This is a genomic window from Nitrospira sp., assembly GCA_016873435.1.
Taxonomy (GTDB): Bacteria; Nitrospirota; Nitrospiria; order Nitrospirales; family Nitrospiraceae; genus VGXF01.
Map to the genome: position 1 here is coordinate 32,501 of VGXF01000005.1, position 57,671 is coordinate 90,171.

Annotated in this window: 52 protein-coding genes, 2 tRNA genes, 2 rRNA genes and 2 riboswitches (2 of these 58 running past the window's edge); of the genes, 12 read left to right on the forward strand and 44 right to left on the reverse strand. The window is 59.5% G+C overall.

Going from position 1 to position 57,671, the window contains the following annotated elements; genetic code table 11:
* The 4 genes from FJ248_04535 to FJ248_04550 form a co-directional block, all read right to left on the reverse strand.
* A 23S ribosomal RNA gene (locus tag FJ248_04535) occupies positions 1-65 on the reverse strand (it extends 2,958 nt beyond the left edge of the window).
* Between the two features lie 104 nt (positions 66-169).
* Positions 170-245, reverse strand: a tRNA-Ala gene (locus FJ248_04540).
* Between the two features lie 53 nt (positions 246-298).
* Positions 299-375: transfer RNA gene (locus tag FJ248_04545), tRNA-Ile, on the reverse strand.
* Between the two features lie 140 nt (positions 376-515).
* Positions 516-2,050 (reverse strand): 16S ribosomal RNA (locus FJ248_04550).
* Together the 16S and 23S rRNA genes with 2 tRNA genes alongside form the textbook arrangement of a ribosomal RNA operon.
* 272 nt (positions 2,051-2,322) lie before the next feature.
* Between FJ248_04550 and FJ248_04555 the strand changes: the two genes are divergently transcribed.
* Together FJ248_04555 and FJ248_04560 are read left to right on the forward strand one after the other, a co-directional pair.
* Positions 2,323-3,330, forward strand: a complete 1,008-nt coding sequence (locus FJ248_04555) for an oxidoreductase (GenBank protein MBM4120152.1) — start codon at positions 2,323-2,325, stop codon at positions 3,328-3,330.
* A 6-nt stretch (positions 3,331-3,336) separates the two neighbouring features.
* Positions 3,337-4,362: a serine protease gene (locus tag FJ248_04560; GenBank protein ID MBM4120153.1), complete on the forward strand. Its 1,026-nt coding sequence runs from the start codon at positions 3,337-3,339 to the stop codon at positions 4,360-4,362.
* A 395-nt stretch (positions 4,363-4,757) separates the two neighbouring features.
* Here the strand turns inward: FJ248_04560 and FJ248_04565 are convergent, their stop codons facing one another.
* From FJ248_04565 to FJ248_04590, 6 genes are all read right to left on the reverse strand, one after another.
* Positions 4,758-6,158: an NAD(P)/FAD-dependent oxidoreductase gene (locus tag FJ248_04565; protein ID MBM4120154.1), complete on the reverse strand. Its 1,401-nt coding sequence runs from the start codon at positions 6,156-6,158 to the stop codon at positions 4,758-4,760.
* Positions 6,077-7,840: an aspartate--tRNA ligase gene (gene aspS / locus FJ248_04570; GenBank protein MBM4120155.1), complete on the reverse strand. Its 1,764-nt coding sequence runs from the start codon at positions 7,838-7,840 to the stop codon at positions 6,077-6,079. The genes FJ248_04565 and aspS overlap by 82 nt, the downstream gene beginning before the upstream one ends.
* On the reverse strand, positions 7,837-8,655 hold the full coding sequence (locus FJ248_04575; GenBank protein MBM4120156.1) for an rRNA pseudouridine synthase: 819 nt from the start codon (positions 8,653-8,655) through the stop codon (positions 7,837-7,839). The genes aspS and FJ248_04575 overlap by 4 nt, the downstream gene beginning before the upstream one ends.
* Before the next feature lie 70 nt (positions 8,656-8,725).
* A complete protein-coding gene (gene guaA / locus FJ248_04580; protein ID MBM4120157.1) occupies positions 8,726-10,282 on the reverse strand; it encodes a glutamine-hydrolyzing GMP synthase in 1,557 nt (518 codons plus the stop codon).
* Between the two features lie 92 nt (positions 10,283-10,374).
* A complete protein-coding gene (gene guaB / locus FJ248_04585) occupies positions 10,375-11,844 on the reverse strand; it encodes an IMP dehydrogenase (protein MBM4120158.1) in 1,470 nt (489 codons plus the stop codon).
* A gap of 14 nt (positions 11,845-11,858) precedes the next feature.
* Entirely contained in the window at positions 11,859-14,810 is a 2,952-nt protein-coding gene (locus tag FJ248_04590; protein ID MBM4120159.1) for a hypothetical protein, read from the reverse strand.
* A gap of 202 nt (positions 14,811-15,012) precedes the next feature.
* On the opposite strand from FJ248_04590, the gene FJ248_04595 reads away from it, so the two are divergent.
* The gene (locus FJ248_04595; GenBank protein ID MBM4120160.1) at positions 15,013-15,969 is read left to right on the forward strand and encodes a D-glycerate dehydrogenase; all 957 of its coding nucleotides are present in this window, start codon (positions 15,013-15,015) and stop codon (positions 15,967-15,969) included.
* 92 nt (positions 15,970-16,061) lie between these two features.
* Here the strand turns inward: FJ248_04595 and FJ248_04600 are convergent, their stop codons facing one another.
* The gene (locus FJ248_04600) at positions 16,062-16,271 is read right to left on the reverse strand and encodes a cold shock domain-containing protein (GenBank protein ID MBM4120161.1); all 210 of its coding nucleotides are present in this window, start codon (positions 16,269-16,271) and stop codon (positions 16,062-16,064) included.
* Positions 16,272-16,476: 205 nt separating this feature from the next.
* Between FJ248_04600 and FJ248_04605 the strand changes: the two genes are divergently transcribed.
* Genes FJ248_04605 through lpxD form a run of 4 tightly spaced genes read left to right on the forward strand, consistent with a single transcriptional unit; the run spans position 16,477 to position 20,213 of the window.
* Positions 16,477-17,667 (forward strand): YjgP/YjgQ family permease, encoded by a 1,191-nt coding sequence (locus tag FJ248_04605; protein MBM4120162.1) that lies wholly within the window; start codon positions 16,477-16,479, stop codon positions 17,665-17,667.
* A 4-nt stretch (positions 17,668-17,671) separates the two neighbouring features.
* Positions 17,672-18,763 (forward strand): LPS export ABC transporter permease LptG, encoded by a 1,092-nt coding sequence (lptG, locus tag FJ248_04610; GenBank protein MBM4120163.1) that lies wholly within the window; start codon positions 17,672-17,674, stop codon positions 18,761-18,763.
* Positions 18,764-18,807: 44 nt separating this feature from the next.
* Positions 18,808-19,089, forward strand: a complete 282-nt coding sequence (locus FJ248_04615; protein ID MBM4120164.1) for an acyl carrier protein — start codon at positions 18,808-18,810, stop codon at positions 19,087-19,089.
* Positions 19,090-19,127: 38 nt separating this feature from the next.
* Entirely contained in the window at positions 19,128-20,213 is a 1,086-nt protein-coding gene (lpxD, locus tag FJ248_04620) for a UDP-3-O-(3-hydroxymyristoyl)glucosamine N-acyltransferase (GenBank protein ID MBM4120165.1), read from the forward strand.
* 40 nt (positions 20,214-20,253) lie between these two features.
* Here lpxD and FJ248_04625 read toward each other — a convergent pair whose 3' ends face one another.
* From FJ248_04625 to FJ248_04660, 8 genes are all read right to left on the reverse strand, one after another.
* Positions 20,254-20,769: a hypothetical protein gene (locus FJ248_04625; GenBank protein MBM4120166.1), complete on the reverse strand. Its 516-nt coding sequence runs from the start codon at positions 20,767-20,769 to the stop codon at positions 20,254-20,256.
* Between the two features lies 1 nt (position 20,770).
* Positions 20,771-21,091, reverse strand: coding sequence for a hypothetical protein (locus tag FJ248_04630; protein MBM4120167.1), 321 nt, complete (start codon positions 21,089-21,091; stop codon positions 20,771-20,773).
* Positions 21,092-21,314: 223 nt separating this feature from the next.
* The gene (locus FJ248_04635; protein MBM4120168.1) at positions 21,315-21,917 is read right to left on the reverse strand and encodes a cob(I)yrinic acid a,c-diamide adenosyltransferase; all 603 of its coding nucleotides are present in this window, start codon (positions 21,915-21,917) and stop codon (positions 21,315-21,317) included.
* A gap of 54 nt (positions 21,918-21,971) precedes the next feature.
* Entirely contained in the window at positions 21,972-23,933 is a 1,962-nt protein-coding gene (locus FJ248_04640; protein ID MBM4120169.1) for a TonB-dependent receptor, read from the reverse strand.
* A 31-nt stretch (positions 23,934-23,964) separates the two neighbouring features.
* Positions 23,965-24,232, reverse strand: a riboswitch (cobalamin riboswitch).
* A 61-nt stretch (positions 24,233-24,293) separates the two neighbouring features.
* Complete coding sequence (locus tag FJ248_04645; protein ID MBM4120170.1) at positions 24,294-25,145, reverse strand: ABC transporter ATP-binding protein; 852 nt, start codon at positions 25,143-25,145, stop codon at positions 24,294-24,296.
* Positions 25,142-26,200, reverse strand: a complete 1,059-nt coding sequence (locus tag FJ248_04650; GenBank protein ID MBM4120171.1) for an iron ABC transporter permease — start codon at positions 26,198-26,200, stop codon at positions 25,142-25,144. Before FJ248_04650 ends, FJ248_04645 begins: the two co-directional genes overlap by 4 nt.
* A 17-nt stretch (positions 26,201-26,217) precedes the next feature.
* On the reverse strand, positions 26,218-27,102 hold the full coding sequence (locus FJ248_04655) for a cobalamin-binding protein (GenBank protein ID MBM4120172.1): 885 nt from the start codon (positions 27,100-27,102) through the stop codon (positions 26,218-26,220).
* 208 nt (positions 27,103-27,310) lie between these two features.
* Positions 27,311-27,482: riboswitch (cobalamin riboswitch) on the reverse strand.
* A gap of 72 nt (positions 27,483-27,554) precedes the next feature.
* Positions 27,555-27,947: a DUF393 domain-containing protein gene (locus FJ248_04660; protein MBM4120173.1), complete on the reverse strand. Its 393-nt coding sequence runs from the start codon at positions 27,945-27,947 to the stop codon at positions 27,555-27,557.
* 66 nt (positions 27,948-28,013) lie between these two features.
* On the opposite strand from FJ248_04660, the gene FJ248_04665 reads away from it, so the two are divergent.
* Positions 28,014-28,412: a hypothetical protein gene (locus FJ248_04665; GenBank protein MBM4120174.1), complete on the forward strand. Its 399-nt coding sequence runs from the start codon at positions 28,014-28,016 to the stop codon at positions 28,410-28,412.
* Here the strand turns inward: FJ248_04665 and FJ248_04670 are convergent.
* The 16 genes from FJ248_04670 to FJ248_04745 form a co-directional block, all read right to left on the reverse strand.
* Positions 28,330-29,373 carry a methyltransferase domain-containing protein gene (locus tag FJ248_04670; GenBank protein MBM4120175.1) on the reverse strand — a complete coding sequence of 348 codons (1,044 nt, stop codon included), beginning with the start codon at positions 29,371-29,373 and terminating at the stop codon, positions 28,330-28,332. The two genes, FJ248_04665 and FJ248_04670, sit on opposite strands and share 83 nt — an antisense overlap.
* Positions 29,370-29,819 (reverse strand): hypothetical protein, encoded by a 450-nt coding sequence (locus tag FJ248_04675; protein ID MBM4120176.1) that lies wholly within the window; start codon positions 29,817-29,819, stop codon positions 29,370-29,372. Before FJ248_04675 ends, FJ248_04670 begins: the two co-directional genes overlap by 4 nt.
* Positions 29,816-30,610, reverse strand: a complete 795-nt coding sequence (locus FJ248_04680; GenBank protein MBM4120177.1) for a tetratricopeptide repeat protein — start codon at positions 30,608-30,610, stop codon at positions 29,816-29,818. Before FJ248_04680 ends, FJ248_04675 begins: the two co-directional genes overlap by 4 nt.
* A 2-nt stretch (positions 30,611-30,612) precedes the next feature.
* A complete protein-coding gene (locus FJ248_04685) occupies positions 30,613-31,206 on the reverse strand; it encodes a hypothetical protein (protein MBM4120178.1) in 594 nt (197 codons plus the stop codon).
* Positions 31,203-31,442, reverse strand: a complete 240-nt coding sequence (locus tag FJ248_04690; protein MBM4120179.1) for a hypothetical protein — start codon at positions 31,440-31,442, stop codon at positions 31,203-31,205. Before FJ248_04690 ends, FJ248_04685 begins: the two co-directional genes overlap by 4 nt.
* Positions 31,442-31,963 (reverse strand): TlpA family protein disulfide reductase, encoded by a 522-nt coding sequence (locus FJ248_04695; GenBank protein MBM4120180.1) that lies wholly within the window; start codon positions 31,961-31,963, stop codon positions 31,442-31,444. Before FJ248_04695 ends, FJ248_04690 begins: the two co-directional genes overlap by 1 nt.
* Before the next feature lie 214 nt (positions 31,964-32,177).
* Positions 32,178-33,632: an amidophosphoribosyltransferase gene (locus FJ248_04700; GenBank protein ID MBM4120181.1), complete on the reverse strand. Its 1,455-nt coding sequence runs from the start codon at positions 33,630-33,632 to the stop codon at positions 32,178-32,180.
* A 40-nt stretch (positions 33,633-33,672) separates the two neighbouring features.
* Positions 33,673-35,922, reverse strand: a complete 2,250-nt coding sequence (gene purL / locus FJ248_04705; GenBank protein MBM4120182.1) for a phosphoribosylformylglycinamidine synthase subunit PurL — start codon at positions 35,920-35,922, stop codon at positions 33,673-33,675.
* Between the two features lie 258 nt (positions 35,923-36,180).
* Positions 36,181-36,897: a phosphoribosylformylglycinamidine synthase subunit PurQ gene (gene purQ, locus FJ248_04710; GenBank protein MBM4120183.1), complete on the reverse strand. Its 717-nt coding sequence runs from the start codon at positions 36,895-36,897 to the stop codon at positions 36,181-36,183.
* A gap of 57 nt (positions 36,898-36,954) precedes the next feature.
* Positions 36,955-37,197 (reverse strand): phosphoribosylformylglycinamidine synthase subunit PurS, encoded by a 243-nt coding sequence (gene purS / locus FJ248_04715; GenBank protein MBM4120184.1) that lies wholly within the window; start codon positions 37,195-37,197, stop codon positions 36,955-36,957.
* 23 nt (positions 37,198-37,220) lie between these two features.
* A complete protein-coding gene (locus FJ248_04720) occupies positions 37,221-37,415 on the reverse strand; it encodes a hypothetical protein (protein MBM4120185.1) in 195 nt (64 codons plus the stop codon).
* A 119-nt stretch (positions 37,416-37,534) separates the two neighbouring features.
* Complete coding sequence (locus tag FJ248_04725) at positions 37,535-38,242, reverse strand: phosphoribosylaminoimidazolesuccinocarboxamide synthase (protein ID MBM4120186.1); 708 nt, start codon at positions 38,240-38,242, stop codon at positions 37,535-37,537.
* Complete coding sequence (locus tag FJ248_04730) at positions 38,235-39,542, reverse strand: adenylosuccinate lyase (GenBank protein ID MBM4120187.1); 1,308 nt, start codon at positions 39,540-39,542, stop codon at positions 38,235-38,237. Before FJ248_04730 ends, FJ248_04725 begins: the two co-directional genes overlap by 8 nt.
* A complete protein-coding gene (nusB, locus tag FJ248_04735; GenBank protein MBM4120188.1) occupies positions 39,539-39,982 on the reverse strand; it encodes a transcription antitermination factor NusB in 444 nt (147 codons plus the stop codon). The genes FJ248_04730 and nusB overlap by 4 nt, the downstream gene beginning before the upstream one ends.
* 22 nt (positions 39,983-40,004) lie before the next feature.
* On the reverse strand, positions 40,005-40,538 hold the full coding sequence (locus FJ248_04740; GenBank protein ID MBM4120189.1) for a 6,7-dimethyl-8-ribityllumazine synthase: 534 nt from the start codon (positions 40,536-40,538) through the stop codon (positions 40,005-40,007).
* A gap of 16 nt (positions 40,539-40,554) precedes the next feature.
* Positions 40,555-41,763: a bifunctional 3,4-dihydroxy-2-butanone-4-phosphate synthase/GTP cyclohydrolase II gene (locus tag FJ248_04745; protein MBM4120190.1), complete on the reverse strand. Its 1,209-nt coding sequence runs from the start codon at positions 41,761-41,763 to the stop codon at positions 40,555-40,557.
* Positions 41,764-41,862: 99 nt separating this feature from the next.
* Between FJ248_04745 and FJ248_04750 the strand changes: the two genes are divergently transcribed.
* From FJ248_04750 to groL, 3 genes are all read left to right on the forward strand, one after another.
* Entirely contained in the window at positions 41,863-42,870 is a 1,008-nt protein-coding gene (locus tag FJ248_04750; GenBank protein ID MBM4120191.1) for a sigma-70 family RNA polymerase sigma factor, read from the forward strand.
* A gap of 199 nt (positions 42,871-43,069) precedes the next feature.
* Complete coding sequence (locus FJ248_04755; GenBank protein ID MBM4120192.1) at positions 43,070-43,375, forward strand: co-chaperone GroES; 306 nt, start codon at positions 43,070-43,072, stop codon at positions 43,373-43,375.
* Between the two features lie 43 nt (positions 43,376-43,418).
* Positions 43,419-45,059 carry a chaperonin GroEL gene (gene groL / locus FJ248_04760; GenBank protein MBM4120193.1) on the forward strand — a complete coding sequence of 547 codons (1,641 nt, stop codon included), beginning with the start codon at positions 43,419-43,421 and terminating at the stop codon, positions 45,057-45,059.
* A gap of 69 nt (positions 45,060-45,128) precedes the next feature.
* Here the strand turns inward: groL and FJ248_04765 are convergent, their stop codons facing one another.
* Positions 45,129-46,796, reverse strand: coding sequence for a hypothetical protein (locus FJ248_04765; GenBank protein MBM4120194.1), 1,668 nt, complete (start codon positions 46,794-46,796; stop codon positions 45,129-45,131).
* A gap of 38 nt (positions 46,797-46,834) precedes the next feature.
* Here FJ248_04765 and FJ248_04770 point away from each other — a divergent pair, with 38 nt between their 5' ends.
* Positions 46,835-49,120, forward strand: coding sequence for a hypothetical protein (locus FJ248_04770; GenBank protein ID MBM4120195.1), 2,286 nt, complete (start codon positions 46,835-46,837; stop codon positions 49,118-49,120).
* On the opposite strand, the gene FJ248_04775 is transcribed toward FJ248_04770, so the two are convergent.
* The 8 genes from FJ248_04775 to glnD form a co-directional block, all read right to left on the reverse strand.
* Positions 49,117-49,413 carry a GYD domain-containing protein gene (locus FJ248_04775; GenBank protein ID MBM4120196.1) on the reverse strand — a complete coding sequence of 99 codons (297 nt, stop codon included), beginning with the start codon at positions 49,411-49,413 and terminating at the stop codon, positions 49,117-49,119. The genes FJ248_04770 and FJ248_04775 overlap by 4 nt on opposite strands.
* 11 nt (positions 49,414-49,424) lie before the next feature.
* Positions 49,425-49,880: a CBS domain-containing protein gene (locus tag FJ248_04780; protein ID MBM4120197.1), complete on the reverse strand. Its 456-nt coding sequence runs from the start codon at positions 49,878-49,880 to the stop codon at positions 49,425-49,427.
* 60 nt (positions 49,881-49,940) lie between these two features.
* The gene (locus FJ248_04785; GenBank protein MBM4120198.1) at positions 49,941-51,545 is read right to left on the reverse strand and encodes a ferredoxin--nitrite reductase; all 1,605 of its coding nucleotides are present in this window, start codon (positions 51,543-51,545) and stop codon (positions 49,941-49,943) included.
* A gap of 11 nt (positions 51,546-51,556) precedes the next feature.
* The gene (locus FJ248_04790; GenBank protein MBM4120199.1) at positions 51,557-52,783 is read right to left on the reverse strand and encodes an ammonium transporter; all 1,227 of its coding nucleotides are present in this window, start codon (positions 52,781-52,783) and stop codon (positions 51,557-51,559) included.
* Between the two features lie 116 nt (positions 52,784-52,899).
* Positions 52,900-53,709 (reverse strand): formate/nitrite transporter family protein, encoded by an 810-nt coding sequence (locus tag FJ248_04795; protein MBM4120200.1) that lies wholly within the window; start codon positions 53,707-53,709, stop codon positions 52,900-52,902.
* A gap of 66 nt (positions 53,710-53,775) precedes the next feature.
* The gene (gene cynS / locus FJ248_04800) at positions 53,776-54,225 is read right to left on the reverse strand and encodes a cyanase (GenBank protein MBM4120201.1); all 450 of its coding nucleotides are present in this window, start codon (positions 54,223-54,225) and stop codon (positions 53,776-53,778) included.
* Between the two features lie 338 nt (positions 54,226-54,563).
* On the reverse strand, positions 54,564-55,973 hold the full coding sequence (gene glnA / locus FJ248_04805) for a type I glutamate--ammonia ligase (protein MBM4120202.1): 1,410 nt from the start codon (positions 55,971-55,973) through the stop codon (positions 54,564-54,566).
* A gap of 48 nt (positions 55,974-56,021) precedes the next feature.
* Positions 56,022-57,671, reverse strand: the 3' portion of a protein-coding gene (glnD, locus tag FJ248_04810; protein ID MBM4120203.1) for a [protein-PII] uridylyltransferase. Its footprint extends 957 nt past the window's final position; the window shows 1,650 of its 2,607 coding nt (coding positions 958-2,607); its start codon lies beyond the right edge, outside the window; its stop codon occupies positions 56,022-56,024.

A 57,671-nucleotide genomic window follows, 5' to 3' on the forward strand; every position in this document is an offset into this window, starting at 1 on the left:
TTCATCGCCTCCTGATGCCAAGGCATCCACCGTACACCCTTAGTAGCTTAACAAACACATTTGCTCCTGATACACATGGTCTTGCTTGAGACCTATTCAGTTTTCAAAGAACAACCTCGGCGCATTTTGCGCCGGGAACTGCTTAGAGCGAGAAATCTTCGAGACGACTTGGTGGAGCTGAGCGGGATCGAACCGCTGACCCCCTGCTTGCAAAGCAGGTGCTCTCCCAACTGAGCTACAGCCCCGAACTAAATTGAGGGGTTTATCGCGAACGCTGCGGCTCGACTGTGCGCTCAGGTGGTGGGCCTGGATAGAGTTGAACTATCGACCCCGCGCTTATCAAGCGCGTGCTCTAACCAACTGAGCTACAGGCCCAGCCGATCCAGAACCGCACCGCAGTGCTTGCGACCGCGCAGCCCTTAAAGACTACGCATCCTCGAATCGTCCGGTCAACCAAGGTGTACTGAAGAGGTGGCCCTCAAATCCGGATTTTCTGCAGAGTCAAAAGACTCCTTAGAAAGGAGGTGATCCAGCCGCAGGTTCCCCTACGGCTACCTTGTTACGACTTCACCCCAATTATCAACCATACCTTGGGCGCCTGCCTCCTTGCGGTTGGCTCCGGCGACTTCTGGTACAGCGGACTTTCGTGGTGTGACGGGCGGTGTGTACAAGGCCCGGGAACGTATTCACCCCGGCGTGCTGATCCGGGATTACTAGCGATTCCGCCTTCATGAGGTCGAGTTGCAGACCTCAATCTGAACTGAGGCCGGTTTTTTGGGATTGGCTCCCCCTTGCGGGTTTGCAGCCCTTTGTACCGGCCATTGTAGCACGTGTGTAGCCCCAGGCATAAAGGCCATGCTGACTTGACGTCATCCCCACCTTCCTCCCCGTTATCCTGGGCAGTCCCTTTAGAGTGCCCGGCATGACCCGGTGGCAACTAAAGGCAGGGGTTGCGCTCGTTGCGGGACTTAACCCAACACCTCACGGCACGAGCTGACGACAGCCATGCAGCACCTGAGCAGGGTGGTATTGCTACCTCGTTAGGCTTTCACCTTTCTACTACCTGCATGTCCAGCCTGGGTAAGGTTCTTCGCGTTGCGTCGAATTGAACCACATGCTCCACCGCTTGTGCGGGCCCCCGTCAATTCCTTTGAGTTTCAACCTTGCGGCCGTACTCCCCAGGCGGGACACTTAATGCGTTAGCTGCGGCACCGGCGGTAACCCGCCGACACTTAGTGTCCATCGTTTAGGGCGTGGACTACCAGGGTATCTAATCCTGTTTGCTCCCCACGCTTTCGAGCCTCAGCGTCAGAAACGTTCCAGAGCGCCGCCTTCGCCACCGGCCTTCCTCCCGATCTCTACGCATTTCACCGCTACACCGGGAATTCCGCGCTCCTCTCCCGTCCTCTAGCCTGGCAGTCCCCTCTGAACTTTCCGGGTTGAGCCCGAAGATTTCACGGAGGGCTTACCAAACCGCCTACGCTCCCTTTACGCCCAGTAAATCCGAACAACGCTTGCCACCTTCGTATTACCGCGGCTGCTGGCACGAAGTTAGCCGTGGCTTTTTCTGGAGGTACCATCCGGACGGTTGCCCGTCCCATTTTCCCTCCCAAAAGGGGTTTACAATCCGAAGACCTTCATCCCCCACGCGGCGTCGCTGCGTCAGGCTTTCGCCCATTGCGCAATATTCCTTACTGCTGCCTCCCGTAGGAGTCTGGCCCGTGTCGCAGTGCCAGTGTGGCTGATCGTCCTCTCAGACCAGCTACCCGTCGTTGCCTTGGTGAGCCATTACCTCACCAACAAGCTGATAGGACATGAGCCCATCCTTGAGCGCCGCACCCACGGTGCGACTTTCTTTCCGAAACCGCAGTCCCGGAAACGTACGCGGTATTAGCCAACCTTTCGGCTGGTTATTCCCCACTCGAGGGTAGGTTACCCATGCATTCCTCACCCGTTCGCCACTGTACAAGTGTATTGCTACACCTTCTCGTTCGACTTGCATGTATTAGGCGCGCCGCCAGCGTTCGTTCTGAGCCAGGATCAAACTCTCATCAAAGTTACTTCTGAATTGGATCCAAGGGCCACCACTTCAATACACCTTACCTCTAAATTCTTCTCGCTCTATTCAGTTGTCAAAGAACAAGCTATCCCCACGGAAGCCTTGCAACTTCCGTTAAGGAGCCTTGCAAGATACTATTCTAGTAGCTGGTTGTCAAGCGCGAATTTGCCTGCCCGGAAACTGGGGTCACTGTTCTCCGGTCTCCGTGAAAGCCCCCTTCGCTTGCAGGGGCGTTGAGGGATACCCCATAATGGTATCAGACGATGTTTCGACGGACCTTCCTCAAATTAAGCAGCCTGGGATTACTGGCCGGCCTGGCCGGCTGCGATGCCATGGGCGGCGTCTTTGGCCGCATGTTTGCCGTTCCGCCACGCGACACCACCTATTTTACGCCGAACGATAAGTTTTACATCGTCCAGTATTCAAATTCTCCGTTCAGCCTTTCACATGACTTGAATCAGGAGCAGTGGCGCCTTCACATCACCGGTGAGGTGAAGCAGAAAATCTCGCTGGGTTGGCGGGACATCCTCAATCGAGAATCCTTTGATCAGATCGTCACGCTCGAATGCATCGACACCCTCCCGGGCGGCGACAGCCTTGGCACCGCGCAGTGGCGGGGCATCTCGCTCAAAAAACTACTACTCGAAGTGGGCGTGGATGAAGAAACCGCTCGCGACATCGTCTTCCGCGCTGCCGATGGCTACCACGATAGCATCCCCTTTGCCCGCGCCATGCAAGACGATGTGATGCTGGCCTATCTCATGAACGGCGAAAAACTGCCCAAGGAGCACGGCTTCCCCCTGCGCCTTATTGTCCCCGGCCTCTACGGGATCAAAAATGTGAAATGGGTCACGGAGCTTGAGGTTTACAACGGTGACTATAAGGGATACTGGCAACAACGTGGCTGGACCGACGATGGCACGATTAAAATTTTCTCACGCATTGACAGCCCCGGCCACTACCAGCCACTGCGAGGGCCAGAGCAGACCTACCGCGGCGTGGCCTTCGGCGGCCCCAACAGTATCAGCAGGGTTGAATTAAGCTTCGATGGCGGAACAACCTGGCAGCTGGCCGAGATCGAACCTCCGTTGTCAAATAAATCCTGGGTCATCTGGAACTACCGCTGGAAGCCGCCAAAACCGGGCAAGTACGTGGTTGTTGTGCGCGCAACGGACACCACGGGCCAGCTCCAGATCGCCGACATCGTTCGCCCACAGCCAGCCGGCGCCTCGGGCTACCACACAATCGTTTCCGAGATCCAGGAGGTCTAACGCCCGATGGCTTGCCTCCTGTTGTCCAGCGGTCTCCGCGTCGGTAGGCTTGTCACCGCAGTCCTCCTGACAACTGCCCTATCTGCGCATGCAGAATCAGCAGGCAATGAGCAGGCTCAGGCCATCGAGCATGCTAGACGGGCAACCGTCGGGATTCTGAGCGAAACGCCCTTGGAGCGGCAGGCCGGCTACCAGAGCAAGCTCTCTGTCCGCGGCAGTGGCGTCCATTTGCAGCACGGCTATATCGTCACCGCCCGCCATGCCGTAGAAAAGGATGCGGGTAACAAAACCGTATTGCCCCAGCAGATCGTCGTACTAACCGGCAATCTGTCCGAACTCACCGCCCAGCTTGTCGGCGGGAGCGCCTACCTCGACATCGCACTCTATCAAGTTGACGACGCCCACCGTGCGCAATTGCCAGCCGGAGTTGGTTTTGCACCGCACGAGGCTATCGCAGGCGACCCGGTCTTCACCGTCGGCTACCCTCTTGGCTGGGGGCCAGCCATTACCTACGGCCGGATTGGCAATCCCAATGTCTTTCTGCCTACGACCGACACGCGCCTACTCCAATCAGATTTGGCAGCCTGCAGCGGCAACTCCGGCGGTGGGCTGTTCACGTCAGACGGTACCCTGGCCGGTATCATGCACGCCATCATCAAGACCGAACAGAGCCAGGCCGACCACCGCTGCAGCCAATTGGCCTTTTCCGTCCCTGCTACTCTAGTTCAACGAATTGTCGTGGCCTTGATGGAGGGCCGGCAGCCTGGCTTCTCGCGGCTGGGCATCCAGATGGCGCCGGTTCGCATCGGCACCCGCTGGCACGTGCGCGTGGGCGAGGCCAGTGGGCCGGCAAAAGAAGGCGGCGCACAGAAAGGCGACCTTCTGATGGCCATCAACGGGACGGATATCACCGACCCCGCACAACTCAAAAACTACCTGATGGAACGGACGTTGCCTGGACAGACCGTGACACTAAGCATCCAACGCGGCGACCAGAAGCTATCCCTGTCTATCGTTCTTGGAGGCGCATGAACCCTCTGACCGGAACAAATTTCGGACGAACAACGTGGCTTACGGAAATGGCGTTGGCTAGTCCTGCGTCAATCCTTGCGTGGAAGTACCGGCACTGGACCAACCGCTTGGAGGGAACGCGCAAAAACTGACGGTCACGTTTGCCAAGAACTGCCTCGTCATGATCGACACCTTTGCTGCCACGGATGCCCTTGTTCGATCCGTCCGGTTTCAAACGGATCGCCTTCTGGTCATGGAGCTCATCTAAGCGGGCCTGGACCAAATCGATGGAACACTGTCTGCTGTTGTCCAGGCTTAGGAGGAAGCCAACCAGGTTAGACGCGGTGCCTGGTCGAACGAAAAACATGAAACAATTCCACCGTGGGAATGGCGGACCGGCTGCCGCAAATAGCTGATCAGAGACTGCGGGCTGCCGCGCGTCCAGCCAAATGGCCGGTGGCCCAGGCCCACTGAAAATTAAATCCGCCGATCCGGCCGTCACAATCCAGCATCTCGCCCACCAGATAAAGCCCAGGCATTTTGCGCGATTCCATCGTGCGGAAGTTGATGTCCTCCAGCGGCACACCGCCGGCCGTCACCTCGGCATAGTTCCAGCCACGATCCCGCTCGACCGGCAACGGTAAGTCCGTTAAGCCTTTCACCAGCGCCTCGCGCTCCGCGCGCGTCATCTGCCCAATTTGGCAAGCCGGATCAAGACCCAGATGCCGGCACAGCGTCTCTGAAAAACGGTCCGGCATGCGCGACGCGATTAGCTTGGCGAGCGACCGCTGCGGCGACTCAGCGATCTTTGTCTTGACCCACCCATCTGCCTCTGTGCGATTCATGTCGACGAAGAAATTGCACCCCATCTCAACTGCAGCCCCTCCTTGCTTGGCCCCAGTCCAGAACCGGCTAGCATCCATCACGACCGGTCCACTGATACCGAAATGCGTCCACAAGAGACTGCCGCGACGCCGGTCACTCACGCGACCGTTGATCTTTGTTGTTAACTCCACTTCTTGGGACAACCCCGCTAACGCTGCATGAAACATGGCTGGCGGCAACACAAGTGGCACCAGCGCCGGATGGACCGGCGTCACCATATGGCCAAGGCGACGGACCATTGCCCACCCCTGCCCGTCGCTCCCGGTTTTGGGAAGCGACTGCCCGCCGGTAGCTAGAATCACTCTGCGAGCTGATAGAGTTCCCTGCTCATGACAGATGGCAAAGCCCGGCTCGTTTCCGTCTTTTGATACCACCTGCACATCGCGAACACGTCGATTCGTGAGAATGTCCACGCCGAGTTCCTTGCAGCGATCGAGCAGCGCCTCTAGCACGGTGCGAGCCTCGTCGGTCACAGGAAACAGCTTGCCAGTCTCCTCGCGCTTTAACTCGACACCCAGCGACGCAAACCAGCGCCGTGTCGCTGCGACGCTAAATGCTGCCAGAATGTGCCGGACCACGTGCGGCGTACCATTGAAATCCTTCTCACTGACCTGCGCATGCGTCACATTGCAACGGGTACCACCGGACACTAAAATTTTTGCGCCAATCTTTTTAGCCCCGTCAAGCACTTTCACGCGATATGGTGTCCTTGCCAGTTCAGCTGCAAAAATCCCGGCCGCGAGGCCAGCGGCGCCCCCTCCTACAACCACGATATCGACAGATTCATCCGGCATGGCAGTTGACAGCACCACGAGCAAGTCTCGCACGAGACGGAACGGAAAACGGCAGGCTAGTCGATCTTGTCCAGCTTGATGCGCAATTCCGTAAGCTGGCCAGAATCCACTGGAGACGGCGCCTCGGTGAGCGGGCATTGCGCCTTTTGGGTCTTCGGAAAGGCGATCACATCGCGGATGGAGTCGGCGTTTCCCATCAACATAATCAGCCGGTCTAATCCAAACGCAATGCCACCGTGTGGCGGAGCACCGTATTCCAGCGCGTCGAGCAGGAATCCAAACTTCGCCGTGGCCTCGTCTTTCCCAATTCCGAGCAGGTCGAAGACCTTGCTCTGTACCTCGCGACGATGGATACGGATGCTGCCACCGCCGATTTCGTTTCCGTTGAGCACCATGTCGTACGCTTTGGCCCGGACGTTTAATGGAGCAGAGTCGAGCAATGGCACGTCCTCGTCCATCGGCGCCGTGAAAGGATGGTGCATCGCCACATGGCGTTTGCTTTCCGGATCGTAATCCAGCATGGGAAAATCGATAACCCAGAGCGGTTTCCAGGCATTTTTGTCGATTAAGCTGAGCTCCTCGCCGAGCATGAGGCGGATCCGGCCAAGCACCTCGTGCACAACCTTCGGCCGATCGGCCCCAAAGAGCAGCAGATCGCCAACTTTGGCATCGGACAGCACGGCCAGTAGCGCCTTGGCATCGAGAAATTTGGCAATGACCGACTCCAGCTGCCCTTCTCCAGAGACTTTGGCCCAGGCTAGCCCCTTAGCACCGAAGCTCTTGGCCGTTTCACCGAGCGCGTCAATCCGTGTCCGTGAAAGGGCTCCTCCGCCTGGCACGATCAGCGCCTTGACGACCCCGCCACTAGCCACCGCCTCCTTAAAAACTTTGAACTCCGTTGTTGCAGCAAAGGGGCTGACATCATACAGCGGCAGACCAAACCGTAAGTCCGGCTTGTCTGACCCATAGCGACCCATCGCCTCAGCATAGGACAGCCTCGGAAACGGCGTCTGGAGTTCGATGCCGCCGGCTTTTTGAAACATCTCACTGATCATGCGCTCCATCAACACCATGATCTGCTCGCGGTCCACAAAGGACATTTCGATGTCAATTTGCGTGAACTCCGGCTGCCGGTCGTTACGCAAGTCCTCATCGCGGAAACACCGGGCTACCTGATAATAGCGGTCCGCCCCGCTGACCATAAGAATCTGCTTGAAGAGCTGCGGCGACTGCGGCAGCGCGTAGAAACTTCCAGGATTCACACGGCTGGGGACCAAATAATCCCGCGCCCCCTCCGGCGTGCTCTTCGTGAGCATTGGCGTTTCAACTTCCAGAAATTTATTCGCGTCAAGGAAAGCTCTGGCCTGGTGCGTCACCTGATGACGCAGAGCCAGCAAGCGCTGCATCCGGGGACGGCGCAGATCGAGGTAGCGATGTTTGAGCCGCAAGGCCTCCGTGATTTCCGCCGTGTCGTCCACCATGAACGGCGGCGTGGTGGCCTCGTTGAGAATCTCTAGCTCCTGAATCAACACCTCAATGGCGCCGGTGGTGAGATTGGGGTTTTCCGACCCGGTTGGACGCTTCGAGACCGTGCCTTTGACAGCCACAACGAACTCGCTCCGCAACCCGTGCGCCTTAGCATGCGTCGCCTTGTTGAATTCAGGGTTGAAGACGATCTGCGTCAGTCCATACCGGTCACGGATGTCGAGAAAAATCACGCTGCCGTGGTCGCGCCGGGCATGGACCCATCCGTTCAACACGACGGTCTGGCCCGCTTGGGCCGCCGTCAATTCTCCGCACGTATGTGTCCGAATCATCATGCCGACACCCGCTTAGACGGGCGCGCCCAGCCGGCCCGCGAGCGAGGACGCTTGCGCCGCGATCCACTCGCGTCACCAGACAGAGCCCCCTGCCGTTCCTGCACCAGTTCGCGCAGGGCATTGGCCTCCCGATCGGTCAGGTAACGGTACTGTCCGATCGGCAAATCACCCAATACGAGCGGTCCGAACTTCATCCGCTTCAATTTCCACACCGGATGTCCAATGGCCTCGAGCATGCGCTTCACCTGATGTTTTCGCCCCTCGTAAATCGTGATCTCCAGCCACGAATTCTCGACTGCCTTGCCGACTTTCTTGACGACGGCCGGCGCAGTTTTCCCGTCATCGAGCATGACGCCCTTTTCAAGCGCCTGAATGTCCTCCGCATCCAGCATGCCCTTGACCTTAATGAGATAGGTCTTCGGTACGTGATGACGCGGATGCAGCAACGCCTGCGCAATGTCGCCGTCGTTGGTCAGCAGCATGAGCCCTTCGCTGTCGAAATCGAGCCGGCCCACCGGAAAGACACGCATCCGGATTCCGCCCAGCAGATCGGCAACGGTCGACCGCCCGCCCGGATCGCTCATCGTGGACATGATGTTTTTTGGCTTGTTCAGCATGATAAAGGTCTGCGGAGGTGCCGGCTTGATGTGGCGCCCGTCGACCTTGACGTGATCACGCTCTGGATTGATCTTCACGCCCATCTCGCACACGACCGCCCCGTTGACCGTCACGCGCCCCTGCGCGATCAGCTCCTCCGCCTTGCGGCGGGAAGCGACACCGGAATCAGCAATCACCTTTTGCAATCGAATGTCCATATCCGTCAATCGTCATTCGTCAACCGAGAAGAGACTGCCTTCTCAGGCTTGACGCGTGACGCATAGCGTCCTACTCCCACTCAATTGTACTCGGCGGCTTGGAGCTGACGTCGTAGACCACCCGGTTGACGCCGCGTACTTCGTTGATAATGCGGTTTGAAATGGTACCGAGCAATTCAGGGGGCAGCCGGGCCCAATCCGCCGTCATGCCGTCCAGACTCGTCACCGCGCGAATCGCGATGACGTGCTCATAGGTCCGCTGGTCGCCCATGACACCGACGGTCCGGATCGGCAACAGCACCGCGAAAGCCTGCCAGATTTCCCGATAGAGCCCCGCCTGTTTGATTTCGTGGGCCACGATGGCTTCCGCCGCTTTCAGGATGTCCAGACGTTCCCTGGTCACCGGCCCCAGCACACGGATCGCCAAGCCAGGCCCCGGAAACGGCTGCCGCCAGATAATGTCATCCGGCAGGCCCAGCTCCTTGCCCAGCCCCCGCACCTCGTCCTTGAAGAGCTCCCGTAGCGGTTCGATCAGCTTGAGCTTCATCTTCGTCGGCAGACCGCCGACATTATGGTGCGTTTTGATCGTGGCCGACGGCCCCTTGAAGCTCACACTCTCGATCACGTCTGGATAAAGCGTCCCCTGGACAAGAAATTCTTCCTTCCCAAGCCGGCGCGCTTCCTTCTCAAAGTTCTCGATGAATAGCCGGCCGATGATCTTGCGCTTCCGCTCTGGATCCGCCACACCTTTCAGTGCGCGCAGGAATTCCGCCGACCGATCCAAAAAATGCAGATTCAGCTTGAGTGTGGACGCGAAGGCTTTGCGCACCTGTGCCCCCTCGCCCTGCCGCAGCACGCCGTTGTCTACAAAAATGCAGGTCAGCTGTTTACCGATGGCTCGATGCGCCAACACCGCTGCCACGGACGAATCTACACCGCCACTGAGCGCACAGATGACCTTACGCTTGCCGACCGTCTCGCGGATCTGCGCCACGGCCGTATCCACATAGGAACTCATCGTCCAAGTCGGCTTGCAGCCGCAGATAGTATGAACGAAATTCTGCAGAATACGGAAGCCGCCGACCGTGTGCGCTACTTCCGGATGAAACTGCAGGCAGTAGAACTTCCGGTGATCATTCACCAGTTTCATCGCTGCCACCGGCGAATTGTCCGTGTGAGCGATGGATTTGAATCCATCGGGCGTCCGCTCGATCCGGTCTCCGTGTGACATCCAGACCGTCGTGGACCGGTGCTCACCCACCCCCTTGAACAGATCCGAATCGTCGTCGATCAACAGGTCAGCGCGGCCGAATTCCCGGTGCGTGGCCTTCGCCACTTCACCACCAAGCAGATGCGTCATGAGCTGCATCCCGTAGCAGATCCCCAGCACTGGGAGGCCCTGCTCGAACAAGTGCTTCGGTACTGTCGGAGCTTTGCGCTCGTAGACGCTGGCCGGCCCGCCGGACAAAACGATCCCCTTGGGACGATGGGCCAGGATGGTCGCCAACGAGGCCGTGCAGGGCAGAATCTGCGAATAGACGTGGGACTCGCGGATGCGGCGGGCAATGAGCTGGGTGTACTGCGACCCAAAGTCGAGGATCAGGATTCTATCGTGCCAGAGTTCCATGAACCCGTCGTTCGTGAAGCGTGACGCGTCGTTCGTCTAGACAGAACATCCGAAGCATGAGATCCGCTTCACGAGATACACTTCACGCAAGGTCACTCCGCATCGGCGCGGTAGTTGGGCGCCTCTTTGGTGATGATGACGTCGTGCACGTGGCTCTCGCGCAGGCCGGCCAGCGTCTGCCGGATGAACCGCGCGTTCTTCTGCAGCTCGGGGATCGTCCGGCATCCGCAGTAGCCCATGCCGGACCGAACGCCACCGACCAATTGATAGATCACACCAGCCAGCGTGCCCTTGTACGGCACCCGCCCTTCGATACCCTCCGGCACCAGCTTGGCTTCCGGGCGGCCGGCTTGGAAGTAGCGATCCCGCCCGCCCTTCTCCATGGCACCGAGCGAACCCATGCCGCGATAGACCTTGTAGGTTCGCCCCTGAAATAGCACCGTTTCCCCAGGCGATTCCTCAGTGCCGGCCAGAATGCCGCCGATCATCACTGCCGACGCGCCCGCTGCCAGCGCCTTGGTCACATCGCCAGAATATTTGATCCCGCCATCAGCCACGATCGGCACGCCAGTGCCAACCAGCGCCGCGGCGCAGTCAGAAATAGCTGTCAGTTGCGGCATCCCGGCACCGGAGACGATCCGCGTCGTGCAGATGGAGCCGGGCCCCACGCCGACCTTCACCGCGTCCACGCCCGCCTTGAGCAGATCCTTTGCCGCCTCCGCCGTTGCAATATTGCCGGCGATCACGTCCAATTGCGGACATTTCTTCTTCACCATTCTGACGGTTTCAAGCACGCTCTTGGAATGGCCGTGCGCCGTATCCACTGCCACGAGGTCCACGCCCATCTTCACGAGTAGGTCAAGCCGGCGCTCTGTATCGGGCCCAACCCCGATGGCCGCGCCCACCCGCAGGCGCCCGTGCTTGTCCTTGCAGGCGTTGGGATACTTGATGCGTTTCTCGATATCCTTGATTGTGATCAGACCCTTGAGTTCGAATTTCTTGTTCACGACAAGGAGCTTCTCGATCCGGTGCTCGTGCATGATCTCGCGCGCTTTTTCGAGGCTCGTGCCTTCTGGCGCCGTGACCAGCTTGTCCTTGGTCATCGCCTGCGAGACTTTTAACTCCATTCGGCTCTCGAACCGCAGATCGCGATTGGTCAAAATGCCGACCAGCTTTTCGCCCTTGGTCACGGGAATACCAGAGATGCGGTACTTGGCCATCAGCTGGTGCGCCTCACGGATGGTGGCATCCGGTCCGATCGTGATGGGGTCCATGATCATTCCGCTCTCAGACTTTTTGACCTTGTCCACCTCGATGGCTTGATCTTCCGGCGAGAGTAGGCGGTGCAGGATGCCGAGGCCGCCCTCCCGGGCAAGGCCGATGGCCAGCCGCGCTTCCGTTACGGTATCCATGGCCGCACTGACGATTGGAATGTTCACGGTGACGTTGCGCGAGACGCGCGTGCTTGTGTCCACCTCGCCCGGCAGGACTTCGGACTTGGCCGGCACGAGGATGACATCGTCGTAGGTGAGCCCGACCCGGAGATTATCTTTCTCCAACATGGCGCTCCCTCAGTTTAAGCCCGTTGCGCGTCTGCCGACTGACTGGACAATTCGGTCGCTGCGTCGGCCTCCTCTTTCAGCCGCTCACCACCTTCTTCAGACGGCATAAACTGCTGGACGCGGGCGTTGGCGCTATCTACGACGAATACGCTGCCCTTCGCGTCCAGGGCGACGCCGTACGGAAAATTGAACTGCCCGCCCCCGTTGCCAAACCCACCCCACTGCGTGATGAAGTTGCCCTCACGGTCGAACTTCTGGATGCGCTGGTTGCCGGTGTCGCTGACAAACACATCGCCCTGCCCGTCCACTACGATGCCCCACGGTGACCGGAACTGCCCCGGCTCCTGCGCCCGCGGGTCGCTGGCGTGGCCCGGCCCGAGCCCACCGCCGAACTTGGTCAATAACTGCGGCAGCACGTTCGTGCTCGTGTCGAATTTCTGGATGCGGTGGTTGCCCATGTCCACTACATAAACCGCGCCGTCGGCCGGATCCACGGCCACGCCGCGCGGAAAATAGAACTGCCCGTCGTTCGTCCCGAAGCTGCCCCACTGCATAATGAACTCCCCCATCGGATCGAACTTCTGGACGCGGAAGTTGGCGCTGTCCACAACGTAGATGTAGCCGCGCACCCGGTCGACGGCGATGCCCCACGGGGAGCTGAATTGCCCTTCGCCGTTGCCGCGCGAGCCGAATTTCATCAGATAGCCGCCGAGCTTCCCGTCAAACTTCTGCACGCGGTGATTGTTGGTATCCACCACGTAGACGTCGCCCTTCGCGTCGCAGGCGATACCGGTCGGATTGTGGAAGTTGGCGTTGGCCGAGCCGAAGCTGCCCCACAGAATGATGAAGTTCCCGGCATTGTCGAACTTCTGCACACGGTTGTTGCCGTTGTCCACGACGAATAGAGAGCCCTGCTGGTCGATCGCCATACCATAGAGCGGCGCCGCGAACTCGCCGCCGTGCAGCAGTGAGGCGCCGCGCCCCGGCTTGCCCCACTTACTGACGCAGAGATACCCAGAGGTGTTGACCAAAATGCTGGCGCTAGCCGGTACGGAGATGTTGTTACCGACGTCCTTGAACCAGACAAAGAGAGTCTTCTGGCCGTCGCCCGGCGAGAGCGTGCAGGGAATCGTCGCACCGAACTTGGTGGCCGGCTCCACGTCCACCCAGCCCGGTTGGGTCGCCGAGGGCGCCATCGGATTTTCAGCGATGTAATAGGCCGACACCCCCGTGTCCATGTCGTTGGCCGAAATAGTCAGAACCGTATCGGGCGTGTTGGTCATGAAGGCACCGTGATTGATGACCACGAAGGGATTCTGTGGCGCCGTGATGTCGATCAGCACTGGCGTGACCGTGACTTCCTCCGAGAGCGAGCTTTCGCCACCATCCTCCAGCACCGCGCTCAGCGCATAGTAGTAGGGCTGGTCGTTCGTCAGGCCAGTATGAACGAAGGGGCTGGAGACGCCTTCGACCTTCGTGCCCGTCTGGGCCGTTACGCCCGGCGCAGTATGAAAGTACAGGTTGTAGGAAGAGGCGCCCGGCACATTCATCCAGCTCAGCGTCGCCTCTGTGTCACCCGTCCTGGCAACTAGGCTGCGCGGCGCCGGCATACCGGACGCATCCTGTGCCGGTTTCTGCGACAGGCGATTGAGTTCCTCTTCCGTTGGCGCGTACTTGATAATCCGATTGTTGCCGCTGTCCACGACGTAGACAATGCCCTCGGCATCGACCGCAATGCCGCAGGGGTAGTTCAGCTGTGCGTCCGCTACGCCGCGATTACCCCATGAACAAATGAAGGTACCGCTCCCGTCAAATTTCTGGACTCGATGGTTGCCGCTGTCCACCACATACACGTTGCCCAGCTTGTCGCAAGCCACGCCCCACGGGGACTTGAACTGGCCGGGCCCGGCGCCTTCCTTGCCCCACTTGGCAAGAAAGCTGCCGCGCGCATCGAACTTCTGGATCCGGTTGTTGCTCTCATCGGCAATATAGATGCTGCCGACGAAATCCACCGCCACACCGCGCGGGAAGAAAAACGCGCCGTCGTAACTGCCGTCACGCCCCCACTTGAGCAGCGGCGACCCGTCAGATTTGAATTTCTGCACGCGGGCGTTGCTCGTGTCCGAGACGTACAGATTGCCCTCGTGGTCCGTGGCCACGCCCCAGGGCACGTCGAACTTGCCCATGTCGGCGCCCTTCCACGCGAACCCGAACTTGCCCCAGGCGCGTAGTGAATTGCCGTCCGCATCGAACTTCTGAATCCGGTTGTTGCCGCTGTCCGCGACATAGACCTCGCCCTCAGGTCCAATGGCCAGCCCGCGCGGATAATAGAACTGCCCCTCCGCCGAACCAGGGTCCCCGCCCCAACGTGCGATGAACGTGCCGTCCTTATCGAATTTCTGGATGGAATGGCTGTCGGTATCCGCCACGTAGAGGGCGCCGTCCTTGCCGAGCGCAATGCCAGTGGGCGACTTGAATTCCCCGTCGTCCACGCCCTCTGTCCCGATCACCTGCGTGACCAGATAGGGCGCCGGCACGGCCATCACTTCGGCAGATTCAGGACTTTCGCCTTGCGGCGTGACCACCGTCACCACATAGTGATAGCACGAGCTATTTGCCAGATCGTCGTGCACATAGGGCGACGTTGCACCCTCAATGCAGTTCCCTTTTTCCTTTTTCACGCCAATGACCAGCTTGAAGTCGTCCGGACTCGCAATGGGACGCGTCAACTCGGACGGCTTGATCTGGACACCCTTGGTAGTGAGGAAATAGAGGTTGTAATACATCGCCTCCGGCACAGAATCCCACGTGATGGTGATCCGGCCGTTGCCGGGCTTGGCTTGCACATGGGCCGGCGCGGGTGGCAGTTGTTCGTCAGAAGTGGTCTCGCCAGCGCCCCACTCGTCGGTGTGGCCCTGCGCGAAAAGCTTTACCCGGTGCTGTGGATCCTGTTCGTCAAAATGCATGAGTCTGACCCCCTCGAATCCCGACAGCGAAAAAGTCCAATACTGCCGGATGTTTCAAGTATTTACGATGAATGGAGCAATCTAACAAACGCTCCTTCGGCAAGTCAATCTTTGGACTGGGCTCAGGAGTGATGCTGAGTACGTCGAGGCATCAGCATGAGTCCTTTCGCCCCGCCTGTAATTTCGCTAAGATGCCCCCCTCATGACATACCCTCTCTATCTTGCCCGACCGCTACCCGTTCCGGTCATGGCGGCCATCCAGACACATTTCGCCCTGACCGTTCCTCCGCTCGACCATCCGCCGACGCAAAAAGACATCATCGCCGGCATCCGTGACGCGCAGGCAGCCATCTGCACGCTGAACGAACGGATGGACGCAACTGTTCTGGCCGCCGCCCCCTCCTTACGCGTTATCGCCAACTACGCCGTCGGCTACAACAATATTGATATCGAAGCGGCCCGGCAGCGTGGCATCGTCATCACCAACACACCGGATGTGCTGACCAACGCCACCGCCGACATCACCTGGACGCTGATTCTCGCCGTGGCACGTCGCGTCGTTGAGGGCGATCGGCTTGTCCGACAAAACCAGTGGGCGGGCTGGTCACCGACGCAACTACTGGGCGTGGATCTCTGCGGCAAGACGCTCGGCATTATCGGCATGGGACGCATTGGTCAGGCCGTCGCCCACCGCGCCGCCGGCTTTGCCATGAACGTCCTCTACTGGAACCGGAGCGCCCGTCCGCTGGCAAACGGGCAGTCCGCATGGCAGCGGGTATCATTCGAGGAATTACTGCGCCAATCTGATTTTCTGAGTCTTCACATCCCACTGACCCCCGAGACAATGCATATGATCAACGAAGCTGCGCTTCGGCTCATGAAGCCGACCGCGTTTCTGATCAACGCTGCGCGTGGGCCGGTCGTGGACGAAACAGCCCTGGTGAAGGTTTTGCGCGAAGGGAAACTGGCCGGCGCGGGATTAGATGTCTATGAGAAGGAACCGGAGCTTGCCTCGGGTCTGCGGGAACTTCCAAACGTCACCCTCTTGCCGCACCTAGGCTCGGCAACGACCGAAACGCGTGTCCGCATGGGGCTCATGTGCGTGGAGAACGTACTGGCAATTCTTGAAGGAAAGCCGGCGCCAAATCGAGTGGCCTAAAAGAGCTGCTCGCACACCCGCGCCTAAATTAGACAGGGCCTCCAGCTGTTGCTGGAAGCCCTGTGACTAGACGGCCCACCGTGCGGGGTGAGCTAGGCGGACATTTTCAGCACGTTGGACGCTTGCGGGCCCTTGGCGCCCTGAACAATGTCAAATTCGACGTTCTCGCCTTCCTTCAACGACTTAAACCCCTCCCCCGAGAGCGCGGAATAGTGAACGAACACGTCCTCTCCGTTTTCGAGCCGTATAAAACCAAACCCCTTGCGATCGTTGAACCACTTGACGGTCCCTTTACTCCTCACGTGCTCCTCCTTTTCTAAAGCAGTAGGCTCGGCCCGCTGCTGATACTCAGCGGCCGGGCAAAAAAATACCGCAGAAGGTCCCTTCCTCCTGCGGCGCTTGCAACACGCTCATTGCCTGCATGGGCATCCTGAGACTAACCAAAACCGGGGCTGCATGTAACATAGGCGCCTAAGGGTGTCAAGGCTTCTTTGAGGGAGACTTCCCGTGCGAAATGACTTACCCCCCCTTTCCTCACAGCAGCGATTCGTTTACAAGTCATTGGAAATCCGCTATATTTTCGTCGAGTATACGAAAAAATTCGGAGTGATGGTGCGCAAGATCCTTGACCGCTACATCTTCGCTGAGCTACTGACACCCTTCCTGATCAGCCTCAGCGCGCTCTGCTTTGTCATGCTGACCAAGGAGTTACTACGGCTGGTGGAACTGCTGGTGTCCAAGGGAGTGGGACTGGGCGCCGTGATCAAGGTCTTCCTCCACCTGCTGCCGTCTTTTTTAGTCTTGACGCTGCCGATCGCTGGCATCATCGCTTCGATCACGGCCTTTGGGCGGCTGTCGTTCGACAAGGAACTGATCGCCATGCGCGCCGCCGGTCTGAGCCTGCTCCGACTGTCCCGGCCGGTGCTGGTGTTTGCCTGCCTAGTCTTCGGATTTACCCTTGTCCTATCCCAGTGGGGACAGCCATGGACGAGCGTGTCGATCAAAAAACTTGCCATGAACCTCCTGCGCGACAAACTGACGCTTGCGCTCGACAAGGGCGCTTTCAATGAGCCGGTCCCGCACATGGTTATCTACGTCTCGGACAGTCGCCGGGGTCCCTTCCCGCGCGCCATTTTCATCGCAGACGAACGCAGTCCTGCCGACAGCCGGGTGATTGTCGCCAACGATTACGCGCTGCTCAATGACCCCGACAGCAATCAAGCGGGCCTGCGTCTCCTGAACGGCACCGTGCACACGCGCCCCCACGACCTTGAGCAGTACCACCAGATCACCTTCGCCACTTACGATTTAAAACTCAACCTCGATCAGAGCATGTACGCCGCTGTCGACGAACGCCCGACGCGGGACGCCATCCTGAGCAAACTGGAGCAGACGAACTGGCAGGACACCGGCGCGCGGCGTCAGCTGATGGAGTCCTACAAGGATCTGGCCTTCCCCACCGCCGCGCTGATTCTCGGTCTGCTGGGCGTACCAGTCGGCATCGTCTCCAAACGATCGGGTCGAATTGGCGGCTTCGCGGTGGGCGTCGGCATCATCATCGTTTACTACGTTCTGAACGTGCTCTGCGAGTTTTTCGTCACGACGCTAGTGCTGCCGCCTTTCGCCGGCGCCTGGCTGCCCAATCTCCTGTTCCTCACCGCCACGATCGTCCTCTTCCAACGGATGAACCGCCAGTGACGCCATGACCATTCTGTTCCGCTACATGCTGCGCGAGGTGGCCAAGGTCTTCGTGATGTGCCTGTCCGGGCTCATGACCGTCTATCTGGTCATTGACTTTTTTGAGAAGGTCCGCAAATTCATCCGCTATGACGTGGATCTGGCCACCATGGCGGAATATTTTGCCCTGCGCACGCCAGGAATCTTTTTCCAGATCGCCCCCCTGGCGGTCCTGATGGCCACGCTGCTGACGCTGGGCGTCTTCGCCCGCAACAAGGAGGTGACGGCCATGCAGAGCTGCGGGATCAGCCTGGCACGCATCGCCGCCCCCTTTCTCCTGTTCTCCCTGAGCATCGCCATCGCGCTCTTTGTTTGCAGTGCCGTGATCATCCCCTACGCGACGACGCAGGCAGAATATGTCAAGACCGTGAAAATTGAAAAGAAGCCGGGCGCCCTGGCCGTGACGACCGACCGGTCCTGGATTCAGATCGGCGAGCGGACGCTCATGAACTTTGACGTGGTCGCGCCGGACGGCTTCACGCTGCACGGTATTACGCTCTATCAACTGGGAGAAGATTTCCGGTTGGTTCGGATGACGGAGTCTGCCAGCGCGCACTACACGACGCAGGGCTGGGCGCTGCAGGACGGCGTACATCGGTACCTGCTCCCCGACGGCACCGTGCGGCTCGACCCGTTTGAACGCGCACCGCTGCCCCTTTCGCAAACACCGGATGATTTCAGCGCCTGGCTTTCGACCGAGACGGAGGAAATGACGCTGGCAGACCTCCACGCCTACACAAACCGCCTGCGTAAGGATGGCTATAACGTCGCCCGGTTTCTAACCGACTATTACGGACGAATTGCCTTTCCTTTTGTCAGCGTCGTCATGGCCATCGTTGGCGTCGCCCTGAGCCTGCGGCAGATCGGGGCCCGCGGTCGAGGCATGGCCGTGGGCATCGGCCTCGCGCTCGTCATCGGATTTCTCTACTGGTCCACCCATTCGGTGGCTATTGCGCTGGGACACAGCGGTGCACTGACGCCAGTGCTGGCCGGCTGGCTGGCCAACCTGCTGTTCGTCTCGTTTGGATCGGCGCTGTTCCTCCAAGTCCGACAGTGATTGCCTTATTGACGAACAACATTGCGTCGTGTAACGGATAGGCCATGAACCAGCGGGTCGTCATCGCGGGGCTGGGCGTCTACTTAAAGCGGCCCCCTGCGACCAGCGATTTGCGCCATGCGCTGCGGGATGATCTGGGCCTGGATTCCATGCCCACGATCGAACTGCTTGATACAATAGAGGACGCCTGCGACCTGCAGATTCCCAACCAGAACCTCCCGCAGCGAGCACGAGCGTCTGATTGTGATAGCCTACGTGGGGCACCAGCTCGGAAAACGGGCTTCCGTTTCAGCCCCGGCTCCCGCGCCAGCCAAGACACCTGCTAAGCGCGTCGCGGCCAAAAAGACGAAAGGGTGACACCGACATGACTACCCGCCCCTCACCTCAGTCCGTCACGTTGAACGAATTGGCACGCGCGGTGAGCGCACAGGTGCATGGCAAAGCCGACACCGTCCTCACCGGCGTCTCCAGTCTGGAACTGGCCCAGCCGGGCGATCTGTCCTTTGTCGAGCACGACCGATTCGTCAAAGCCGCGTGCGCCTCACGGGCGGCGGCCTTCGTCGTTCCGCGTCCATTTGCAGACCTGTCCCGGCCTCAGCTGGTGGTGGCCAACCCCAAATATGCCCTCGCGCAACTCACCCAGCAGTTTTTCATGACGCCCTACAAGCCCAGCGGCATCGCGCAGCCTATCGCGCAAGGCGCCGACGTCCAGATCGGCCCCGACGTGTCCATCTGGCCGTTCGTGACGCTGGGAGACCGCGTGAAGATCGGCGCCCGCGTCACGCTCTACCCCGGGGTCTTCATTGGTGACGACTCGGTGCTCGGCGACGATTGCCTTCTCTACCCCAACGTCACCATCCGCGAGCGCTGCGAAATCGGTCGGCGCGTGGTCATCCACAGCGGCACCGTGATCGGCAGCGACGGATTCGGCTATGTACAGGAGCAGGGTCGCCATCACAAAATCCCACAGATCGGTACCGTCCTCATCGAAGACGACGTCGAACTCGGTGCCAACGTCGCTGTCGACCGGGCCGCCTTCGGCAAAACCGTGGTCAAGCGGGGCACAAAGGTGGACAACCTCGTGCAGATCGCGCACAACGTGACTGTGGGTGAACACAATATCCTGGTCGCACAGGTGGGTATCGCGGGCAGCACGATGCTGGGCTCTCACGTGATTGTGGGTGGACAGGCCGGCCTCGCTGACCACATCGAGGTGGGCGACCGGGTGCAGATTGCGGCACGATCAGGTGTCAATCGCAGCCTGGCCGGCAACCAGATCGTCTCCGGCACCCCGGCAATCCCACACGCGATCTCGATCAAGGCCCAAGCGGTCGTCTCGCGCTTGCCGGAATTGCGTCAACAGGTCCGCGACCTGCTGCACCGCGTGACAGAACTGGAATCGCGCGCCGCTAAGGGAAGTCCACGGGCAAGAAACAAAAGAACACTGTAGGCTCCGCTCCAGACACTGCCTGCGTCATACTGCTGACTGCCTACTTTCCTAACACCCGTCGCCAGCAAAACAGTTTGGCCCAAAAAAACCCCGCCCAGGGCATGAGGAACGCCGCTACGTTGGCGACGTGGCCTACCAGATAACTCCACAGGGACAGCGCCCCCAGCATGCCGGCGCCGACCGCATAGGCCAGCGGCACCCACGCACGCCCAGGATGATCCAGCACCATGCCGTCGGCTTTCACCTTGCGCGGTCCCTTCCGTTCAAAAATGCGCATTTTTGATGCCCAATACCAGGCATGCTCGCGTAACAGATATCGATGATAGGTGGTCTGCCCCCACCCCAAAATCATCCCCGCGACCAACAGGCCAGTCGTCTCGGCCAATGCCACCGCTTCATACGTCGCCGTGATGAATTGGTACACCAGCGTGGCGGCCGAAGACACGAGACAGATCAAGCCCAACACACTGGCCGGAAATAACATGTGCGTTTTGATGTATTCGTGCGCTTTTTCCTGTTCCGATCCCTGGCGCTGGGCTGTGACGAGTTTGGGCATACTACCGCTCGCAGTCCTGTTCCTCGTCCATGGTTAGGAGGGTCAGCCACAACCCGGCGAGGCACCAGTTCAAAGCCCAGGCCCGCAGATCAGTCAGCTCGCAACGCTGATGGTACACGAGGCGCCAGGAGTTTTCTGCCCGCGCGACATTACTATTGCCAATTAGACCGGGGTGGACCATGCCTCGATTATAGCCGAACCTGGCCGCTTTCCCCATCCAACGATCAATCCGACACTGCCGCGCACCCATCTTCCCGCCATGACCGTTACCACGACTGTCCACAAAAATTGTGGACGTGCTGTGGATGTTCCTGTGCGTCATCAGACCACCCACGTCGAGTGAGACCGGATTGCCTAAAAATTAGGCGGAGATTTCCGTGGCCTGTCAGCACGTTACGGCGATTGTGACCAATGACGGCCTCGCGCCTACCGGTGGGGCTGCCGGGGCAGCACAGATGAGCGACGCGCCAGCGCCTGCAGGAAAAAACCAGCTGAGATGGGAACTGGCACCCTCAATCATAAGGGTACGGGCGGGTTTGTCTGAATCAATCCAGATTCCGCTGCCAGAGCGCTTCGGCCCCCTTGGTGCGCCTGGTCACCCAGCGGGACAGGACAAACAGAGCATCACTCAGGCGATTGAGGTACGGCACGATCTGCGGGTCCACCGGCTCCTGACGCGCCAACCGGACGCAGACCCGTTCTGCCCGGCGACAGACGGTGCGCGCCTGATGCAGGAGAGCAGGAACACCACCGCCACCCGGCAAGAGAAATTCCTTCAACGGCGGCAATTCCTTCTGGCATGCATCCATGAGCTGCTCGAGCCGCGCCACATCCCGTTCCGTCACGCGCGGCATGTTCGCGAACTGCTGCCCGGGCGCGGTGGCCAGCATGCCACCGATGTCGAACAGCTTGCTTTGGACACGCGGCAACTCCGCAGCCAGACACGCGCGTACCCGTTTGTCCATACCACGGACGGCGGCAAAAGCCAGCGCCACTCCGAGGACCGCGTTTAATTCGTCCACGGTGCCGTAGGCCTCCACACGCAGAGTATCCTTCCACACGGATTGCCCCCCGGCAAGACGGGTTTGCCCCGCATCGCCCGTACGCGTGTAGACCTTCGTAATCCGCAGACTGCGCCGGCGTTTCATCGCAATGCCTTCTGGGACGCGGCGGTCCGCAGACGCGGACCGCCACGCACCCCGCTAATAAGTAAACTTCACCCCACCAAACACCGATCGGGTCGGCGTGCCGTAAAACAGCACTTCCTCGTAGTCCTGGTTAAACAGGTTTTCAATGCGCCCGAACGCTTGCCAGTGCGTCGCGAAATCGTACGATCCCGACAGATTGACCACACCGAACGATCCCTGACGCTCGGACGGCAGATTGTTCTTAGTATCGTTCCGCGCACCCACAAAGCGCCAATCCATGTTCAACTGGGCACCCACCACCGGCTGCCAGCTCAACCCCGCGCTGGCCATGTCCATTGGACGCCTCGGCAGACGGGTTTTATCGGTGAGATTGCGATCGACCGTCATCGTATACTGCATTTTGACCTGGAGATTCTCGCGTAGCGTGACCGTACCTGCCAGTTCCCATCCCTGCGTCCTGGCCTGATTGATGTTGATCGGACAGCCATAACTCGAGGAAGCCGGACACAGCGAGTGAGAGTTTTGAAACACGAGCAGATTACGGAAATGATTCCAGAAATAGGTCGCGCTCACCTGCGCCCGCCCGCCCCACAGCGTTTGATCCACACCGACATCGAAGCTCCGGCTTTTTTCTGGCTTTAAGTCCGGCTTCGAGGAATTTTCATAAAACAAATCATTCAGTGTCGGCGTGCGGAATCCCGTGCCATAGCTGCTGCGGAGCTTGGTGCCGGTTTCATGGAGCAGGAATCCGCCGGTGACGCGATAGGTGGTCGCATCGCCAAATGTATTGTAACGGTCCTGCCGCACGCCGCCGGTCAGGATCAGGCGGTTCTCTACGTTGAGCTGGGCCTGGGTGAACCCGGAATGGGTACTGAGCAGACGATTCGGCTGAGCCGAGCCGTAAAACCCGCTCGAATTGCCCTGCTCCTCGCGAAATTGATATCCGCCCGTCAGCAGCAGCGGCTTACCCACTTGAACATTGTGCTGCCACTCAAGCCGCTTGTTTCTGATATCAAGGTTGGACGGAGATTGGTACGGCGTGTCGACCACCCCCGTCCTCACATTTCTCTGAAGTGACCCACTGACCGAAGCCTGGAACTCCTGATTTTGCGCAACCGTCAGTTTTTGATCCCACCAGGACGTGATCCGCTGACTGTAGGCTCCGCTCACCATCAAAGCCCGGTTGGTGTTGTTGGCCCCAAATACGTCCGATGCAGGCGAGCTGTCCATGGCATTGTGTGCCGTCAGCCAGCGCATATTCAATTCCAGCCGTCCGTCATGCGGCAAGGCAACGCCGAGCTTGCCCGAACCCTGCCAGTTGCGATAGCCGTCCCGCTCGTACGCCCCCCGTTTATAATTGAGGGCCGAAATCCCGCCCGTCTGCCAGCGGGAGAGCGAGAGTGAGTAATCCACGCTACCCTCGGCGCCTGATGCCTGCACGCCTTCGCGCGTCGTGGCAAACGAGCCGTACTCGAAAAAGGCACTGCCTGCGGGCTTCCCGGTCCCACGCTTGGTCGTGATACTGATCACGCCGCCAACGGCATCGGCTCCGTAGAGCATGCCTTGCGCGCCACGCAGAATCTCAATGCGATCGATATTGTCCGTAGTGAGATGGGCAAAATCATAGGCGCCGTTGGTGGGGCTGTTGACGATCACGCCATCGATCGCCACCAGCGTGTGTTTTGTGTCAGCCCCGCGAATGCGCACGTTGGCGAGCCCCCCGGGACCGCCTTGCGAGAAGGCAAACACACCCTGCGCAAGCCGCAACGCCTCGATCACGGTTTTGATCCGCTTGCGCTGAATTTCCTCCCCGTCAATCACTTCGATCGCACTTGTCACCTGACTGGCTGGCAGCGCCGTCTTGGTCGCGCTGGTAACGACCTCCTGCACCTCGATCACAGACGTGTCTGCCTCTCTGGACAGTGACGTCTCCTCCGCCGACACAAGCGCAACATTGGCCGTCATTACGGCCGTTGTCACCAGACATACCCGTACAAACGAAAATCCATTCGACATCGCTCTGCTCCCCCTTGTGCACGAAGGGTTGCGTGGATCTGGTCCGACAGCCGGGTCTCCTGACTTGCGGATCGTCGCGTTCCCGCGCCTTCCCATCCTAGGTCGTTACGCATCAACCGTCAGTTGTCAGTCGCAAGAACCTTCTTGCGCTTGACGTTTCACGATTGGCGTGTAACGCCTGTCGAACAGTGGCATCCTGCGGGATTACTCCCCGCTTACAGTGGCGGCACCGTGATGGCTTTGCACCATCTTCCCCGTTCTATGGACCGAATATCCCGAACACTCCTCCTGATAAATGTTAGCCGTGCCCCGTCTTACTTAAACAGAACGGCTGGACACGTGTCCGCTCTGCAACTTTCGTTAGCGTGCGCCAGATACCGCTTGTCCCGGCAGCGTGACCCGCGGCACACCCGACACCGGATGGGCATCCACTAGCACCGGGCAGCCATACACCGAGGTAATCAAATCGGACCGAAGGACCTCCGCCGGCGTGCCGATGCGTGCGACCGATCCCCGATCCAGCAGCAACAAACGATCGCAATATTGACTCGCCAGGTTCAGATCGTGCGATGCCCAGACTACCGTCAGTCCCCGGTCGTCGTGCAGACGGCGCAGCGCTTGGCAAATTTCAACCTGATGCGACAAGTCCAGAAATGCCGTTGGCTCATCGAGCAGCAATATCGCCGGCGCCTGCGCCAGCGCCCGGGCAATCAAGGCCCGCTGCCGTTCCCCTCCGGACACGTCATCAATTGAGCGCCCGGCCAGATGCATAACGTCCATGATCTCCATGGCGGCTTCCGCCTGACACAAGTCTTCGCGCGTCTCCCAGCCGAACCCGAGCCAGCCGCCACGTGCGCGGTGGTGCGGAAACCGCCCCATCAGCACGACCTCCGCGATCGTGAATGGAAACCACGCCGGCTGTTGCTGCGGCACGAATGCCACCGCGCGCGCCAGTTCGTCCGGCGGCAGGTGCGCAAGCGGACGATCATATATGTGGACCCCGCCGTCCTGTGGCATCAGCAGGCCTGCCAGCAGCTTGAGCACCGTGGATTTGCCCGATCCGTTAGGACCGAGGAGGCCGACGATTTCTCCCTGTGCAATCTCGCACCTCATGTCCGTGACAGCCGGATGGTTGGAGGCATCGGAGCCGTAGGCAAACCTCAGGTCCGAGATCCGATAGGCCGGAACCCGCTCAACCGTCATCGCACTCATGCCAGGCCGCCTTTCCTGGTCATCAGCAGATAGAGGAAAACCGGCGCCCCGATCAGCGCCGTCACTATTCCCACCGGAAGCTCTGCGGGCAACAGGATCACGCGGGCCACCGTATCGGCCACCACCAGCAACGCGCCACCGACCAGCCCCGCAGCTGGCAGCAGGAGCCGGTGATCGGCACCCACCACCATCCGGACGGCGTGTGGCACAACCATGCCGACGAAACCAATCAGTCCGCTGACCGACACCACCACGCCGACCAGGAGCGCCGTCACGACGAAGACCTGCCGCTTGACCCGCTCAACGTCCACGCCCATGGAGCGCGCTGACTCTTCACCCGTCGTCAACAGATTGAGCGCGTGGGCGTGGCGAAACAGCAGCCCCAGCCCGAGCGCCAGACACAGTGCCAGCCACCCCATCGTTGCATAATCCGGCGCCGAGAGCGTACCCATGAGCCAGGCGATGATCTGAAACGCCCGCGCAGGGTCCACCAGCGACGTGACGAACATGATGAGGGCCGAGCAGAGCGCGCTGACGATCACCCCGCCCAACAACAGCGTATGTACGGCCAGCGGCCCGCAGGAGACAGCGAGGCGGTAGAGCACCAGCAGCACCAGCAATCCTCCGCCAAAGGCGCAGACCGGGACCACCGCAGGGACCAAATGCAATACGACGGCGATCGCTGCGCCGACGGACGCCCCGCTCGAGATGCCGAGCACGTAGGGATCGGCCAGAGGATTTCGCAGGAGGGCCTGCAAGCCGACACCGACGGCCGCCAAGCAGCCGCCCACGAGAAAACCCAGCAGAATGCGCGGCAGCCGGATGTGCACGACAATAAGTTGCGCTGTTGCCGCGCCATCTGGGGCGGCCTCCTGGCGTACCAGCCGCATCACCATCGCCATCAGATCAGCCAGGCCGATGCGCTCGAGGCCGATCTGTAGGCAGATCAACAGCGTTACCAGGCTGACACCGGTCAGCGCCGCGATCGTGGACAGCCATCGCCCACGCGTCAACGTGGCCGGCAGCAGGCGCGATGCGGTTCGTGCGTCCGCCATGGTCGTGGCCACCAACGTCATTTATCGAACGCCTCGGGATGCAGCTGGCGGGCCAGCGCATCCAATCCTTCGACCACGCGCGGCCCGGGCCGGTCCAGCAGCACGCTGGGCACCTGCACGAACCGGTCGCGCTTGACCGCTGTCACCGTCGTCCATTGCCGCCAGCGCCGCTGTTCCTCCTCGGGCACGCTTTCGCCGACCCCCGCTGGAAACACGATGATTTCGGGGTCCTGCCTGAGCACTTCCTCAAGACTCAGCCGCGGATAGGCGACCGGTGAAGCCTGCGCGACATTGATCCCGCCGGCTAAGCCGATCAACTGATGGATAAAACTGCCCGTCCCCACCGTCACGAAGGGATCACCGTTGAGCACGTAGAGCACGCGTGGATGCGGACGCGATTTTGTCTTCATCGTGATGTCGGCCACCTGCTGCCGCATGCCGCCCACCACAGCATCGGCTGCGGATTGGCGGTTGAGCATGCGGCCCAGCATCTGAATGTGCCGGTACACATCTTCCACCACTGCTGCGTCCACGAACACGACCGTGGGAATTTTGAGCTGCTCCAACTTGGCCAGCGTGTCGGGACGGATGAAGTCCTTGGACGTCACCACTAGGTCAGGCTTCAACGCCACGAGGGATTCGATGTTGGGCGTGCCCGCACTGACCTTCGGCAACGCCTCCGCCTCCGGCGGGTAATCGCAAAACTTTGTCACGCCCACAACCTGCCCGCCAGCGCCCATCGCAAAAAGCATTTCCGTCACGCTGGGCGCCAGCGACACGATGCGGACCGGCGCCGCTGCCAGAAAAATTTTCCGGTCCAGATCGTCCACAAAGGTGCGTGGCGCGAGATTGGCCATAAAGGGCATGCCGGTCAGAATGCCCTGCTGTCGGCGCTTTTTCATAACCGCTGCATCCCCGTCGTCGGCGAGCCCCAAGCCAGCCACTAGCAGGCAGCACATCGCAAATAGCCACGGGCTCCGGCCCAGACTTTCTTTACTGCACGCTATGCGCTGACCGCCACAAGCCGTCAAAACAAAAAATCCTCAAGGCCTGAAAGACCCTGAGGATCGTCCCGCAACTCACCTCACCTATTCCCCAGCCCTCGAGGGAAGGTTTGCGTACCAGCCGGGCAGGTCTTCTGGCTTCTGGGGTCTGCAGCTCATCCCCGCGCCTTCCCATCCATTAACTGGACAGTGGCGCTTGCGGGGCATTCCCCAGTCACAGCGGCGGGACCGCGAGGGACTCGCACCCTCTTCCCTTCACCCGGACTGCTTGATATGGTGGAGCGCACTGTAGGGACACCGGCTGCAGCCTGTCAAGTTTAAACTAGGCGCCCCATCCAGGGCTCACCACATCAACGAGAAGATCCAGGGGAGGCGGAAGAATTGACCGTGCCGAACCACGCATAGCGATTTTTAGCAATCACGCGGTAGAGCGCATGGGCCAGCGGACGAAGTACCGGCACCTTCCAAAACACCAGTGCGAGCCAGCCGCCACGCAGGCCTGGTAGCAACGGCACGAACGCATCCAACCCCTTCAGAATAGTCCCGTCCTGCTCAACCAGACACGCTGCGTCGGGCTGGCCGGGCCGGTAGTCGGCGGCCAGACAGTGGGCGGCTTCCTCACTCTGATAGGGCACGAAGCGGACGCCCGGCTGCGTTTCAAGCCGCTCAATCCCCTGCTTGGCCATCACACAGAGCCGGCACTGGCCGTCATAAATGAGAATACGTTGCGGTGTATCGTGCATACCGCAACGCTAGCATCGGCATTGAGCGAAGGCAAGGCGCCGGAGCTTCTGCTATAGTGGTGCCCCATGACTGCCCGGACAGCGACCATCGTCTTATTGATCGCATTACTGGGTGCCGGCTCGGTGCAATTGGCCACGATCGGCACCGATTCCCCGCCCCACATGATTCTTTGGACAACGGTGCTGTTTGGGTTCCCTGTGCTGATCGCCTGCGTGCTGACACGCCAGCGATGGGCGCTCATGGGGGCGGTCATGTACGGCACCGTGGGGCTGGCGCTCGACATCGCGACCGTCGTGCAGGGGATCACAAAGCCGGATGTCCCGCAGATTGTTACGATGCTGAGCGGGCTAACAGGCACACTGAATTTTCTGGTGATCGTCGTCAGCGGGAAGGAGTTCTTGACGATCGGAGAGCCGTTGACGCCTCGAGAATCCCCCCGTCCCAGTCCTCCATCCCCCTCTTGATCCTGAGCCGACGAACCTTCGCAAAGCCGGCCGCGCGCAGCCAGCGCGCCGTGTCACGTGCCGCATAGGTGTTGCCCTCGTCAGTAAACAACAGCATCGTGCCGGCAAAGAGCGTTGCGTCTTGAGGGAATAACCCCTGCCCATCGTGCAGGAAGGCATCCTGGATTAGCAGGCGCCCGCCCGGCGTCAGCGCACGGACCATCTTCCGGAACAGCGTGCAGTTGGTGTTTGGGGAATAGATATGCAGGACGTTAGAGAACCAGATGACGTCGTAGTGCCCGGGAATCGGCTGCGTGACGAAATCCAACGGCAGATAGGAGAGCCGCTTCCCCTGCGGCACGGTCGCAGCGATCTCACGCGCCACGGATAAGGCCGGTGCGCGGTCACAGATCGTCGCACGGAGCGAAGGATGGCTCCTCAAAAAAGCCAGCGCATACGTCCCCGGCCCCCCGCCCAGATCAAGGAGTGTCTTCGCACCGTGCAAATTGATCTGCGTGGCAATTTTCGTCGCCACATCAACTGACCGGTAATGCATCGCCCACGAAAACCGCCGGCGATCGGCCGGATCGTCTGATCCCTTGTCGTCATCCACCGGCCGCCCACGCTTCACCGACTGGGTAAGTTGCGACCAGTCATGCCAATGACTACGCAGCAAATCGAGATAGGCCGAGCGATAGTCCGGACTCTTTTGATTGAGTTCCTGTCGTGCAAAGCGGCTACTCCGATAGCGTGCGCCTGATTTGATGAGCAACCCCGCGCAGGCCAGGTTCCGGCAGAGAATCTCAAGTCCGCGCGCATTGACGCGTAACCGCTTTGCCAACGCCGGCATTGTCCAGCTTGTTGAGCCGACAGCGGTGAACAGATCAAGATCGAGGGCGGTCAGGATAAAACGCGGCAGCCGGTACGCGGCCACCGCATCGCGAAACTGGCCAAACGTATGGATCGAAGATGGCGGCGTCATGCTTTCACGGCAAAGTGCTGTTTGCACCAACGGATCGACTGCATGACCGCGTCTACGTTTAAAAAATCCACTGGCCGCTGGAAGGTAATGGCCACATATTGTTCGGTCATCTCGGTCTGCTCCTCGAACCCCGCATCCCGGAGCGGTTTGCGAAACTTCGCCACCATCGGCTGTAAATAATATTTGGCCTGCTTAGCGAGCTCGTCTGTACCCAGATCTTCTGGCGTGCCGTCAGACAACAAACTCTGAATATCTTCGATATCCATGCCGGCCTGACAGATCAGTCGGCCATCAGGCGTGATTTCCAGAATCCAGCCGTCATCGTTCAACGCAAGCGCCAGCGCCCCACCAGGCTCCAGCTCGTCGAAAGCCGGCTCCGACTGCTGCAGTCTCGTACGGGCTTCCGTCCAAGCCGGCGCGGGAGGAAGCGTGCTTTTCTCGCTCATGCACGGGCCTTCTCGGTCAGACGACCGCGTAACGTCTTCAGCCGACCGATATTTTCTTGCAGCTTGGGCAATTGGTACTTGCGATCCATCGCCACGACCAGTTCAAGCAAGTCAGCGGCCTCCTGCAAGCGGCCCAACTGTTCGTAGCAGCCGGCCAGCACGTACCGCGCTCCCCCGACGCGCAGCTCGTCGCGCATGCGTTCTGCAATCGCCTGGCTGGTCTGGGAGCAGGCCACTGCGTCAGCGTAGCGTTGTTGCATCAAATAGGTCCGGGCTATCATGCGCCAGGCATCGGCCACCCCCCCCTGATCGTCCAACCGCTTCATCAAAGCAACCGATTGTTCGTAGAAGCGTACGGCCTCATCGTACTGGCCGGTTTCGCGGGCTACGAAACCGAGGTCTGACAGCAGTACCGCTTTCGCGGCCTCATCCTTCGCGCGATTGAGAATATCGAGCGCCTCAAGGTAGTAGGCGCGGGCCCGGCCCCACTCACCAGCATCCGCGCGCAAATTGCCAAGATTAGCCAGCGTCGTGCCGATACCCCGTTCATCCCCGAACTGTTTCTGCAGATCCAGCACCTCTTCGTAATGTTTTTGCGCTGCCTCCCGGTGGCCGCTGACACCACAGATATTGGCGAGATTTCCGAGCGTGGTCACAAGCGCACGGCGATCGCCGGTCTTGCGGTCACACTCCAGCGCTTTCATGTAACATTCGTGGGCACTGGTGTAATCGCCACGCGAGAAATGCTGGTTCCCCCGTCGGTTAAGTTGTGCGGAGCCGTGTTCGCGCATGGCTAGAGGAGGAGCGCTTCGACGCTGGCCTTGGCACCGGTCATGATAGAAGTGCCATCCCCAACGAGCAGCGTGTCGAAGTTGTATTTCAGCAGCCGCTTTAATCCGTCGCGAGCTTTGGCAGGATCAGCGAGACGCTCCGCCGGCAGCATGCAAACAGACCCGGGCGGCTTGCCAATCAACGCATCGCCGACAATCAGAATGCCCTTCCCCTGCTGGATGAACAGGGCACATTCACCGGGCGACTTCTGGTCTTTCAGATGTACGGCCCAGATTCCGCCGGCCAGTAATTCACCGTCTTTATATGTCTTGTTGGATTTGACCGTCATCTGCGGCGCGTCAACTTCAGGCAGCCAGACCTGACAGCTGAACTGCTGTTGAAACGCGGCAGCCTCCCGCTCGTGATCGCGATTGGTGATCAGAATGTAATCGATCGCCCCGCCTCGCCCAGCCTGTGCCACGTCTACGGCGGTCATTGGAGGCGGGTCCACCAGAATGCGGTGGTCTCCGATAGTCAGGAACAGGCCGTTGAAGTCGAGCTGCTTGTCCTCTGAAAACCAAGACCACTGCCAAATGCCAGGCAACAGCTGTTTCATAACGCCGCGATCGCGTCTTGAACCGTTTTGCGCACTTTGGCGGCAATGCCCGCGTCGCTGGGAAGGTCAATGATGTCGTCCTCCGGAATGGTGATGAACTTGCGGTTGGCTCCCTTAGTGAGCGAGATTAAAAACATGCTGTTGGTCGGCTTCACAGGCACCACCACCTGCACCGCAGCGTCCAGTTCCTTCACCAGTTCGTGAAACTTCTTCGTTCCCGCCTCGATCTCGTCCATTACAGCCCCTTCGCTGTGGCCAGCAGTTTGTTCACTTCCTGCAGAATCACCTCATCACCGGCCAGCTCCATGGTCCCGACCCGCTGCCAGCGGATGATGCCGTTCTGATCGATTACATACACATTCGGGATGAACTTGCCACCACCGTAGAGCTTGTCCGTGTCCTTCTTAGGATCAACCAGATAGGGATAGGTCACCGTCACTGGAAACTGATGCAGAAACTTTGCAATTTGGTCTTTCGAATTGCCGGCAGAATTGACGCCAACGACTTGCACGTTCTTGCCTTTGGTTGCCTCATGAACCTTTTGCAAATTGGTCCCTTGCTCCAGGCACGGCTCGCAGATATGGAAAAGCCCCAGCACGACCACCTTGCCTTTGAAGCCCGCTAATGACACGGTGTCTCCCGTGAGAGAACTCAGTGTGAAATTCGGCGCCGGCTCCCCGATCTTGAAGAATCCAGCCGCAAGCGCCGTTGAAGTGAGAACACACACCGACAGCGCGATGAGTGCGAGACGTTTCATGATGACCTCCGTCAACATGGTGATACCAAGTATGTCAACGCATCCTAACATGGCCAAAATTTCTCGGGCAACAGGCCTTCCATGTATTACTAAGGGTCGTTCACAAGGCCCTCTCGCACGACTGCAGGGCGGTCGGTGACTGTGACGTACGTTTTAGGTGCACTGCGGGGGAGACGGACAACTGAAAACAACGCTGAACGCCTTTTTTAGCGATCTACGAGTGATGGGGTTCGAACAGGCCTAATTGCAGCTCTTCCGCCTTAGAAAACGGAATCGGGTACTGTTCGGTGAAGCAGGCGCTGCAATATTGAGGAGCATGCCCGGGCGACACAGCCAGCATGCCGTCGAGGCTCAGATAGGCTAGCGTGTCGGCCGTGATGTATTTTTTGATTTCCTGAAGCTTGTGGTCAGAGGCGATAAGCTCCTTCTTGCTCGGCGTGTCGATGCCATAGAAACAGGGCGAGATAATTGGTGGAGAACTGATCCGCATATGGACTTCCTTGGCGCCTGCGTGGCGGATCATTTTGACGATCTTTCGGCTCGTCGTCCCACGCACAAGTGAATCGTCCACCACAACCACCCGCTTCCCCTTTAGCACGTCGGGTACGGCGTTTAGCTTCACCTTCACGCCAAAGTGGCGGATCTGCTGCTCCGGTTCGATGAAGGTCCGGCCGACGTAGTGGTTACGGATCAGGCCAGTCTCGAAGGGAATCCCCGCCCCCTCAGAAAATCCCAGCGCGGCGGGGACACCGGAGTCCGGCACGGCAATGACGATGTCGGCCTGCACCTTTGATTCCTTGGCCAGTTGCCGGCCGTAGGCTTTCCGCGTCGCGTAGACCGTGTTGTTGCCGTAAATCTTGCTGTCCGGTCTCGCGAAGTAGACGTACTCGAACACGCACATGGCCTCACGCGTGTGGGTGAAGGGCCTGAGCGAGGTCACGCCGCGATGGTCAAGCATGACCAATTCACCCGGCGCGACATCCCGCACGTATTCCCCGCCGATCAGGTCGAGAGCGCAAGTTTCCGACGCCACGACCCAACTCCCCTTTACCTGCCCAAGGCAGAGCGGCCGCAGCCCATAGGAGTCGCGCGCCGCAATCACGCCCTGTTCCGTCAGAATGACTACCGAGAAAGCACCCCGGACTTGGCTCAGCGCGTCCACGATGCGCGCGAGCAGCGTATCCGCACGCGAATGGGCGATCAGGTGAATGATGACTTCGCTGTCTGTCGTGGATTGGAAAATCGCGCCATAAGCTTCCAGCTCGTTGCGGAGCATGGGGGCATTGATCAAATTGCCGTTATGCGCGAGCGCCATGTTACCAAAGGCGAAATTAACCGTCAGTGGCTGCACATTCTTGAGCCCGCCGCCGCCTGCCGTCGAATAGCGGTTGTGGCCGATCGCCGCGTGCCCATGCAGGCGCTTGATCGCTGACTTGGTATAGATATCGGCGACGAGCCCCAGGCCCTTTTCAACGTGGAAATGTTCGCCATCCGTCGCGGCGATACCGGAGCCTTCCTGCCCGCGATGCTGCAGCGCGTAGAGGCCGAGGTAAGCGATGTTGGCTGCCTCCTTGTGGCCGTAGATGCCGAAGACAGCGCATTCGTCGTGAAACTTGTCGGGGGTAATGAATTGCGGCCGCGCGGTGCGCGACGTGGGGCGCTGGACCATCGGAAGCTCTTTACGGGTGCGGCTCATGCCCCTGACTTCCTTACGCCTGATTAAGCGTGCGCTCGAGACTGTTGGCCCACCGGTCATGAATTGTACCCAGTTCGACGTCGATTCGGCAACCGGCTTGCTGTTTCCCGGCGTCCACTTCAATTGCCAGCCGATTGCCGCCGACCATACCGATTCGTGTAGCCGGGACACCAGCTGTCTGTGCGGCTGTCAAAACCTGGCCGGCATGTTCCGGTTTGACCGATAGAACGATCCGTGACTGGCTCTCACCGAACAGCAGTGCATCACGCCGGGTACGCCCGGCTGGAAGCTGCACGGTTGCGCCGAGCGGCTGCTCGCCCGACACGCAGCACTCGGCTAGCGCCACGGCTAGACCGCCATCCGAGCAATCGTGCGCGGACTGCACAAGCCCGTCGCGAATCAGCTTCAATGTACAGGCCTGCAAGGCTTTCTCGACGTCCAGGTCGAGCGCCGGGGGCTCGCCTTGCTCACGATGGTGGATGACACGCAGATACTCCGTCCCGCCTAAATCCTCTTTGGTTTCCCCCAGCAGGATAATGACATCGCCCTTGTGCTTGAACCACTGGGTCATGATTTTGCCGGCATCCTCGATCAGCCCGACCATGCCGAGGATCGGTGTGGGAGAGATGTTCAGTCCGTTCGTTTCGTTGTAGAAGCTCACGTTACCGCTCACGACCGGCACGTTCAAAACGTTGCAGGCGTCGGCAATGCCCTCAACCGCCAGAATGAACTGCCACATCACGTCGGGCCGCTCCGGGTTGCCAAAATTCAGACAGTCCGTGGCGCCGATCGGTTCAGCGCCCGAACAGACGAGATTGCGCGCGGCCTCTGCCACCGCAATCATTCCCCCAATATAAGGATGCAGGACGCAGTACCGCCCATTGCAGTCCGCCGTGATCGCCACCGCCCGTTTCGTCCCCTTAATGCGCAGCACCGCCGCATCGGAGCCGGGCCGCACCATCGTGTTTGTGCGGACCATGTGATCGTATTGCCGGTAGATCCATTGCTTGCTCGCGATGGTCGGCGCGCTTAACAAAGCGAGCAGCGTCGCGGCGTAATCTTTCGGCTCCAGCAACGCATCAATGTTGAGCGCCTGGAGCAATTCCTGATAGGCCGGGGGGGCATTGGGGCGCTCGTATTTCGGGCCCTCCTCGGCCAACGACTTGGCCGGAATCTCCGCCACGACCTTACCTTGATCCATCACACGCAGAATGCCGTCACCTGTCACACGCCCGACCACGGCACAGTCCAAATCCCACTTGCGGCAGATGCGGAGGACCTCTTCCTCCTTGCCCTGTTTCGCTACCATGAGCATGCGCTCCTGCGATTCGGAGAGCATCAGTTCATAGGGCGCCATGCCCGGCTCGCGCCGGGGCACGTGCGTGAGGTCCAACTCCAGGCCGTTGCCCGCACGCGAGGCCATTTCACAGGACGAGCTGGTCAATCCGGCCGCCCCCATGTCCTGAATGCCGACCAGCAGATCCGTGGACATCAATTCAAGGCAGGCTTCGAGCAACAGCTTTTCTGTGAAGGGATCCCCTACCTGTACCGTCGGCCGTTTCGCATCGGATTTGTCGTCAAAAGAATCTGAGGCCATCGTGGCCCCGTGAATTCCGTCGCGGCCCGTTTTCGAACCGACATAGAGCACCGGATTGCCAACGCCCGCCGCCGTGCCCCTAAAGAGCTTATCCTTCTTTGCGATACCGAGGCAGAAGACATTCACCAGCGGATTGTTCGCGTAGATTTCGTTGAAGACCGTCTCGCCACCCACCGTCGGCACGCCCATGCAATTCCCGTAGGCAGAAATTCCTGCAACAACGCCTTTTAAGAGATGCCGGGTCTTTGGCTGCTCCAACAAACCGAAGCGCAGCGAGTCCAGCAGCGCGATCGGCCGCGCGCCCATCGTAAAGATATCGCGCAGAATTCCGCCGACGCCCGTCGCCGCGCCCTGGTAGGGCTCAATGAACGAGGGATGGTTGTGCGATTCCATTTTGAACACCGCGCAGAGCCCGTCGCCGATGTCCACCGCACCAGCGTTCTCGCCCGGCCCCTGCACCACCCGCGGGCCAGTCGTTGGCAGCTTCTTCAGATGAATGCGCGAACTTTTGTAGGAACAGTGCTCCGACCACATGACCGAGAAGATGCCGAGTTCGGTCAAGTTCGGCTCCCGGCCGAGAATCTCGACAATCTTCTTGTACTCATCATCGGTCAGATTATGCTGCTTGATGATGTCGTTGGTAACGGTCGGGCTAGACGGCTTCATTTCCCCAAACTTTCTTCCTCAATTGCGCAACCTTGAAAAAGGTGGCTGCGATGTGACGCTTAAGAACCGGCAGACGCTTGGTCACTACCCGCCAGACAATATGAGATCGAGACCAAAGTATTCATGGATGCAAATCTGTCTGCGCGCCGGGATCTACTCCCCGGGAACCCCAATCAATAGAATCTGCGCACCGCCAGACTGAGTCGTCGATTTTTCCCATAACCCTCGCCGAAACACGCTGATAGATGCCTGTGCACATCACGCCCCACCCGTCTTAACTTTTGCCTTCGTGAGCGCATCCAAAATGGAGAGGAAGATCCATCGGCCATCGTCGTTGCCCAGTGCGTCCTCAGCGCTGCGCTCGGGATGCGGCATCATGCCTAACACATTCCCCTCGGCGTTACGGATGCCCGCGATGTTGTTGAGCGAGCCGTTGGGATTACTCTCCGCCGTCACCAGGCCATCCGGGGTGCAGTACCGAAATACAATCTGCGCGTTGGCCTGGAGGGCTGCGAGTGTAACGGGATCAGCGTAGTAGTTGCCCTCTGCATGGGCGATGGGAATCTTAAGCACCTGCCCCGATTCGCAGCGGCCCGTAAACGGCGTAGCAGCGTTCTCGACTTTGACATGCACGTCTTTACAAATAAATGCGAGCGAGCGGTTCCGCAACATGACCCCGGGCAGTAGCCCCGCCTCCAAGAGAATCTGGAAGCCGTTGCAGATGCCGATGACCATCCCGCCTTCCTTGGCAAACTGCTGGACCGCCATCATCACCGGAGAAAACCGCGCAATAGCCCCGGTGCGAAGATAGTCGCCATAGGAAAATCCGCCAGGGAGAATGACCGCGTCCAATCCGCGTAGCGAGGTCTCCTTGTGCCAGACTGGCGTGACCTGCTCGCCCAAGACGTCGGAGATGACGTGGATGCAGTCGTGATCACAGTTGGAGCCAGGAAAAACGACGACGCCGAAGTTCATAAGGCTGTAACGGGTGACACGTGACGCGTAACAAGCAAATTCAATGAACTCTCGCCCCTAACTTAGCTCGAACCGATATTCCTCAATAATAGTATTCGCTAGCAATTTTTCGCACATGGACTTCACTTCGGCCTCAGCCTTAGTCTTGTCCTTTTCGTTTACATCCAGCTCGAGGTATTTGCCCATGCGAACGTTGCCAGCGTTTTTGAAGCCCAGCGCCTCCAGCGCATGTTCAATGGCCTTGCCCTGTGGGTCCAGAATGCCCGACTTCAGCGTGACATAAATTTTCGCTTTCACCATGACATCCTCGTATTGACGGCTTCCTACTGGCGATCGATGTACTTGCGAATCCAGATGATGGCACCAATAGTTGCCACGCCGCCGATTGAAAGCGCGACAAATGCCCACCGCCAGGGCGAATCGTCGAGACGATAGGCCATCAGGCCGACGGCTCCGGCCCAAACCAACACCGATGCCACCAGGCCGTAGTGCAAAAACCATTGGAGAAGACGCTTCACTGTTTTATCCTTAGGCTATGGGCTATCGGCCATAAGCGATGAATGAGGATAAGGCCATCTGAAACTCTTCCCCGCAGCCCAGTGCCTATAGCGTAGGGCCTGTATTGCATACCCAATGCCTACCCGCCGCACACGCGGCGGAGCACTTCCTGGTAGGCTTCTTCGATCTTGCCCATATCCTTGCGGAATCGGTCCTTATCCATGACATCGCCGGTCTTGGCATCCCAGATGCGGCAGGTGTCAGGAGAAATCTCATCCGCGAGGATCAGCTTGTTGTGGTGGATGCCGAACTCCAGCTTGAAGTCCACCAGCACCATCCCGCGATCCTTGAAGAAGGGCTGGAGCACCGCGTTGACGCGCCGCGCCTGCTGTTTGATGTCCTCAACAACCGACGGCGTGGCCAGCTTAAGCAGGCGCACATGCTCCTCAGCAATCAGCGGATCGCCGAGCGCGTCGTTCTTGAAGTAAAACTCAACAACCGCCGGCTCGATCTTCTCCCCCTCCGTCAATCCTAGCCGCTTCGCAAGGCTGCCCGCCACGATGTTCCGCACGACCACCTCGATGGGCACAATAGCGACTTTCTTTGTGATCATCTCGCGGTCGCTGAGCCGCTCAATGAAATGGGTTTGCACGCCCTGCTCTTCGAGTAACTGGAACAGGCGCGAGGCTACCTTGTTGTTGACCACGCCCTTATCCACGATCGTGCCGCGCTTCTGCGCGTTGAACGCCGTTGCATCGTCCTTGAAATACTGAACAACGTGGTCGGACTTCTCCGTTGCAAAAACCTTCTTCGCTTTCCCTTCGTAGAGGAGCGCCCCCTTATTCATGCGCTTTCCCGCTGAACACACGCTTGAAAATCTTGTCCACATGACGCAGATAATACGCCGGATCGAAGCAGGCCTGAATCTGCGATGCTTTGAGGTGTCTCGAGATGAGCGGATCCTTGCTAACCAGATCGTGGAACCCGGCCCGCCCCTTCCATGCCGACATCGCGCAGCGCTGCACGGCCTCGTAGGCCTCCTTGCGCTGGGCGCCCTTCTCCACCAGCGCCAACAGCAGCCGCTGCGAGTAGACCAGCCCGCCGGTCAGCTCGAGATTCTGCTTCATCCGCTTCGGATAGACGATGAGGTTGCGGATGAGGTCCGTGATCCGTACCAGCATGTAATCCATCAGAATGGTGCTGTCCGGCATGACGACGCGTTCAACGGAGGAATGACTGATGTCCCGCTCATGCCAGAGCGCGACGTTTTCCATCGCCGCGAGGCTACTGGCCCGCACCAGGCGTGCGAGACCGCAGAGATTTTCCGACGCGATCGGGTTGCGCTTGTGCGGCATGGCCGAGGAGCCCTTCTGCCCTTCCGAGAAAAATTCCTCTGCTTCCAGCACCTCGGTCCGCTGAAGATGTCGGATTTCGGTCGCAAATTTTTCGATGCTCCCCGCCAGCAGCGCCAGCGCGGAGACGTAGACCGCATGCCGATCTCGTTGCACGATCTGATTGGATACCGGATCGACCTGCAAGCCGAGTTTCTTGCAAACGAACTCCTCCACCTCTGGCCCCAGGTGTGCGAAGGTGCCCATGGCGCCCGAAAGCTTACCAATGGCGATTTCCTTGCGCACGGCGCGCAGCCGGGCGCAATGTCGCTTTGCCTCCTCGTACCAGATGGCCAGTTTGAAGCCGAACGAGACCGGCTCGCCATGGATGCCGTGTGAGCGGCCGACCATGATCGTGTCGCGATGCTCGAAGGCGCGCTTCTTCAGCACAGCAAGCAGTACCTCCAGATCGAGCAGAATGAGGTCGAGCGCCTCGCCCATCTGGACGGCAAGCGACGTGTCCACGATGTCAGACGAGGTCAGGCCCGTGTGTAGATAGCGGACGTCCCTGCCGACTGGCTTGGCAAGCGATTCAAGAAAGGCGATGACGTCGTGTTTGGTAACTTTTTCGATCTCGGCGATACGATCCGGGTCAATCTTCGCGCGCTTGCGGATGCGCGAGGCCGTACCACGCGGTACCTGCCCGGATTTTTCCAGTGCTTCGCAGGCAAGCAGCTCGACCTCTAGCCAGATTTCGTACTTGCGCCGCAGATCCCAAACGGCTTTCATCCGTGGCAAGGTATAGCGTTCGATCACTTGCCCGCCTCCGCCAGTTCGGCGCGCTTGCCTTCCAGCCGCGGATCGTCCCTCAACACTTTATCGAGAATGCCATTCACGAATTTTCTGGTTTCATCGTCGGCGAATTGCTTGGCCAACTCGATCGCCTCGCTCACCGTCACCTTGGCTGGCACATCTGGAAGCCAGAGCAGTTCGTAGAGGCCCATGCGAAGAATGCTCCGGTCCACGATCGGCATGCGCGGCACTTTCCAGTTGGTCGCCAGCTTGCCAATGAGCGCATCGAGTTCCTTCTGACGATCCATCACGCCCTCGACAAGCTGCTCGGCAAACTCGCGGACTTCCGGCACGGCGGGATGCTGAGTCCAGTAATCGGCCAGCCAATGCTCGGTCGAATGGTGAATATCCCACTGAAAAAGCAGCTGAAGCGCGCAGATGCGGGACTGGCGGCGGGTACCCATCACCAGCTCCCGTGAGACAGGATCATTTCCTAGCCTTCTTTGTGGCTGGATGCGCTGGCGTCTTGGCAGCTGCACCGGGCTTTCTGCTCTGTCTGAGCAACTGCCGCATCAGATTGGCCATCTGGATGGCGGTGCGGGCCGCTTCCGAACCGCGGTTATGCTCCGGCTCAGCGGACCGTTCGAGCGCCTGCTTGCCGGTATCCGTCGTGAGCACGCCGAAAATGACCGGCACCGCCACCTCCATCGCTGCCCGCGCAATGCCCCGGCTCGTTTCCGCCGCGATGACCTCAAAATGCGGCGTCTCTCCCCGAATGATCGCGCCCAAACAGATAATCGCATCGTATCGGCCGGACTTCCCCAGTTCGCGGGCTACGAGCGGAATCTCGTAGGACCCAGGTACATGAGCCACGTCGATATCGTCCTGGCTGGCACCGGCCTCGACCAATACGTCCGCTGCCCCTGCCAGTAAACGGCTGGTAACGAATTCGTTGTACTTGCTGACGACGATGCCGAAGCGGCAACCTGCCGCGTTCAATTCGCCTTCGAATGTTCTCATGGGAACCATACGATTCTTAGACCTTGTTCAACAGATGCCCTAATTTATTCTTTTTAGTCCGCAGATATTTTTCATTCGCGGGCCGGGGCGCCACCTCGATCGGCAGCCGCTCCACCACTTTCAGCCCGTACCCTTCGATGCCGACGATCTTGCGCGGATTGTTGGTCATCAGCCTGATCTGTCGCAGTCCCAGATTGGCGAGAATCTGCGCACCGATGCCGTAGTCCCGCAAGTCCGGCTTGAAGCCGAGCTTGAGATTGGCCTCGACCGTGTCGTGCCCCTCGTCCTGCAGCTTGTAGGCCTTCAGCTTGTTGATAAGGCCGATGCCCCGCCCCTCCTGGTTGAGATAGAGCAGGACCCCGCGGCCTTCCTTCTGAATCATCTCGAGCGCCCGGTGCAGCTGATCGCGGCAGTCGCAGCGTAGCGAGCCGAACACATCGGCAGTGAGACAGCCGGAATGGACTCTGACCGGTATGGGATCGTTCGGACTGACCCGCCCCTTCACCAGTGCGACGTGCGTACCGCCGTCCACCTCGTTTTCGAAAACGATCGCTTCGAAGTCACCGAAAGTCGTTGGCAAATGCGCCTCAGCCACGCGCTTCACGAAAGTTTCTCGGCGCATGCGATATTCGATGAGCGCTTTGATCGTCACCATTGCCAGCTTGTGTTGCTTGGCGAAGACGCCCAGCTCGGGCACACGGGCCATGGTGCCGTCCTCGTTCATGATCTCGCAGATCACGCCAGCGGGCGCCAATCCGGCCAGCCGCGCCAAATCCACCGAGCCTTCCGTCTGCCCGGCGCGCCGGAGAACGCCGCCCGTCTGCGCCTTGAGCGGAAAAATGTGGCCCGGTCGCGCGAGATCGCCCGGTATGCACTTCGGATCGATAGCGGTGCGGATGGTTGTCGCCCGGTCGGCGGCGGAAATGCCAGTTGTGGTATTGTGACGCGCGTCGATCGAGACCGTGAAGGCTGTGCCAAACGTGGCGGTGTTTTCCGGTGCCTGCGGCGGGAGCTGCAACTGCTCCACCCGCTCGGGCGTCAGCGCAAGGCAGATCAATCCGCGCGCATGCTTGGCCATGAAATTGATCGCGGTGGGCGTGACCTTGTCGGCCGCCATCACCAGATCCCCCTCGTTCTCGCGGTCCTCGTCGTCGACGAGAATCACGAAACGACCCTTCTTGATTTCCTTGATCGCGTCTTCGATCGTATTGAACGGTGATGCCATCTGCCTGTCCGGTTAGTGGAAGGGAAGAGCTTGATAAGTGCTTAATATATAAAACTTTTTGAGCTTGGCTGTCAACGCGTTTATAATCACCAGATTCATATGGCGAAGCGCGCGCGCAAACTTCAACGCAATACAGACGAGGTCGAGGAACCGCTGGTCCCCGTCACGCCGGAACTGGTGAACGAACCAGCCGATGGAGGGGCGGCGGACCGCGAGCCGGACGATGCGGAGACTCGCCTAACGAGCGACGTATCGACGTCGGTTGTCCCGGTCACGACGCTGCAGAAATATCTTGCCGAAATCCGCCGTTATCCTTTTCTCTCAAAGGAAGAAGAGCTGCAACTCTTCCGGCAATACCGTGAGGGGAGCCGCGAGGCGGCGGTCAAGCTGATCCTCGCCAATCTACGCGTCTCCGTCGCCATTTCCACGGAGTATCTGCGCAGCGGCGCCGACCACATGGACCTGATCCAGGAGGGCAACGTCGGCCTGATGCAGGCCATCAAGAAATTTGACCCGGCGAAGAACGTCCGCTTCTACGCTTATGCGGCTTGGTGGGTCCGCGCCTACATTCTCCGCTATCTCCTGAGCACTTACCGACTGGTTAAGGTCGGCACGACGCAGGACCAGCGTAAGCTCTTCTACAATCTGCGCAAGGAAAAGGAGAAACTGGAGCGTCAGGGCTTCGTGCCTGACGCGAAACTCCTGGCAGATCGGCTCCACGTCAGCGAGCGCGACGTGGTCGAGATGGACCAGCGCATGGGTAGCTGGGAGGTGTCGCTCGACCAGCCGCTGACCCAGGACAGCGACAGCGGCACCCTAATGGACATCCTGCCCTCGCAGGAGGCGGCGCCCGATGAGCAAATCGCGAGCTTCGAGCTGCGCCGCCTGTTCCATCAGAAGCTTGCCGAATTCAGCCAGACGCTCAACGAGCGGGACGAGGACATCCTCCGCAACCGCATCCTGTCCGAAACGCCGGTCACGCTTGAGGATATGGGACAGAAATACGGTATCACCAAGGAACGAACCCGCCAGTTGGAAGCGCGCCTCATCAGCCGCCTGCGCGACTTCATCAAAAAAGACGTGGCTGATTTTCACAGCCTGCGCTGAGAACAGTAAACCATTAAAAATCAATGGCTTACGATTTTACTTAACCCGCCTGTCCGCAGAAAGAAAACCTCGGCCCTCCCCTTGACTTGCAAGAGGAAAGCACTATCTGTCTGGGTGCATGTTGTGATAGATTCGTCCGTTCTGAACGCATCACACAATAACAGCAGGCCCTAAATCACCAGTAAGGAGGAGCAGCGTTATGTCATCGGCGACGAAGGATAAGAAGGACTCTAAGGCCGCTAAGGGCTTCCAGCCTCTAGGCGACCGCGTGTTTGTCACCTACACCGAAGAAATGGAGCGCACGGCGGGCGGCATTTATGTGCCGGACTCGGCAAAGGAAAAGCCGCAGCGTGGCGTGGTGCAGGCCGTCGGCAAGAAGGTCGAGCACGTGAAAGTCGGTGACCAAGTGCTGTTCGACAAGTATTCCGGCAGCAAGCTCCGCATCGACGACGAAGACTGCCTGATCCTGAAGGAAGAGGACATCCTGGGCATCTTCTCCCACTAATAACCCAACTACGGCAACTCGTTCTGTAAGGAGGAAGAATCCAATGGCAAAGCAACTGTTGTATAGCGAACAGGCCCGCGCGTCGATCCTGAAGGGGGTCAACCAGCTGGCCGACGCCGTCAAGGCGACGTTGGGCCCCAAAGGCCGCAACGCGATTCTGGACAAGAAGTTCGGCGCCCCGACCATCACCAAGGACGGTGTGACGGTCGCGAAGGAAGTTGAGCTTAAGAACCCCTACGAAAACATGGGCGCCCAGCTCGTTCGCGAAGTCGCCAGCAAGACTAGCGACACGGCGGGCGACGGCACGACCACCGCGACGGTCCTGGCGCAGGCCATCTACCGCGAGGGCGCCAAGAACATTACGGCGGGCGGCAACCCGATGGAGATCAAGCGCGGCATCGATCGCGCGGTCGAAGCCGTCGTGGTGGAACTCAAGAAGCTCAGCAAGCCCTGCCAGGCCAAGACAGAGATTTCTCAGGTCGGCACGATCTCGGCCAACAACGACAAAACCATCGGTGACCTGATCGCCGAGGCGATGGAGAAGGTTGGCAAGGATGGTGTCATCACCGTCGAGGAAGCCAAGTCCATGACGACCTCGCTGGACGTGGTCGAGGGCATGCAGTTCGACCGCGGATACATCTCCCCCTATTTCGTCACCAACGCCGAGCGGATGGAAGCCTCCGTTGAGGAGCCACTCATTCTCATCAATGAAAAGAAAGTTAGCAGCATGAAGGACCTCCTGCCCCTGCTCGAGCAGGTGGCCAAGATGGGTCGTCCGCTGGTGATCATTGCTGAAGAAGTCGAAGGCGAAGCGCTAGCGACCCTGGTGGTCAACAAGCTGCGCGGCACGCTGAACGTGGCGGCCGTAAAAGCGCCGGGCTTCGGTGACCGCCGCAAAGCCATGCTGGAGGACATCGCAATCCTCACCGGCGGCCAGGTGATCTCTGAGGATCTCGGCCTCAAGCTTGAGAACGTGAAGCTCACGGACCTCGGCCGCGCCAAGCGCGTGACGATCGATAAGGACAACACCACGATCGTCGAGGGGCATGGTGATTCTAAGAAAATTGAGGCCCGCGTGAAGCAGATCAAAGCCCAGATCCAGGAGACGACCTCCGACTATGACCGGGAGAAGCTCCAGGAGCGGCTAGCCAAGATCGTCGGTGGCGTGGCGGTCATCAACGTGGGCGCCGCGACCGAGACTGAGATGAAGGAGAAGAAGGCCCGCGTGGAAGACGCGCTGCACGCCACCAAGGCAGCCGTCGAAGAAGGCATCGTTCCGGGCGGTGGCGTGGCACTACTGCGCTGCGTCCAGGCACTTGACAACCTCAAGGGTGTCCCGGCCGAACAGCAGGTCGGTGTCAACATCGTGAAGCGGGCGCTCGAGGAGCCGATCCGTCAGATCGTCCAGAACGCCGGCATGGAGGGTTCTGTCGTGGTGGACAAAGTCCGTCAGGAAAAGAGCCCCGGCCATGGCTTCAACGCCGCGAACGAAGAGTACGTGGACATGCTGAAGGCCGGCATCATCGACCCAACAAAGGTGACGCGCTGCGCACTGCAAAATGCAGCCAGCGTCGCAGGCCTGATGCTGACGACCGAGGTCATGATCACCGATCTGCCGGAAGAGAAGAAAGAACCGGCGATGGGCGGCCATGGGCACAACCACGGCATGGAGGGCATGTACTAGCCCGCGGCGGTCTCTAGCTTAAAGTACGCAGAGAGCCGGGCAGCATACGCTGCCCGGCTCTTCGTGTTTTTAGGCAAGGTTTTGGGCAGCTTTGGCGAAACTAGAGCGAGACGGCGCGTCGAACAGGCTTTTAAAAATCCGGTTCACGTTTGCCGTGTGCCGGTGGTGGTCAGCTACAAAATCTTTTACTGCGGCGCCCCGTCTGACCGCGTCATAGCCCATCCGAATGGCGCAGCGGGTCATTTCATCCGAGGACTCCGGGAGCGCGTGCGTCTGCAAATCGTGAACCATCTGCAGCTTGTGCTCGACATCACGCAAAAAGATATATGCGCGCTCCAATTCCTGCCGTGCCTTGGAAGACAGCACTCGCTGCTGTCCCAGCTTCTCCAACGCACCCATCGTACTACGGTCACGAATGGCAGGGATCCGTGCGCCCAATAAAATTTGCGCCGTCTGCACAATAAACTCGATCTCGCGGATGCCGCCCTGCCCCAGTTTAACGTTCCGGCGCTTTTGACCCCGCCGGGCCATCTGCGAATCGATCATGTCCTTTACAGCCTTGACCTGCGCCAGCAGAGAGGCTGGATCGTGCCGCCTGCCGGGATCGAAAATAAACGCGTCGGCCTGCTTGAGAAATGCCTGACCGACCATTTCATCGCCGGCTACCGGCCAGGCCTTCAACAGCGCCATTCGTTCCCACTGTTCCCCCCTCATCAGATAATACTGCTCGTACCGTTTCAAGGACCGGGCCAGCTGGCCAGTCGTACCCTCAGCACGTAACCGGAGATCCACGCGAAAGACATGTCCCTCGGGAGAGGGATCGGCCAGCGCCTTGGTTACGTCACGTGCGAGACGCTCAAAATATTCTTCGTTGGAAACGGAACGAGCGCCAGAACGAGACGCCGGCACCGTGTTGCCCTCATCCGACGCATAGACGTAGAGCAAGTCCACGTCGGAACTGTAATTGAGCTCTCCTCCCCCGAGCTTCCCCATGGCAATCACGGCAAAGCCGGTGTCCACTAGGCGCCCCTGCCGATCCTTGTGCATCGGCCGTCCGAATTGCTCGCGCAACGCGGCCTCGGCAACTACATAGGCCGCCTGGATCAGCACGCACGCTAGGTCCGTCAGCGCGGCGGTCGTCTCGGGTACGTCCGCCAGCTTCAACAGATCCCGGACGCCGATGCGTAGCGTCTCCCTGCGGCAAAACCGCCGCAGCGCGTCGAGTTTCCGCTCAACCATCTTCACGTTCGCTAACATCATGCGGAGCGACGCCGCTAGCATCTCCCGCGACGGCCGTCGGGTCAGGACTTGCTGGTCTGCCAGCCAATACACCAGGAGCGGATCCCGGATCAGCGTCTGCGCCATGGCTGGGCTGCTGCCGAAGATCGCGCAGAGCAAATGCAGCATGCGAGGATGGTTACGCAGATACTCCAGCAACTGACTTCGATGCAGGCCAGCTTGCAGCATCCGCTCCCAATGGTTCAGCCCCTGATCCGGATCGGCGGTCTTTGCCAGTCCGGCCAACAGGTCACCGAGTATCGTCGCCAGCAGCTTCCGTGTCCCTGGTTCGCCAGCCATCGCCTGGAGATTAGCGTCAGCCCGCTTGACGTCCGTCACGCCGTAGGCCGTCAGCAACGCAGCTGCCTCAGTCTGTGGCAGGTCGGAGGCAAGCAGCAGTGGTGTGGGATCCGGACATGGGCGTGAAGATGTTTTGGCAGACGTGGTCGCATGTGCCATAGAGCGGCATTATACCGACGTCAGAGTCGTACAATCACGTGGACTTTCGCTATACTGAGATCATGGAAGTCCGGTCGTCATCCCAGGATGTCCTCCTCACCAAGCTTGCTGTGCTCGCCCCCGATGTTCCTCAGGACATTACGCGCGACCTACTGTCACGCATGGACGATACATATTTTACTTGCGTTACGCCGGCTGACATCGCCGAACACCTGCGGCTACTCTCGCGGCTGACACTCGATCATCCCTGCGAAATTTCCGTCACCGCACAAGGCAGCGATCTGTCACTGGTCATCGTCGCCTATGACTATTTCTCCGAGTTTGCCGCCATGGCCGGACTCCTCTCCAGCCACCGGCTCGACATTCGGGAGGGTGCACTTTACACCTTCGCTGAAGCCACCGGACCTGCTCAGCCACGTCCGACCGGACCCTGGAAACGCCCGCAGACCAGACCAGGCCTCTCACGTAAAAAGATCGTGGACGTGTTTCGCGTCCGGCCGCTTCCCGGCACGACCTTCGGTTTCCCGGAACAGCAACAGCTGCAGGACGAACTCACGCAAGTCCTGCGCCTGCTGGACGCGCGGCGCTTCACGGAGACCCGCCGCTTCGTCAACCACCGCCTGGTCGAGACGCTCGGCAAGACGCGCGGCGCCTTTCAGGGCCTGCTGGCTCCCGTGCACATTCGTTTCGACAACAAGGTCTCCCCATCCAGCACAGCCATGGACATCCGTTCAACCGATACGCCGGCCTTCCTCTACGCTTTTGCCCTGGCACTATCCATGCGCGGACTGGACATCCATCAGGCCCACTTCGAGCATATCGGCGACGAGCTGCACGACCGCTTCTTTGTCCGTGGGCGACACGGTCAGAAGGTCGAGAGCAAGACCGAGCAGCAGGAATTGCAGCTCACGGCGACTCTGGCCAAGCAATTTACCCAGCATCTGATCTGGGCCCCCGACCCCACCCGAGCACTGGAATCCTTTGATCAGTTTCTGGACCAGTTGTTTCAAGATGCAAAAGGAAAAAAGACGCTCGCTTTTCTCTCAAAAAAGACGGCGCTGCCGCTGCTGGCTAGACTGCTCGGCACAAGTGACTATCTCTGGCAGGATTTCGTACGCCGGCAGCACGCCAATCTTTTGCCGATCCTGGGTGACTACCAACGACTCCCTCTCATCCGCGCGCGCGCGCAGCTCGCGCACGCACTGGAAAAGGAGCTGGCCCGCACTCGCACCGACGACCAGCGTAGGACGGCGCTCAACGCCTTCAAGGACCGTGAGCTATTCCGCATTGACATGAAACATCTGCTGGACCGCACCACCACCCTCCAGGATTTCTCGCTGGCCTTGACCGATTTGGCTGAAACCGTTCTCGAACGTGCCGTGGCGGATTGCACCGCACGCCTGTCGCGTGAATTTGGCACCCCGCAGCTCACCGCGCGCACGCCCTGCCCCTTTGCCATCTTCGGCATGGGGAAATTTGGCGGGCGCGAGCTGGGCTATGCCTCCGACATCGAAGTGTTGTTCGTCTTCGGAGGGCCGGGACGAACGGCTGGGCAGCATCCGCTTGATCACAGCGAGTACTACGAACGGCTGGCTCAGATGCTGTTGCAGTGGATCGAAGCACGGCAGGAAGGCATCTTTCGTCTGGACGTGCGGCTTCGCCCGCACGGCGGCAAGGGCCTGCTGGCCAACACGCTGGAGGAGATTAAAAAATACTACAGTCCAACCGGACTGGGCGCTCCGTTCGAACGGCAGGCGCTCATCAAATTACGTTTTGTGTGCGGAGACCAAACCTTGGGCAGGCAGATCGAAGCCCACCGCGATACCTTTGTCTACAGTGGGCGGCCATGGGATCTACAAACTGCGCTAGCCCTGCGCCGGCAGCAGATCAAGGAATTGACGGAACAGGGGGTAGTGAACGTGAAATACAGCGCCGGTGGTATCGTGGATATTGAATACGCCGCGCAGTATCTACAAGTGATGCACGGGCACGCTGTGAAGACCCTACGTACGCCCAATACCCTGGAAGCCCTGACCGCAGCCCAACGCACCAAGTTGCTACCCGCTCGCGATACGCAGGCGCTACGTGAGGCCTACCTGTTTCTGCGGAGCGTGATTGACGCCCTCCGCATCGTGCGCGGACACGCTAAGGATCTCGTCCTCCCCGATACTGGCTCGGACGAGTTTATTTTTCTGGCGCGGAGGATGGGTTACGAGGAAGCAGACTGGAAGGCGGGCGCCGCGAAGCTTTCCGCAGACATCACCCGCCACATGGGCGAAGCGAGGAGAATTTTTTCTGCCCGTTTTAAATCCGAAGCCGACTAGGCCTTCATCTTGGCGAGAACCTTGTCCATCTCGGATGCTTCGAAAGCGCGCAGGGTTTCTGTCCGGACGCTTCCCAGCATTCCCCCGCTCAACATGATAGCGGTGGCGGTTTCCTCGTCCGGCACTTCAAACACAAACAGCCCGTCGTAGCGGCCCAACGTCCAGTAAATGCCCTTGGTCGTCCCACCGGCCTTCTTGATGGCAGCCTTAAACCGCTCGGCCCGCTTGGTTGTATCCCGCACGTTGCGGATGCCCTGATCAGTCCAGTTGAAAAGACACACGAATGTCGGCATTCGATCCCCCTTTACTGCCCGGCCACGTCAGCGTAGGCCCTGAGCAGATCCGAAACAGACAACACCCCCACGATCGTCTGATCCTCCGTCACCGCCATGTGACGAATGCCCTTCTGCTTCATCAGGGCAATCGCGGTTGCCAGCAATTCATCGTCTTCGATCGTCAACACCGGCCGGCTCATGCACTGCTTCACGATGGTCACATTGGGATCCATACCGCGGGCCACGCCACGCCGGCTTAGATCCGTGTCGGTGATGATCCCGACATAACGCCGGCCATCGTCGACAAGCAGCGAGCCCACCTTCCACTTGACGAGGAGCCGTCCGGCTTCCCTCAACGGAGCATCTTGCTGGATGCTCCGCACGTCATACGACACGTAGTCGGATACGAGGAGCTTAGACAGCGTACGCATCGTCGGCTTCGGCTTTGATTTCGATGCAGACTGCGTTATCCGCCGTGCGGCCATGAACCCTCCAAAAAACAGGGGGAGCCTACAGCACTGTCTGTCCGAGAAACAAGGGGGGGGTCAGGCCGGCTTCAACACACTCGGCGCGATAAACCCAGCCAGCGACGACCCCGCAGTTGATTCGGGCTTGACGGCCAGCGCGGTTTTTCTTGTCTCGGCGCCCCGCACGCGGTGCATCTTCTCGCGCGTGTGGTACGGCACCAGTCCCTCCAGTACAGACGGCAGCTTGTCACAGGGGACATCTTCCATGATTTTCATAGCGAGCTTAGGATCAATTCCAGACCGGCCACCGACGAAGACGTCCACCGCATCCACCACCTTGCCGTCAATCTTAGTTTTCTTCCCAAGCAGCCCAATGTCGGCCACTAGATGGTTGCCGCAGCCGGCCGGACAACCGGACCAGTGCATGGTGATGGGCTTGATTCCGCTACCCAGCTTCACCTCCAGCGCCTTGGCGGTTTCGACTGCCCGACTCTTGGTTTCGATCACGGCCAGGTTGCAGTAATCGTTCCCAACACAACTGACAAGGCCTTTATGGATCGGCGCTGGGTTGTAAGTTAGCCGCTTAACCAGCGGCTCCTCAGTCAGGTCGCTCACCAGCCGGTCCACCACATTGGGAATGATGATCGCCTGTGCCGGCGAGAGACGGACATCGCCCGTACCATATTTTTCGGCCAGTGCCGCGACCGCCACCAGGTCCTTGGCCGTGATGCGCCCGACCACCACCTTGAGCCCCACATAGTTCATCCGCGGCTGCTTTTGCCGATAGATGCCGACGTGATCCTTTTCACCTGTCTTTCTCGCGTCGGTTCCTGCCCGAGCCAACGGATGCCCGACCTTTGCCTCCACCTCGCTACGAAAACGCGCAACGCCCCAGTCATCCAGCAAAAATGCCAGCCGTGCTGCCGTGCGTGTCTCGCGCGGACCGTGATCACGATAGAGCAGCATGATCGCTCGACAGACCTCGAGCGATTCTGATGGCAGGACAAAAATATCCAGCGGGCTGGCAATCCGATAGCCGCCCGATCCGAGCTTGCCACCGGCCAGCACGTTAAAACCAGTGATTTTCGCCTCGCCTTCTCCCTGATAAGCCGGCACGAGCGCCAGATCCTGCGTCTCCATATGGAGACAGTTGTCTAAGCAACCGGTCACCGCTATGTTCACCTTGCGAGGAAGATTCGTGTACTCGCGGTTCTCCAGAATCTCCTGCGTGATCGCCTGCACAACGGAGGTGGCGTCGAGCATCTCATCCGGTGTCAAGCCGGCTACCGGACAGGTCATGACGTTCCGGACATTGTCCATGCCGGTTTGCAGCGAGGTCAGCCCGACTTCTTCGAGCTTCGCAAAGATAGCCGGCACATGCTCAATGCGAATCTGACGAAGCTGTATCTGCTGACGCGTCGTCAGATCGAGAATGCCATTGCCATATTCTTGTGCAATGCCGGCCAGCGCGCGCAATTGATACGAACCGGTCTTCCCTCCAGAAATCCGCACGCGGATCATGAAATAGCCGGGCGTCAGATTGCGCAGGAATAGGCCGTACCACTTTAGCCGCTGAATGTCCTCTTCCGAGATGGACTCCCAGCCTGTCGTAGCGTACCCCGCGATGGACGCTTTCACATCCAGTCCATCACATTCGGTTTTGAGCGCTTCAATCTTGTTCACGGCGTTGCCTGTTACGAATAGGCCCGTTCGTTATGCTGACTCAGATCCAAGCCCATGGATTCCTGCTCGGGTGCAACCCGAAGCCCCACGAACCGATCAATCAATTTCAGCAGCACCCAGGTCATGGCTCCAGAGAACAGGACCACTACAATGACCGCTACCGCCTGTACTATCAAAAAGTGTGTGTTACCGGCCAGCAGCCCATCTGCCCCCCCTGGATTGACCGCTTTGGATGCGAACAACCCGGTCGCCAGTACGCCAAAGACACCGCCCACACCGTGAATGCCGACGACGTCCAGCGAGTCATCATAGCCCCACCGCCCCTTTTTAATGATTGCGATGTAGGACAGCCCACCCGCCATCAGCCCGATCGCCATGGCGGCAAACGGCCCCACGTAGCCAGCGCTCGGCGTAACCATCGCAAGCCCGGCAATGACGCCGCTGGCCAGCCCCAATACAGTCGGCGTGCCGCGATGCACCCATTCAACCGTCATCCAGGCCAGCCCGGCCGTGACCGCGGCCGTATGCGTCGCAAGAAAAGCCACGACGGCAATTTGGTTGACTCCCAGGGCGCTCCCCGCGTTGAACCCGAACCAGCCGAACCAGACGAGCCCAGTTGCCAACATGACCATTGGTAGATTGTGTGGCGCCATGTAGTCCACGCCGTAGCCATGCCGCTGGCCCAGCACGTAGGCACAGACCAGGGCGGCTGTTCCCGACGTCAGATGCACGACTACGCCACCGGCAAAGTCCAGCGCGCCCCACTGACCAAGCCAGCCGCCACCCCACATCCAGTGCGCCACCGGGCAATACACCAAGACGAACCAGAGCCCTGAAAAAAGCATCATGGAGCCAAATTTTATCCGTTCGGCAAAAGCCCCGGTGATGAGCGCCGGCGTGATGGCCGCGAACATCATTTGGAAAATCATGAACACCTGATGTGGAATCGTCGGCCCGTAGGACGAATGCGGCGAGAAGCCGACGTCGCGCAGGCCCGCCCATTCCAGTCCGCCGATCACACCCCATTTGTCGGGTCCGAACGCCAGACTATAGCCAAATAGAATCCAAAGCACGCTGATCAGACACAGGATGGCAACACTGTGCATGATCGTGCCCAACACGTTCTTCCGGCGAACGAGACCGCCGTAGAACAGCGCGAGTCCAGGCACGATCATCGTCAGCACCAGCGCCGAAGCAATCAGCACCCAGGCGGTGTCGGCAGCATCAACCTTGGGCATTGATTCTGCACCTTGGGCCAGTGCATCACCGGCCATGGTAATGACGGCCACCGCTCCCGCCCCTCCTGGGGCTATCCAGTTCCGCCGCATCGTTTCCTCCTCGACTTGCCCCCCGCTCAGGCCTTCGCGTGACTCGGCGCAGGTCTGTGACTCACATAGATGGCTAGTCCGGTAAAAATCATACCGCCGAGTAGATTGCCCAGCGTCACCGGAATTTGATTCCACAGCCACCAGTCCGACACAGTCACATTGGCACCCATCATCATCCCCACTGGAATGACAAACATGTTCACGACCGTGTGTTCAAAACCCTGCGAAAAAAATAGGACCACCGGCCCCCACATAGCGATGATTTTTCCGGCCAGCGAGGTCGTGGCAAAGGCCATCACGACCGCAAGGCTCACCAGCCAGTTGCAGAGAATGGCCTTGGTAAAGACCGCGATCATGCCGGCTGCCTGGAAGGCCGAATACCCCGTTGTTTTCTGCTCCGCCATTGCGACCAGCTTCTTGCCGATCGGCGACACGTCGCCGGACCAACTTGTCGTTAGTGCGATCGCCAGCAGCACGGCATAGAGTACGCTGCCCATCAGGTTACCGAGGAAGACCCACCCCCAGTTCTGAAAAACCCGACTGATCTTTGCGCCCTCCTTGCCCTCCATGGCGGCGACAGGTAGCAGCGCGAAACTTCCAGTGATCAACTCGGTGCCTAGCAGCACAACGAGACACAATCCGAACGGGAAAATCAGCGCACCTACGATCCACTGCCCCGTCTGCACGGCCGCCGTGACGGACATGCTCGTCGCCACCGCCAGGTAGGCCCCGGCCAGCATGCCCCGGACGACCAGTTGCTTCGCCGGTAAATTAACCTTAGCCGTTCCAACGGCCAGAATCTGACCCGCAATTTCAGTCGGCTTCACGCAATCCATAACGCCTCCTTCTGATTAAGTGCGGGATGCCACCGGCCACGCCGGTGGCATCCTGGATGTCGGTCGTCAGAACGTCTTGTATTCAAGCCACTTGCCGTTGAGTGTGATCTTGCAGCGGGCCTCACCCTGGCTGCCCGTCACCTTTTCCATGTCGAGTGTAAAATCAATGGCGCTCATAATGCCGTCGCCAAACATCTCGTTGGCCATCTCGCGCATTGGATCGCCGTAAACGCCGATAATTTCTAACAACCGGTACTTGAATGGATCCGTGGTGATGGGGAAATCCGTCCGCACCGGAAATTTGCTCAACGACGCCGTCGTGTCCCTGTCGAGATCGAGCAGGGTGCCGATTTTCTGTGCTTCCTGCGGCGGCAGTTTGTGGTTGCCGGACAGGGCCGCCGCGACAAAGGTCGGATTGCGGCCTACCGCCTTGGCCAGCTCGGCGATCGTGACTTTTTTCTCTAATCGCTTCGCCTTGATGATGTCGCTTGCGGCTTTCTTTCCGTTCTCGTTCATCCCGCCCTCCTGGTTGATGTGCCTGCCGGCACGGTTGACTGCCCTTGCTGACGTTGACTCGCTCTGCTGTGTGCGCAAAAAAAACGTCCCCACTCCCACACGGGAATGAGGACGTCTTTGTCCTACTTGCCGAGTGCGCACGCACCACCCGGCCCGAGACGGCACCGTCTCGTTATACAAATAAAATGGCGTCCGCCACTCTTTTCAGAATGACGGACGCCTTTGTCCGTTTCGTCTTGAAGTTGCGTGTTAGGCGCCTTTGCCTTAACACGTAACCAGGTGAACTATAGCATGCCTCTCGCTCACCGTCAACCCATCCGAAAAAAATCCCAACCGGTCTAGACGTCGTAGTACAGGAAGAACTCGTACGGATGCGGCCGTAACCGGATCGCATCCACTTCCTTCGACCGCTTGTAACCGATCCAGGCCTCGATCAGATCCTCCGTGAACACACCCCCCTTGAGAAGGAACTGATGGTCCTTCTCGAGGTTCTTGAGCGCGTCGTCGAGGCTCCCCGGCATGGTCGGCACCCGGGCCGCTTCGCGAGCCTCCAGATCGTAGAGGTCCTTCTCCATCGGCTCTCCCGGATCGATCTTATTCTGGATGCCGTCCAGTCCGGCCATCAGCATGGCCGCGAAGGCCAGGTACGGGTTCGTGGACGGATCCGGGAAACGCACCTCGATTCGCTTCGCCTTAGGGCTCGGCGAATACATCGGGATGCGGATGCCGGCCGAGCGGTTGCGGCTCGAGTAGGCCAGCATCACCGGCGCCTCGAAGCCCGGGGTCAGCCGCTTGTACGAGTTGACCGTCGGATTGGTGATCGCCGCCAGTGCCGGTGCGTGCTTTAGAATACCGCCGATGTAATAGAGACACATCTGCGACATGCCGGCATATTCTTTCCCGGCAAACAGCGGCTTGCCCTCCTTCCAGATACTCTGATGCGTATGCATGCCGGACCCGTTGTCACCAAACAACGGCTTCGGCATGAAGGTCACGGTCTTGTGATGACGCCGGGCCACGTTCTTAACGATGTACTTATACATCATCATCTTGTCAGCCATGACGACCAGCGAATCGAACCGAAGGTCGATTTCGGCCTGCCCTGCCGTCGCCACCTCGTGGTGATGCTTCTCGACAGCAATACCCGCCTTCTGCATCTCCAGTACCATTTCGCTACGGATGTCCTGCTGCGTGTCCGTCGGCGGCACCGGGAAGTAGCCCTCCTTGTGCCGAATTTTGTTGCCGAGGTTGACGCCCTCTTGGCCCGCGTTCCAGATCCCCTCCTCGGAATCCAGGAAGTAGTAGCCGCTGTGGCTCGTCTGGTCGAACCGGGCGTGGTCGAAGATGAAGAATTCGGCTTCCGGGCCCCAGTAGGAGATGTCGCCGATCTTCGTCCTCTTAAGATATTTCTCCGCCTTCTGCGCGATGAAGCGCGGGTCACGCTCGTAGATCTCGCGCGTGATCGGATCCATCACGTTACCGACCAGGCTCAGCGTCGGCACAGCCGTGAAGGGGTCCATACACGCTGTAGCCGGATCCGGCACGACCAGCATGTCGCTGTTATTGATCGCCTTCCAGCCGCGGATGGACGAGCCGTCCAGGCCGGAGCCATCCTTGAAGGTACCTTCGTTGAGTTCTTCGATCGGGATCGTGAAATGCTGCCAGGTGCCCGGCAAATCCACGAATTTCAGGTCGACGACCTGTGCCTTGTTTTTGTTTGCGTACTCGAGTACCTCACGCGGAGTCATCCCTACCTCCTCCTTTTCAAGCAGCCCGATTAAAAATTGATAATGGCGCTATGGTCTTGCGCCTGTTTGCACCGCCACTTGTCCTGCTGCAAACCGATCCACCTCGCCCTTGATGGTGGCGCGAATTGCCTCCAGCCAGGCCGGGTCCGTCACCTTCCCCCCTTTCGAATCCGTTACATAAAATACGTCCGCCACCTGGTCCAGCCGCGTCGAAATGCGGGCTGCCTGCACGGAGAGCCCTAGCGTGAAAATAGCCCGCGTGATGATGTAGAGCAGGCCCTGGCGGTCTTCCGCAAACACATCGATGATCGTGGCGCGCTCGGACGTCTCGTTGTCCATCTGTACTTCGGTCGTCTGCCGCTCACCCGGCAAACGGCGCTGATGATCTAGCCGGTGATGGCGTTCGATCATCCGCTCAACCGACTCCTCGCCTAGCAATACGCTCCGGATGGCTCGGCCGATCTCTTCGAGCCGGTCGGCTGGTGGCCGGCCAGCGTAGTCTGGATCCGTCACCCGGAACGTGTCCACCACAATATCGTCATGACGAGTCACGATCTGCGCGTCAAGAATGTGCAGCCCTCGTGCCGCCAGCACACCGGCTATTTTCGAAAAAATGCCCGGCAATATATCGTTACGCGTGATAACCGCATATTCGCAGGTACCCAATTCCGCATTGAACGTCGCCTCTACACGCGCATCTCGCGACGTCAGCCGCTGAATAGCTGTTAGGTGCCCAGCAATGCGGTCCGGCAACGTACCATACAAGTGGCGCAGAGGAAACTGCTCCAGCTGGCTCTGCACCCAGGTGGCCTCCGGATGCTCCGGCATCGCCGCAGTCACATCGCGCACCAACTGCGCCATCCGTTCGGCGCCCCAGGCCGCATCTCGCCCACCCGATACTTCCGGCAGCGTGTGCAGATAGAGCTCAACCAGCAGCGATTCCTTCCACTTCGTCAGGACACCGGGCCCGACCGCCGCGATGTCGGCGGCCGTGAGCACCAGGAATTTCTTGAGCACGGCGGGAGTGCCGACTGCCCGAGCGAAGGTCATAAGTACCTTGCCGTCGTAGGGATCGCGCCGGAGCGCCGTGTGCGCCATGAGCAGATGCTTGTGCACGAGAAAGACTAGCGTTCGCGTGTCCTGCTCGCTGAATCTGAGACGAACCGCCGCTTCTTCCGCAAGCCGCTTACCCACTTCACTGTGGTCTTCTTCCCGCCCCTTACCCAGATCGTGCAGCAGAACCGCCAGGTGCAAAAGGTCCTTACGCGTGATTGCACGATAGACCTGCCCAATGACGCCCTGATCCTGCGCGAAGGACTCCGCCTTGCCCACAGCCAGTAGGCTGTGCTCGTCCACCGTGTACTTGTGGTACTGGTTGAACTGCATCAGGCCACGCACGGTTGCGAAGGCCGGGATCAGCCGTTCCAGCAGATGTGCGCGATGCATGGCGTCGAGCGTCACTGCCGTCCGGGGACCGGTTAAAATACTGAGAAACCGCGCACTGACCTCCGGCGAATCGAAGACGCTCAGCGGCAATGTTTCGATGTGCCGGTGAACCTCCTCGAGTAATGCCGGATCGATGCTCAGCGCCCTCGCACGCGCCAGATCGAACAACTGCAGCAGCAGGGCCGGGCTGCCGAGCACGCGGGCCCGCTCCTCAACCGGCACAGTCAGTACAGTCCCCTGCACGGCGAAATG

Coding starts and splice junctions, on each gene's coding strand:
- FJ248_04625 (MBM4120166.1), bottom strand. CDS start 20,769: ATGCCCAAACTCGTCACAGCCCAGCGCCAGGGATCGGAACAGGAAAAA.
- FJ248_04645 (MBM4120170.1), bottom strand. CDS start 25,145: ATGAGTGCGATGACGGTTGAGCGGGTTCCGGCCTATCGGATCTCGGAC.
- lptG (MBM4120163.1), top strand. CDS start 17,672: ATGACCATTCTGTTCCGCTACATGCTGCGCGAGGTGGCCAAGGTCTTC.
- glnA (MBM4120202.1), bottom strand. CDS start 55,973: ATGACTCCGCGTGAGGTACTCGAGTACGCAAACAAAAACAAGGCACAG.
- FJ248_04650 (MBM4120171.1), bottom strand. CDS start 26,200: ATGGCGGACGCACGAACCGCATCGCGCCTGCTGCCGGCCACGTTGACG.
- FJ248_04575 (MBM4120156.1), bottom strand. CDS start 8,655: ATGGACATTCGATTGCAAAAGGTGATTGCTGATTCCGGTGTCGCTTCC.
- FJ248_04790 (MBM4120199.1), bottom strand. CDS start 52,783: ATGCCCAAGGTTGATGCTGCCGACACCGCCTGGGTGCTGATTGCTTCG.
- FJ248_04700 (MBM4120181.1), bottom strand. CDS start 33,632: ATGGTCCAGCGCCCCACGTCGCGCACCGCGCGGCCGCAATTCATTACC.
- FJ248_04590 (MBM4120159.1), bottom strand. CDS start 14,810: ATGCATTTTGACGAACAGGATCCACAGCACCGGGTAAAGCTTTTCGCG.
- guaB (MBM4120158.1), bottom strand. CDS start 11,844: ATGTTGGAGAAAGATAATCTCCGGGTCGGGCTCACCTACGACGATGTC.
- purQ (MBM4120183.1), bottom strand. CDS start 36,897: ATGAACTTCGGCGTCGTCGTTTTTCCTGGCTCCAACTGTGATCACGAC.
- FJ248_04690 (MBM4120179.1), bottom strand. CDS start 31,442: ATGGACGAGATCGAGGCGGGAACGAAGAAGTTTCACGAACTGGTGAAG.
- FJ248_04685 (MBM4120178.1), bottom strand. CDS start 31,206: ATGAAACAGCTGTTGCCTGGCATTTGGCAGTGGTCTTGGTTTTCAGAG.
- lpxD (MBM4120165.1), top strand. CDS start 19,128: ATGACTACCCGCCCCTCACCTCAGTCCGTCACGTTGAACGAATTGGCA.
- FJ248_04695 (MBM4120180.1), bottom strand. CDS start 31,963: ATGAAACGTCTCGCACTCATCGCGCTGTCGGTGTGTGTTCTCACTTCA.
- FJ248_04660 (MBM4120173.1), bottom strand. CDS start 27,947: ATGCACGATACACCGCAACGTATTCTCATTTATGACGGCCAGTGCCGG.
- FJ248_04775 (MBM4120196.1), bottom strand. CDS start 49,413: ATGCCGACATTCGTGTGTCTTTTCAACTGGACTGATCAGGGCATCCGC.
- FJ248_04655 (MBM4120172.1), bottom strand. CDS start 27,102: ATGAAAAAGCGCCGACAGCAGGGCATTCTGACCGGCATGCCCTTTATG.
- aspS (MBM4120155.1), bottom strand. CDS start 7,840: ATGATGATTCGGACACATACGTGCGGAGAATTGACGGCGGCCCAAGCG.
- FJ248_04635 (MBM4120168.1), bottom strand. CDS start 21,917: ATGAAACGCCGGCGCAGTCTGCGGATTACGAAGGTCTACACGCGTACG.
- FJ248_04565 (MBM4120154.1), bottom strand. CDS start 6,158: ATGCCCGCTCACCGAGGCGCCGTCTCCAGTGGATTCTGGCCAGCTTAC.
- FJ248_04765 (MBM4120194.1), bottom strand. CDS start 46,796: ATGGCACATGCGACCACGTCTGCCAAAACATCTTCACGCCCATGTCCG.
- FJ248_04755 (MBM4120192.1), top strand. CDS start 43,070: ATGTCATCGGCGACGAAGGATAAGAAGGACTCTAAGGCCGCTAAGGGC.
- FJ248_04640 (MBM4120169.1), bottom strand. CDS start 23,933: ATGTCGAATGGATTTTCGTTTGTACGGGTATGTCTGGTGACAACGGCC.
- FJ248_04665 (MBM4120174.1), top strand. CDS start 28,014: ATGACTGCCCGGACAGCGACCATCGTCTTATTGATCGCATTACTGGGT.
- FJ248_04615 (MBM4120164.1), top strand. CDS start 18,808: ATGAACCAGCGGGTCGTCATCGCGGGGCTGGGCGTCTACTTAAAGCGG.
- FJ248_04750 (MBM4120191.1), top strand. CDS start 41,863: ATGGCGAAGCGCGCGCGCAAACTTCAACGCAATACAGACGAGGTCGAG.
- groL (MBM4120193.1), top strand. CDS start 43,419: ATGGCAAAGCAACTGTTGTATAGCGAACAGGCCCGCGCGTCGATCCTG.
- cynS (MBM4120201.1), bottom strand. CDS start 54,225: ATGAACGAGAACGGAAAGAAAGCCGCAAGCGACATCATCAAGGCGAAG.
- FJ248_04680 (MBM4120177.1), bottom strand. CDS start 30,610: ATGCGCGAACACGGCTCCGCACAACTTAACCGACGGGGGAACCAGCAT.
- FJ248_04555 (MBM4120152.1), top strand. CDS start 2,323: ATGTTTCGACGGACCTTCCTCAAATTAAGCAGCCTGGGATTACTGGCC.
- FJ248_04780 (MBM4120197.1), bottom strand. CDS start 49,880: ATGGCCGCACGGCGGATAACGCAGTCTGCATCGAAATCAAAGCCGAAG.
- FJ248_04795 (MBM4120200.1), bottom strand. CDS start 53,709: ATGGATTGCGTGAAGCCGACTGAAATTGCGGGTCAGATTCTGGCCGTT.
- FJ248_04675 (MBM4120176.1), bottom strand. CDS start 29,819: ATGAGCGAGAAAAGCACGCTTCCTCCCGCGCCGGCTTGGACGGAAGCC.
- FJ248_04595 (MBM4120160.1), top strand. CDS start 15,013: ATGACATACCCTCTCTATCTTGCCCGACCGCTACCCGTTCCGGTCATG.
- FJ248_04745 (MBM4120190.1), bottom strand. CDS start 41,763: ATGGCATCACCGTTCAATACGATCGAAGACGCGATCAAGGAAATCAAG.
- FJ248_04670 (MBM4120175.1), bottom strand. CDS start 29,373: ATGACGCCGCCATCTTCGATCCATACGTTTGGCCAGTTTCGCGATGCG.
- FJ248_04560 (MBM4120153.1), top strand. CDS start 3,337: ATGGCTTGCCTCCTGTTGTCCAGCGGTCTCCGCGTCGGTAGGCTTGTC.
- FJ248_04740 (MBM4120189.1), bottom strand. CDS start 40,538: ATGAGAACATTCGAAGGCGAATTGAACGCGGCAGGTTGCCGCTTCGGC.
- FJ248_04725 (MBM4120186.1), bottom strand. CDS start 38,242: ATGAATAAGGGGGCGCTCCTCTACGAAGGGAAAGCGAAGAAGGTTTTT.
- purL (MBM4120182.1), bottom strand. CDS start 35,922: ATGAAGCCGTCTAGCCCGACCGTTACCAACGACATCATCAAGCAGCAT.
- guaA (MBM4120157.1), bottom strand. CDS start 10,282: ATGGAACTCTGGCACGATAGAATCCTGATCCTCGACTTTGGGTCGCAG.
- nusB (MBM4120188.1), bottom strand. CDS start 39,982: ATGGGTACCCGCCGCCAGTCCCGCATCTGCGCGCTTCAGCTGCTTTTT.
- FJ248_04630 (MBM4120167.1), bottom strand. CDS start 21,091: ATGACGCACAGGAACATCCACAGCACGTCCACAATTTTTGTGGACAGT.
- purS (MBM4120184.1), bottom strand. CDS start 37,197: ATGGTGAAAGCGAAAATTTATGTCACGCTGAAGTCGGGCATTCTGGAC.